Origin of the sequence: Crocosphaera sp. Alani8 (genome assembly GCF_038442745.1) — a bacterium.
In the GTDB taxonomy this organism is placed as follows: Bacteria; Cyanobacteriota; Cyanobacteriia; order Cyanobacteriales; family Microcystaceae; genus Crocosphaera.
The window spans coordinates 1-40,449 of record NZ_JARVCN010000055.1; the positions used below are offsets into that span (position 1 = coordinate 1).

At 39.6% G+C, this 40,449-nt stretch carries 41 protein-coding genes; 15 read left to right on the forward strand and 26 right to left on the reverse strand.

All coding sequences use genetic code 11. The annotated features are described in order from the left end of the window. Positions 1-73: 73 nt before the first annotated feature. The 25 genes from P9B04_RS04295 to nifB form a co-directional block, all read right to left on the reverse strand. Positions 74-736 carry a ComF family protein gene (locus P9B04_RS04295; RefSeq protein ID WP_342053762.1) on the reverse strand — a complete coding sequence of 221 codons (663 nt, stop codon included), beginning with the start codon at positions 734-736 and terminating at the stop codon, positions 74-76. A 51-nt stretch (positions 737-787) separates the two neighbouring features. Then, positions 788-1,039 carry a hypothetical protein gene (locus P9B04_RS04300; RefSeq protein ID WP_342053763.1) on the reverse strand — a complete coding sequence of 84 codons (252 nt, stop codon included), beginning with the start codon at positions 1,037-1,039 and terminating at the stop codon, positions 788-790. A gap of 414 nt (positions 1,040-1,453) precedes the next feature. After that, complete coding sequence (locus P9B04_RS04305) at positions 1,454-1,930, reverse strand: hypothetical protein (RefSeq protein WP_342053764.1); 477 nt, start codon at positions 1,928-1,930, stop codon at positions 1,454-1,456. Positions 1,931-1,998: 68 nt separating this feature from the next. Continuing rightward, positions 1,999-3,933 (reverse strand): molybdate ABC transporter permease subunit, encoded by a 1,935-nt coding sequence (modB, locus tag P9B04_RS04310; RefSeq protein WP_342053765.1) that lies wholly within the window; start codon positions 3,931-3,933, stop codon positions 1,999-2,001. Between the two features lie 194 nt (positions 3,934-4,127). Next, entirely contained in the window at positions 4,128-4,379 is a 252-nt protein-coding gene (locus P9B04_RS04315; protein ID WP_342053766.1) for a FeoA family protein, read from the reverse strand. Between the two features lie 2 nt (positions 4,380-4,381). Beyond that, positions 4,382-5,845, reverse strand: coding sequence for a nucleoside recognition domain-containing protein (locus P9B04_RS04320; protein WP_342053767.1), 1,464 nt, complete (start codon positions 5,843-5,845; stop codon positions 4,382-4,384). Beyond that, the gene (locus P9B04_RS04325) at positions 5,811-6,437 is read right to left on the reverse strand and encodes a FeoB small GTPase domain-containing protein (protein WP_342053768.1); all 627 of its coding nucleotides are present in this window, start codon (positions 6,435-6,437) and stop codon (positions 5,811-5,813) included. The genes P9B04_RS04320 and P9B04_RS04325 overlap by 35 nt, the downstream gene beginning before the upstream one ends. Before the next feature lie 179 nt (positions 6,438-6,616). Beyond that, on the reverse strand, positions 6,617-6,970 hold the full coding sequence (locus tag P9B04_RS04330; RefSeq protein ID WP_342053769.1) for a hypothetical protein: 354 nt from the start codon (positions 6,968-6,970) through the stop codon (positions 6,617-6,619). After that, positions 6,960-7,388 carry a hypothetical protein gene (locus P9B04_RS04335; RefSeq protein ID WP_342053770.1) on the reverse strand — a complete coding sequence of 143 codons (429 nt, stop codon included), beginning with the start codon at positions 7,386-7,388 and terminating at the stop codon, positions 6,960-6,962. The genes P9B04_RS04330 and P9B04_RS04335 overlap by 11 nt, the downstream gene beginning before the upstream one ends. Positions 7,389-7,482: 94 nt before the next feature. Further along, positions 7,483-7,824 carry a 2Fe-2S iron-sulfur cluster-binding protein gene (locus P9B04_RS04340; RefSeq protein ID WP_342053771.1) on the reverse strand — a complete coding sequence of 114 codons (342 nt, stop codon included), beginning with the start codon at positions 7,822-7,824 and terminating at the stop codon, positions 7,483-7,485. 98 nt (positions 7,825-7,922) lie between these two features. Next, complete coding sequence (locus tag P9B04_RS04345; protein WP_342053772.1) at positions 7,923-8,276, reverse strand: HesB/IscA family protein; 354 nt, start codon at positions 8,274-8,276, stop codon at positions 7,923-7,925. Positions 8,277-8,332: 56 nt separating this feature from the next. Then, positions 8,333-9,145, reverse strand: a complete 813-nt coding sequence (locus P9B04_RS04350) for a HesA/MoeB/ThiF family protein (protein WP_342053773.1) — start codon at positions 9,143-9,145, stop codon at positions 8,333-8,335. A gap of 69 nt (positions 9,146-9,214) precedes the next feature. Next, the gene (gene nifW, locus P9B04_RS04355) at positions 9,215-9,562 is read right to left on the reverse strand and encodes a nitrogenase-stabilizing/protective protein NifW (RefSeq protein WP_342053774.1); all 348 of its coding nucleotides are present in this window, start codon (positions 9,560-9,562) and stop codon (positions 9,215-9,217) included. Then, entirely contained in the window at positions 9,559-9,795 is a 237-nt protein-coding gene (locus P9B04_RS04360; RefSeq protein WP_342053775.1) for a CCE_0567 family metalloprotein, read from the reverse strand. Before P9B04_RS04360 ends, nifW begins: the two co-directional genes overlap by 4 nt. 78 nt (positions 9,796-9,873) lie before the next feature. Next, positions 9,874-10,350, reverse strand: a complete 477-nt coding sequence (locus tag P9B04_RS04365; protein ID WP_342053776.1) for a NifX-associated nitrogen fixation protein — start codon at positions 10,348-10,350, stop codon at positions 9,874-9,876. A gap of 154 nt (positions 10,351-10,504) precedes the next feature. After that, positions 10,505-10,927: a nitrogen fixation protein NifX gene (gene nifX / locus P9B04_RS04370; RefSeq protein WP_342053777.1), complete on the reverse strand. Its 423-nt coding sequence runs from the start codon at positions 10,925-10,927 to the stop codon at positions 10,505-10,507. A gap of 54 nt (positions 10,928-10,981) precedes the next feature. Beyond that, the gene (nifN, locus tag P9B04_RS04375; RefSeq protein WP_342053778.1) at positions 10,982-12,346 is read right to left on the reverse strand and encodes a nitrogenase iron-molybdenum cofactor biosynthesis protein NifN; all 1,365 of its coding nucleotides are present in this window, start codon (positions 12,344-12,346) and stop codon (positions 10,982-10,984) included. A 121-nt stretch (positions 12,347-12,467) separates the two neighbouring features. Continuing rightward, on the reverse strand, positions 12,468-13,886 hold the full coding sequence (gene nifE, locus P9B04_RS04380; protein WP_342053779.1) for a nitrogenase iron-molybdenum cofactor biosynthesis protein NifE: 1,419 nt from the start codon (positions 13,884-13,886) through the stop codon (positions 12,468-12,470). Between the two features lie 97 nt (positions 13,887-13,983). Next, positions 13,984-14,286 (reverse strand): Mo-dependent nitrogenase C-terminal domain-containing protein, encoded by a 303-nt coding sequence (locus P9B04_RS04385; protein ID WP_342053780.1) that lies wholly within the window; start codon positions 14,284-14,286, stop codon positions 13,984-13,986. A gap of 184 nt (positions 14,287-14,470) precedes the next feature. After that, entirely contained in the window at positions 14,471-16,006 is a 1,536-nt protein-coding gene (nifK, locus tag P9B04_RS04390; protein ID WP_342053781.1) for a nitrogenase molybdenum-iron protein subunit beta, read from the reverse strand. A gap of 183 nt (positions 16,007-16,189) precedes the next feature. Beyond that, positions 16,190-17,626 carry a nitrogenase molybdenum-iron protein alpha chain gene (nifD, locus tag P9B04_RS04395; protein WP_342053782.1) on the reverse strand — a complete coding sequence of 479 codons (1,437 nt, stop codon included), beginning with the start codon at positions 17,624-17,626 and terminating at the stop codon, positions 16,190-16,192. A 142-nt stretch (positions 17,627-17,768) separates the two neighbouring features. Then, the gene (gene nifH / locus P9B04_RS04400; RefSeq protein WP_342053783.1) at positions 17,769-18,659 is read right to left on the reverse strand and encodes a nitrogenase iron protein; all 891 of its coding nucleotides are present in this window, start codon (positions 18,657-18,659) and stop codon (positions 17,769-17,771) included. 375 nt (positions 18,660-19,034) lie between these two features. Continuing rightward, positions 19,035-20,444, reverse strand: a complete 1,410-nt coding sequence (gene nifS / locus P9B04_RS04405) for a cysteine desulfurase NifS (RefSeq protein ID WP_342053784.1) — start codon at positions 20,442-20,444, stop codon at positions 19,035-19,037. Positions 20,445-20,551: 107 nt separating this feature from the next. Beyond that, on the reverse strand, positions 20,552-20,749 hold the full coding sequence (locus P9B04_RS04410) for a hypothetical protein (protein ID WP_342053785.1): 198 nt from the start codon (positions 20,747-20,749) through the stop codon (positions 20,552-20,554). A 3-nt stretch (positions 20,750-20,752) separates the two neighbouring features. Further along, positions 20,753-22,225: a nitrogenase cofactor biosynthesis protein NifB gene (gene nifB, locus P9B04_RS04415; protein ID WP_342053786.1), complete on the reverse strand. Its 1,473-nt coding sequence runs from the start codon at positions 22,223-22,225 to the stop codon at positions 20,753-20,755. 995 nt (positions 22,226-23,220) lie between these two features. Here nifB and cysE point away from each other — a divergent pair. The 13 genes from cysE to P9B04_RS04480 all read left to right on the forward strand — a co-directional run bounded on the left by cysE (position 23,221) and on the right by P9B04_RS04480 (position 36,050). Then, the gene (gene cysE, locus P9B04_RS04420; RefSeq protein ID WP_342053787.1) at positions 23,221-23,931 is read left to right on the forward strand and encodes a serine O-acetyltransferase; all 711 of its coding nucleotides are present in this window, start codon (positions 23,221-23,223) and stop codon (positions 23,929-23,931) included. 19 nt (positions 23,932-23,950) lie between these two features. Beyond that, positions 23,951-24,235, forward strand: coding sequence for an Asr1405/Asl0597 family protein (locus P9B04_RS04425; RefSeq protein WP_342053788.1), 285 nt, complete (start codon positions 23,951-23,953; stop codon positions 24,233-24,235). Positions 24,236-24,523: 288 nt separating this feature from the next. Next, a complete protein-coding gene (locus P9B04_RS04430; RefSeq protein WP_342053789.1) occupies positions 24,524-24,736 on the forward strand; it encodes a DUF2949 domain-containing protein in 213 nt (70 codons plus the stop codon). Positions 24,737-24,880: 144 nt separating this feature from the next. Further along, entirely contained in the window at positions 24,881-26,014 is a 1,134-nt protein-coding gene (gene nifV, locus P9B04_RS04435) for a homocitrate synthase (protein ID WP_342053790.1), read from the forward strand. Then, a complete protein-coding gene (locus tag P9B04_RS04440) occupies positions 26,001-26,333 on the forward strand; it encodes a nitrogen fixation protein NifZ (RefSeq protein WP_342053791.1) in 333 nt (110 codons plus the stop codon). Before nifV ends, P9B04_RS04440 begins: the two co-directional genes overlap by 14 nt. A 68-nt stretch (positions 26,334-26,401) precedes the next feature. Beyond that, the gene (nifT, locus tag P9B04_RS04445) at positions 26,402-26,602 is read left to right on the forward strand and encodes a putative nitrogen fixation protein NifT (protein WP_342053792.1); all 201 of its coding nucleotides are present in this window, start codon (positions 26,402-26,404) and stop codon (positions 26,600-26,602) included. A gap of 332 nt (positions 26,603-26,934) precedes the next feature. Continuing rightward, a complete protein-coding gene (locus P9B04_RS04450) occupies positions 26,935-27,534 on the forward strand; it encodes a (2Fe-2S) ferredoxin domain-containing protein (protein WP_342053793.1) in 600 nt (199 codons plus the stop codon). Next, a complete protein-coding gene (locus tag P9B04_RS04455; RefSeq protein WP_342053794.1) occupies positions 27,534-27,962 on the forward strand; it encodes an ArsC/Spx/MgsR family protein in 429 nt (142 codons plus the stop codon). The genes P9B04_RS04450 and P9B04_RS04455 overlap by 1 nt, the downstream gene beginning before the upstream one ends. Positions 27,963-28,228: 266 nt before the next feature. After that, positions 28,229-29,158, forward strand: a complete 930-nt coding sequence (locus P9B04_RS04460) for a lysophospholipid acyltransferase family protein (protein ID WP_342053795.1) — start codon at positions 28,229-28,231, stop codon at positions 29,156-29,158. 456 nt (positions 29,159-29,614) lie between these two features. After that, positions 29,615-29,776 (forward strand): hypothetical protein, encoded by a 162-nt coding sequence (locus P9B04_RS04465; protein WP_342053796.1) that lies wholly within the window; start codon positions 29,615-29,617, stop codon positions 29,774-29,776. Between the two features lie 42 nt (positions 29,777-29,818). Next, positions 29,819-30,880, forward strand: coding sequence for a mannose-1-phosphate guanylyltransferase (locus tag P9B04_RS04470; protein WP_342053797.1), 1,062 nt, complete (start codon positions 29,819-29,821; stop codon positions 30,878-30,880). A 183-nt stretch (positions 30,881-31,063) separates the two neighbouring features. Then, positions 31,064-32,713: an ABC1 kinase family protein gene (locus P9B04_RS04475; protein ID WP_342053798.1), complete on the forward strand. Its 1,650-nt coding sequence runs from the start codon at positions 31,064-31,066 to the stop codon at positions 32,711-32,713. Positions 32,714-32,867: 154 nt separating this feature from the next. Beyond that, positions 32,868-36,050: an efflux RND transporter permease subunit gene (locus P9B04_RS04480; protein ID WP_342053799.1), complete on the forward strand. Its 3,183-nt coding sequence runs from the start codon at positions 32,868-32,870 to the stop codon at positions 36,048-36,050. A 138-nt stretch (positions 36,051-36,188) separates the two neighbouring features. Here P9B04_RS04480 and P9B04_RS04485 read toward each other — a convergent pair whose 3' ends face one another. Beyond that, positions 36,189-38,717 (reverse strand): mannose-1-phosphate guanyltransferase, encoded by a 2,529-nt coding sequence (locus tag P9B04_RS04485; RefSeq protein WP_342053800.1) that lies wholly within the window; start codon positions 38,715-38,717, stop codon positions 36,189-36,191. 592 nt (positions 38,718-39,309) lie between these two features. Between P9B04_RS04485 and P9B04_RS04490 the strand changes: the two genes are divergently transcribed. Further along, complete coding sequence (locus P9B04_RS04490; protein WP_342053801.1) at positions 39,310-40,116, forward strand: PEP-CTERM/exosortase system-associated acyltransferase; 807 nt, start codon at positions 39,310-39,312, stop codon at positions 40,114-40,116. Between the two features lie 52 nt (positions 40,117-40,168). Beyond that, positions 40,169-40,449: hypothetical protein (locus tag P9B04_RS04495; RefSeq protein WP_342053802.1), on the forward strand; the 281-nt coding region annotated here is incomplete at its 3' end.

The following is a 40,449-nucleotide window of genomic DNA, read 5'->3' on the forward strand; positions in this document are numbered from 1 at the left end:
ACTCCTAAAACTAGAAAAATTTGTACCTCACAAGTATGGGAACTGCTATATGTCCCATTGAATCCTAATTTCTTTAATATAGATGACGGGGAGTAGAAACGGCAACCACTCCTAACACATTAATGCCTTTATTGCGTAAAATTCTTGTGGCTTCTTTAACAGTTGTCCCCGTAGTATAGATATCATCTACTAATAAAACTGGTCTAGATAAGGGATTATTTTCTAGGGATTTGCCTAGTTTAAATGCTCCTTTGATATTTTTTTCTTTCTCTTTGGTAGCCAAGTTAAACATGGCTTTTGTCTGACGTATTCTTATTAAACCTTTCTTGTTTAACGGGTATTTTGTAACTTGACAAAATCCTCTTGCTATGATTTCTGCTTGATTAAATCCTCGTATTTGTTCTTTATTTTTATGAAGAGGAATTGGAATAACTAAAGGAGTTATTTTAGTATTAATTAAAGAATAATTTTGCCAAACTTCTCCTAACCAAAACCCTAAAAGTTCACCAATTTGAGAATTCTTATCGTATTTTAAAGCAGCGATCGCTTGTTTTAATTTCCCGTCGTATTTACCCCAAACAAATAAAGGTAAGTCTTGTTGCCAAGATGCGTGAGGATTTTTCAATTGACAACTTTTTAACTGTTTCTGACAATATTGACAAACTTCTTCGGTGGTTGCTCTTTCACACAGAGGGCAATTTTCTTGTAAAAAAATGGAAAGAATACTTTTAAACATAATCAATTGATGCAGTGAACAGTTATAAGTTACTGTTCACTGTTCACTGTTCTAACTATTAACAGGAACTTCAGGATATAAACCCAATTCTTTTGCTAATTGACGGGCGACATGAATCAAAAACTTTGCTCCGTCGGGGTTATCTTCGTGAGCCATCATAGTAGAAACTTGTACCAAAGATTCAATAAATCCTTGATCCAATAATTCGCTATTTTCTGTTAATACGTTGGGTTCTTCTCCATTGGGACAACGCATTAATTGATCGATCAAATTAAAATATTGTTCTTGACGAGATTGTGACATAATATTTCCTTAAATGAAGGGTAAGAGTGACGAATAAACTACTAACAGATAAAAAGTTTAAGAACGAACACAAAGGATAAATTTATGCACAAAGTAACCATAAGCTTAGTGACAACCTTCTTATCTTCATTCTTTTGCCAATACTGTGAGAAGTTCCTTTTATTCTAGTAGTAGGTTTTGGGTTTCTGAGACCATTCTTAAGACTTTTTTCGGGTTATACAGTATTTTTTGAAGATATAGCGTTTCTCACACTCATGAGGTACACCCAATATTTAGGTTATAACTCCTGACTCCTGACTCCTGTGCGATAGCGCCGGAACGGAGTGAGGAACTCCTGACTCCTAAAACTAGAAAAAGTTGTACCTCACAAGTATGGGAACTGCTATAACTCGGGCGGTTATGATGAAAAAAAATTTATTCATCATCGTCGTCTGGCTGTTTTGTTAATACTTCAAATACAGTTGTAGCACAAGATTCTCTATGCTTATCAATGGTTTTCACCCGTTCAGTAATTAATTTGGCGGCTTCAATTTGACCCATTTTGGCCAAAATGTAACCCTGAGACGCATAAGCATTAACATAAAGCCTAATATTGGCTTCCGTTTGACGTTCCCTTAAAATTGGTTGTAGCTGTTCCCATTCAATAGGTAAGTTTTCATTGTCTTCAACAAATTTTAAGACTTTTTGAGCAATTCTTAGGGCAATTTCTAGCTTATTCTTATAGAAAAAGAAACGATAAGCTCCCACCAAAACGTCTATATTATCCCCTGCTTTTTCCAAAGCTTGGTTAATATATTCTTCAGCTAAACTGCTATTTTCCCAGTTATCCGTCGCTAATACTAACAACTGTTTTACTTCTTCTGATGCAGAATACCAAGAGAGTTTATCCATTTTATTAGTTATGAGTTATCCATTATCATTCAACACAAAAGCCTCCGTAAACACTTAACAGTTATTGCTCACTGTTCACCGCTCATTATTGACGGGGAAATAGGTTTGTATTCAAAGCACATCGGACTATTGGCATTCTGTAGTAACAGGAGGCGTGTGGGATGAAGCTGTATTTGCCAAGGTTGGGGGAGTTTTTGCAAGGCATTCCAAGTGTTTTTAAAAACCTCCACTTGTAGATGATAGTCGAAGGGACTGGTAGGAGCAGAGTTTAACTTGAGGTACAAAGTCATCCTGTGTTGGGTTTCACTAGCAGTGGTGAGCCAAGCAGGGAAAATATTTTCATAAGAGCGAGTTTGTTCGCCTTTTAGCCCTGTAAAGATGAGGTGATGGGCGCGGATACCCACATGGGCTAAGCTCTCTGGAATCGGCTCGTAAACCCGTAGGGTGCATCCCCAGTCAAGGGCAGTGATGGTATTCTCAGAATGAATAAGGGCGCGAGAAAAGTTTTTACAACCGGTGAGTTGGGCGACTCGAAAATATTGGGGAAAGTCGAAAATATCTTGTTTGGGTCCGTGGGCTATTATTTGTCCCTCGTCTAAAATTAAAAGGTTGGGACAAATACGATAGGCTTCTTCTAGGTTATGGGAGACAAACAGGGTTGCTCCTGGAAAGTGGGTTAAACTGAGTCTAAGAAGTTTCTCTAGTTGATCCCTTAAATAGGTATCTAGGGCGGAAAATGGCTCGTCTAATAGTAATATATCTGGCTCGCTGGCTATGGCTCTAGCTAGAGCTACTCTTTGCTGTTGTCCTCCCGACAATTCTTGAGGATAGCGATCACCTAATCCTTGTAATTGCACCCCAATCAGTTGTTTTTCTACCCGTTGACGAATGGCAAGGGGTGAAAGGGTTTTCGGAAGACCAAAGGCGATGTTTTGAGCTACTGTGAGATGGGGAAAAAGAGCATAGTTTTGGAACAGGAAACCAACTCGACGTTCGCGAATAGGAAGATTGATCCCTCTACGGGAGTCGAATAGAACACGACCATTAAGAATGATACAACCTTCGTCGGGGGTTTCTAATCCTGCGATACAGCGCAAAATAAAGCTTTTTCCGGCTCCTGAACTTCCTAACAGTCCCAGAGGGAGTTGATTGCTGGAAAAGGAAACATCCAGGGTGAATTCTGGTAATTTTTTCTGTATATCAACGATTAATTCGATGGGATTGGGTAAAATATTTGTACTGCTAGATTCCCAAGTTAAGGGTGTGAGGGGGTGATCCCAGGGGAGTAAACTTTCATCCACCAGGGTAAGATAGCCTTCTTTTGCCCGTTTTTTTCTCCGTTGATGGGGACGGCGATCGTTCCAATAGTTTACCCCAACCACAATACTTAAGGATAGGGTTAACATCATACCAACCCATAACATAGCTTCTTGGGTGTCTCCGCTTTCAGCTGCGAAAAAGATGGCGATGGGAATGGTTTGGGTTCTCCCCGGAATACTACCTGCTAACATTAGGGTTGCACCAAACTCTCCTAAAGCACGAGCAAATGAGAGTAATACCCCTGAAATTAAGCCAGGTCTGGCTAGAGGTACTAATATGCGCCAAAAAACTCGCCATTCTGTTGCTCCAAGGGTTCTGGCTGAGGCTAGGAGGTTGGTATCGATTTGTTGAAAGGCTCCCAATGCCGTTTTATACATCAAAGGGAAAGCAACAACAGTAGCTGCAATTACTGCAGCGTACCAAGTGAATACTACATTAATATCAAATAATCTTAAAAGTCTGCCAATAGGACCGTATTTTCCTAATAATAATAAGAGAAAAAACCCTACAACCGTCGCTGGAAGCACTAGAGGAGCGGTTAAAATTCCATCGATTAAGCTCTTTCCTTTTCCTCGGTATCTAAACATAGCCCTAGCTGCGATCGCTCCTAGAAAAAAGGCAATTACGGTTGCTAAAGCTGCGGTTTTTAATGATATCCAAACGGGGGAAAAATCGAGGTTCATAATACTTCCTAGTATCAATAATGTGGAACGATTTGTTACGGGTTCAGCTATCAGCAGTCGACCATTGGCTTATTGTATCAAAAGTGACTGAAATTCAGGGAACAGTGAGCAGTGAAAAGTCATACCTAATAACTGGTAACTGGTAACTGGTAACTGACAACTGATAGCTGAATGCTTACAATACTGGGAATCATTCACTTTGTTTTTCTGACGTAAATTGCTTTAGCAATAGACCTATCTATAGCAATTCTTGTGCTATCAACTTTAACGACATAGGAAGGAAATTTCTGCTCTAAGGTTATAGAAAGTCCTGGCATAATACCAATAGCAATCATTTTTCTCAGTAAATTTTCATCATTTTTTCTAAACTGAGTGATTACACCTTTTTCCTTTTCTTTCATCAGGTTCAAAGCAGAAGATTCAATGTTAAATGTTTGAGTAAACATCCCTAAATTGCCTCCATAATAACTAGTATTTTGTTTAAGAAGTAGCCCATAGAGAAAGCAAAAACAATCACTAAACTACTCAAAGCAATGGTGGTTTTTATACCTCGTTCTTTGACCATAAATTGAAACTGAGATAAACAAGGAACAAACAGCGTTAATGTTACAGCAGACACCACTAATTGCCTTCCTTCTAACAGTCCAGAATGGTGTAAATCAAACATTCCAGCTGCTCCATAATCTCGCCGAAAGAAGCCATAAATAAACATAGTTGAGGCTTCTGGTGGCAGACCTAACTTGAGCATAATGGGTTCTAAAATATGGATTAACAAAGGCAGTATTCCAATTAAATTACCCAACCAAATAATAACAGAAGCAAGAATAAACCAAGGAATAACCTCACCTAAATACCAACGAACTCTACCGTAGGTTTTAGTTAAAATTTGTCGTAAATGGGGCATACGAAGTGGGGGAATTTCCATGTAAAAATAAGACCAACTTCTCGGTAGTGCTTTAGCGGTTAATGAGCCAACAGTAGCAAAAATTAAAGCAATACAAATAACCCAAATAACTAAAGCAGTAGAGTTTTGAGAAAGCAGTCCAATAAAAATTCCTAATTGTGCTGAACAAGGAATGACTAATGTTAATAGTAAAGAGACAACAAAACGTTCTCTTTTACTCTCAATGGTACGGGTGACTAATGACCCCGTGTTGCCACAACTTAAGCCCAAAATTAGAGGAATAATAGAACGACCCGATAAGCCAATCATTTTAAATAAATGATCGATCAATAGAGAAATCCTGGGTAAATAACCACTATCTTCGAGTATAGAAAAAATCAGAAAGAATGTGGTTGCAATGGGAAAAATAATTGAGAGGGCATAACGAACACCCAATGTCAAAATTCCCTGCTCGTTAGCTACTAAATCTTGTAAAGTAGTCCAAGGCAATAAATGATAAGCTATCCCATCGATTAAAGGGTTAATTTGCTGTGTAAAAACCCCTTCAAAATTATTAACTAAAATCCCTGAACCGAAGCAACCCACAAATTGATAAATTCCCAAATAAATAATCACAAAAAGGATCGGAAACCCAGTTAGAGGATTAACGGTTAAACGATGAAAAAACTCCTCGCTCTCTGTGGACTTTTTTTTGATTTTTACAATGGCTAATTGTTCAAATTTTTTAGCAGTTTGATGGCGAGTTTTAGCTATTACGAGAACCAAAGGATCACTAAATTGAGATTGCACCGACTCTACCACCATTTCAATGGCTTCAAATTTGGGTTCTTCTTGGCGAACTTTTTTCCATAGTAAGGGATCTTTCTGTAATAATAAAAGGGCTAAAGAACGCCGCGATACTAACGGTTCAATGGCCGCTTTCACAACGTTATGATCGCTTTCTAGAAGGTACTCTATTTTAGTGATTCCTTCTTCAATAGCTGTAGGATAGCGCAGGAATGTGGACATAGTTAGCCATCTTAGCGGTTAAACTTTTAATGCCTCGTTGTTGGGCTGCAGATAAAGTAACAACAGGAATACCCAAAGATGCTTCTAATTGCTTTTCGTTTACCCATACTCCTAATGTTTCTGCTTCGTCAATCATGTTAACAGCAAGTATAAGAGGAAGCTGAGTTTCTATTAGTTGAAAGGTCAAATTTAACATTCGACTGAGATTTTTAGCATCAATGACATGAACAACTAAATCCAAAGGTTCTTGGAATAATAACTCCCGAGAAAATCGTTCTTCGTCTGTCATTGGAATTAGAGAATACATCCCTGGTGTATCAATAATCGTGATAGTTTTACTCGCAATTTTAGTATAGTTACGAGAGGCTTCTACAGTGGTTCCAGGATAGTTAGAAACCGTGGCATAACCCCCAGTCAAAACATTAAATAAAAGACTCTTCCCTACGTTAGGACAACCCACCAAGGCAATAGTTCCTTCAGAAATAATTTCTCGAGATTTAATATTTAAGGACTTTGGTAAAAACCTTTGCCAAAAACTATTAGAATTTTGGATATTCTTTTGACAACTATCAGGACACTGATTACACTTCATCTGTTTTTCTTGTACCTTGTTATCAGTGTAATTTTTTTGTCTATTTTAAACAGTAACTAGAGATACACAACTTAAATAATTATCTATTTTTGAACCCCATTTATTATCAATCTTCTCTATCATTATTATCTTATTTTGTCATCATCCTGTTGCGTCATTTTAATAATAAGAATTAATAATTAATCTAGATTAGTCGTCACTTTAGTCGAAATCCAATAAAGTTCTAACCAAAGACGAGGATTTTCTTTTTTAAGTGTGGATACTGGGTCACGAATCAATCTTTTTGCATCTAGAAAAACCACATCAATCATGCCAAAAGTTTTGGCAATTTTTTTAAGTTCTTCTTGGTACAAAATAATTTCTTTACCCTGTCTTCCCACATAGTAAATTCCTAAATAATAATAAGGGGGAGAAATAGGATTTAAGCAGCCGTCAATAATTTTAATATAACAATCATTCAATAGGGAGTTAATGTAAGGATAAGAGTAACTGACTAAGTTTCGATATTTCTGCACTAGTTTTTCACGAATCACGGCTATAATCTTCCCATTTTAGGTTGTACGATAAATCAGAGAATAATGAAGCCTTGATACAATAATGTTTAATTTTTGTGCATTTCTTAAAAAATACTCGATGATTAGTAATACAATCCTCGATAGGAGAATCTGAAAACTGTAAAGCTACTTCATCTACGGGGCAATTTTCGTTAATTTTGTCGCAAAATTTTGGCTTAAGACAAGAAAGTTTAACTGTTTTATGATTTTTTTTAGATAATTCTAATTCATGACCAAAAAGAAATTCGCTATAATCGGCAACATTATCTAAACCTAAGAGATTGAGAACAATCTCTCCCATCATCCAAAATGCTGTTTTATAAATAAACTTTTTCCACCTCAAATTCATAGGAAACCTCAGAGAAAGTGATTTATTTTGTTGTTGAATAGTATCCATAAAATCTTTCCCTTGAAGTTTGAATTAGGGATAGGAAGTCGTGGACTTAACCGCGACTTTCCTAGCAGATGGATGAAGAAAATCGGTCGATAATTTAAACCAAATTAGCTTCCTGGTGGGTTTTGAACGTACAATTAGAACGTGGATAAGCAACACAAAGAAGTACCCAGTTTTGGTCTAGTTGATCGTCATCCAAAAAGCTTTGATCTTCTTGGTCAATTTCTCCCTCTACCAGTTTACCTAAGCAACTTGAACAAGCCCCAGATCGACAAGAAGAGGGTAAATCAACGTCTTGTTCTTCCGCTGCATCAAGAATGTACTGATCTTCAGGAACGTCGATGGTGACATCCATTTCGGCGATCTCTTCTTTTTTACCCGTCTCTTTATTCTTTCTTTTAACAACTTTCATTAGACGAACTTGATAAGTTGCACTCATAAGTGTTCTCCCTAAAGATAGGAACGTTTACCATTGATTTTTAATAATTAATTTCTTCTATTTTTAGAAGAAAAAATCATCAAAAATCAAAGCTTTATTTAGCCACAGGATGTGGCTTGGCTACCGCAGTTTGCTGTAGAGAAAGACTTACCGCAGCCACAAGTTTGTGTTGCATTGGGGTTAGTAAAAGTGAAACCACCCTGAGTTAAACTATCGACAAAATCGATCACCACACCATCCAACAAAGACACACTACTAGGGTCAACATAGATAAGAACATTATCTTGTTCAAAGCAGACATCTTCATTATTGGCTTCTTTGACTAGATTGAGGGCGTATTCGTGGCCGTTACAACCGCCGCTTTTAATCCCAACGCGAATGCCAGTAACGGTGTTTCCTTCTAAAAAGGTACGAAGTTTTGAAGAAGCTTTTTCAGTAAGAGTGACAGTCATGGTTAAAAATGTAGAATTGAGGATTTAGAATTTAGAATTGAATTGTTGCGTAATTCTTAATTTTGAATTCCTCCTGCCTTCTGCTTGGAAGTGTTCTGCTTTCCCACATAACTGCCTAACCGTTCCTTCGCAAAGTTACCACATACGGGACAGTCTGGGTCGTGGTACGGGCGACGTTTGGCGAAAGTGGCAGTACCAAGTTCCATTGTCAACAGTTGACCTGCGAGGGTTTCTCCCAATCCTGTTAGGAGTTTGATACCTTCTAAAGCCGCTAAACAGGCTAAACTGCCAGAAACTGCCCCCAGTACACCAAACCCCCAACGGTCCCACTCGGGGGTTTCGGGGAAAATGCAGGATAGACAGGGGGTTTCTCCAGGAATAATCGTAGTTAGGTACGCATCCATGCCACTCATGGCGGCTTCTACCATGGGAACTCCCCAACGGACACAAGCTTTGTTTAAAAGGTTGCGTTCTTTGAAGTCAAAGGCGCAGTCAAAGGCAATATTTGCTTGTTTTACCAAAGGGTCAATATTTTCTGCTGTAACAAACTCAGCAACCGTTTCTACTTCGATATCGGGGTTAAGGTTTAGGAGGGTTTCTTTGGCCTTATACACCCTGGGTTGACCCACCCAACTATTGGTCATGAGAATCTGGCGGTTGAGGTCATCCAGACGCAAATCACCCCCGCGAACCAGAATGATTTTCCCAACACCAGCCACTGCTAAGTATAGAGCAACTGTACCACCCAGTCCCCCCACCCCAGTAACTACAGCAGTGGAGTCCTTGAGACGTTTTTGCCCTTCTTCCCCAAAACCAGGGAGTTGTATTTGTCGTGAATAACGTTCTCGTTCCGTCGGAGTGAAGTTCATGACAGTAATGGGGGTTAACGATGGGGAAACTGGGAAGGTTGGGGAGATTTATTCAACTGCGAACTCTTATTAGAGGGTTTCTGCTTGCTTAGCTAAATCATCCAATAAAACGACGTTTTTGGGGACATCTTGGAAGACTTTAAAGAGTTTGGTTTCCAGGGGACTAGAGGTTTTAAATAGTTCGTAAGCTTCTTGGAAAGCTAATTTATATTTCTCTAATTTTTCACTCTCACTAATACCGGGGAAGGCTTCATCGACTTGCTTGATAAGTATAGAGAACTGCTTAAGAATATGCAGACGGTTAACGTTAATAAAAGAAGGGTCATAGCTAATATCAAAGAAGTTTAGGTAGTCTTCGGTGTCCACGAGTTTGGTAAACTCAGCAAAGGTTCTTGGGGTATCGGTGGTCAGGGTCATTTTAGGGCTTCCTCCCAGTTTTTTAGTTGTTTTTTGAGTTGATCTAACTCGCTGAATATATCGTAAGTTCTTTGTGCGGTCTCCATGAGGTCTTGATAGTCCGTCGGTAATCCTTCGGCTAAATCATGCAAGTCCATCTTCATCTGACCGGCTTTGGAATTAAGTTTACGAACCTTCTTTTTTAGGTCAGCAAAGGCTTCTGGAGTAGGACTATTTTCAGTGGCTACTGTCATATTTTTTACCTCAGTTTAAGGGTTTACTATTGGGAGGACTCACAACTAATTATTGTCTGTTGCTTTGTCCTCTTCAATTTATAGTTTGGAAACTTCAGGAAATCTCTGCACCAATTCAATGCCAGAATTGACTAATTTTGTTCCTTGTTCGTTTAACTTTTCTAAGGTGTCAAAACCGAAGCGATGAGCATCCCGTAAACTGCGAGAAACTACCATTAGTTTTCCGCCCCAGACTAAAGCCCAGCCAAAACCTTCGTGGTTCAAGTCAACAACAACTTGACACAATAATCCTGTCTCTTGTTCTATTAAGGCTGCGATGGCCCGAAAATAACAAATAATCCTCAATTGTGTGGTAGGATCAATGTCTCCTTCTAGGGAAATCTCCCGTCTTTTCTTCTTAGGAATAACGTAAGGTGCAATAACAAGTTCATCTGTCCAAGTACGATACACACCAAAGCTATCGTAAGACCGAAGTTGCTGAACTAATGCTTGTAGAAAAGGACTGTCTGCAACTAAGATAGTTGGGGTTTCTGAGTTGGTTGTTGTTGTTGCCATAATAACAATTATTGTGAGAAAATTTCTGCTACCTATGAACAATTCTACACTATTTGGCTGTTAATTATTCATAGAATTTTTCGGTCAAATAATTAGTTTACAGTTACCAGTTACCAGTTACCAGTTAAATTAATCACTGTTCACTGTTCACTTCTTATTCGTCATCATCATCATCATCTAAAAAATTAGGTGTTGGTTCAATTCCTGCTTCTTTTTGCAGAACTCTTCTTAACCAAGGGGGAGGATTTCCTTTTAAAGTTTTGACTAATTCTGTTAGAATTTCATCAATTTTTTCTGTCTCGGTTCGAGCTTTAATAGGAGTAACATTTTGACGAATTAAACGGGCTGCCGCACTGCCACCAATAGCAGTTACATAGAGTAAAGTACAACCGTCTAATGCTTCTAGTTTGGGGACAATTTTGTCTTCGTTACCGTCTTCTTTTAAGTCTCCACCGAATTCTAAGGTGTTGACAAAATCAAAGCCGTCGGGGGAGACATCATATAAGTCAATATTCTTCGCCCAACCAAAGTGGGCATTGACATGGACGTTATCGCTAGTAGTAAATGCAACTTTCATGTTTTTCCTCTCAGATGAATGAAATAAAGGGAAACTTTCAGGAGTTAACCCGCATTAATGTAGAGCAACGGGACTGTGTTTGGCTTCTTCTTCCATAAGAATATTGCCCACATCAAATAAAAATTTCATAGTGCCACGATACCCCACCAAACAACGTTGGCCTAAACCCAGTTGATCGAAGATGGGATAACCCATTCTATATAAGGGAGTTTTGAGACGTTTTGCTAAGGAAGTACCGTGGGAATTGGTAATAATTAAATCCGAACCTGTAGCCAATTCTTCTAGGTCTTCTAAATCTCCAATAGTAACGGTTTCTATGGGAAGTTTTTCCAAAAGTGGTGACTTAGTTGTGGTAACCGCCGCTTCAATAGTTGCTCCCATTTCTGTCAATAACCAAGCGGTTTGATAGAGTAAATCTGGTTCTAGGGCTAAAGAAATCTTCTTGCCGCCAAAATAGAAATGGGTGTCTAAAATTACATCCTGTAATTGACGGCGTTGCCGTTGCAAATGGGCTGGAACATTGGGTACAATAGGGAAGTGATGATCGCAACGGGCGGTTAAAATTTGCGACAATTCCCATAAGAAAGAGTCAACTGCATCTAAACCAGCTAAACGGGGAAAAACTTTATATTTTGTGCCAAAACGTTGTTGCAAAATTGAAGCTGCTTTAGTCATACTTTCCCCAACAGCTAAAGTTAAACAAGAACGGTTTAACTGTTTTAATTGGGTTAAACTTGTTCCCCCTGTGGTTACTGTGTGATAATCATCCTCTAGATGACCATCCAAAGAACGTGACAAGTCAGGAATCATAATAGGAGTGATACCAAACCCTTCAACGATGGCTTTGATCTCTTCTACATCCCCCGGTGACAGATGGGAGGCGCATAAAACCGTTACCTGGGGTTTCATGCCCACCATTGGAGGTTCATCGTTCGGCACATTACCGTAGTCAGCAGAAACAATACCTTCTACGGCGGCGGTGTAACCGTCCTGCAATGAACCCTTATAATCAGGGGTAGAAACAGAAACAATTGGAAAATTCTCTAACTCTGGGTGCTTTTCCCTAAACTCCTTTAAAATACGGGGCATATCATCCCCTCTTGTCTCTGTTAAACCAGTGGTTAACAGACCGATAATTTGAGGATTATATTTTTCTAAAATCGTTAAGATGGCTTGTTCTATATTGTCTTCTCCACCCAAAATGGTGCTAACTTCTGTCATAGCGGTAGTGGAGAGGGGGATAGACTCCCGAAAATGACGCACCAGGACTACCTTAGCAAAAGCTGTGCATCCTTGCGAACCATGAAACAAAGGCATCATTTTCCGCAACCCCAAAAACGCTAAGGCTGCACCTAGGGGTTGACTCATCTTTAACGGGTTAACAGATAGGGACTTGTGGGGGTTTAGGATAGTGGTCATTTTACTTACTCCTCTGTTTTGTGTTGGGGTGTGGGGGGTGTGGGAGGTGTGGGGAGTGTGGGAAGGGTGGGAAGATATATTAATCTCTAACTTCTGCCTTCTGCCTCCTGCCTCCTGCCTTCTACTCCCCTTCTGCTTCTAAATTCAATAAACTTTCGTGTTCCTGTTGCCAAAGTTCCCAAGGGGAAGGTTTACGCACTTGTTTCCAGATGGGACTATAAACCGCTTCACTCAACTCCCTGGCCATTTCTACTAAACCGATGTAACCTGCGTAGGGATGGTGACGTTCCTGGTTAATATCCAAGAAAGGAATTTTCGCTTTGAGTGCCGTATATTGGTTTCTTCCTCCAGCCACCAACAGGTCAGCATTTGTCTTCTCAATGACCCGTAAAAGCTCCTCTGGGCTACCTTTTTCCAACATAATGCCATCTTTGCCCAAAAGTTTCTTGATGCGTCCCTTATCTTCTTCGGTGCTTTTCTTGGTGCTAGTGGCTACCACTTCCATCCCTAAATCTTGGGCTGCTGAAACAATAGACCAACTTTTCACCCCACCGGTGTACAACACCATGCGTTTCCCCTTGAGACGTTCTCGGTAAGGGGCTAAAGCAACGTCTAACTTGGCGGTTTCTTCTGCAATTATTTCTTCTACTCTTTCTATTAATACTTGATCACCAAAAAATTGCGCAATATTCCGTAAGCAACGGTTCATGTCTGCAATGCCATAAAAAGACTCTTCCATGTAAGGAATGTTGTAGCGTTCCTGCATGGCAGTAGCCATATTAATTAAAGCTTTCGAGCAGATCATTACATTTAGTTTTGCTCGATGGGCATGACAGACCTCATCGTAACGAGCATCCCCTGTAATCTTCGATAAAACTCGGATACCGGCTTTTTTAAACAGAGGAAGAACCCCCCACATTTCACCAGCAACATTATACTCACCGATTAAATTAATATCATAAGCAGTGGTATAATCTGGTTCTTTGGTGCCAACAACGTGTTGTAATAAAGCCTCACCGCCGAGACGGTTGCCTAAATTTTTACTACCCACAAAACCAGGAGAATGTACAGGAATAATTGGGGTTCCATATTTATCCGTCGCCGCTCGACAAACCGCGTCTAAATCATCACCAATAAGAGCAGTTACACAGGTAGAATAGACGAAAACCGCAGCAGGATTGTACTTTTTTACCAATTTAGCGATCGCTTTATAAAGCCTTTTTTCCCCGCCAAAAATAATATCATTTTCCGATAAATCCGTGGTAAAACCCATCTTATAAGTCATGGGACCGCTAGAAAGACTACCTCGACTATTCCAACTATTACCAGAACAACCAATAGGACCATGAACTAAATGAGCAGCATCGGTGATAGGAACTAGAGCAATAGAAGCCCCATCAAAGGCACATCCCCCCTGAGCAGAACCGGGGTTTGCCTGTTGTGTACAGGCTTTATTTTTGCCCTTACCTTCCTTATTTTGATTATGTTCACACCCAGGCTGTGTCAACAAGTCGTTGATTTTGCTCTTAGTTAGTTTCATGACTGAATTCCCAAATAATTAACACCTAAAAATATAGGTTTAGAACTCCTTGCTTATCGACCCACCACTTGAGATAAAAACGATTCACCATTGACTATTAACAAATATAATGATCAACATTTTCACCACAAACATCAGCTAAATAACTTAAAGCTTTGAGCCGTAGTAAGACAAATTGATGATACAAAGGATTCAATTTACACAGAGGAGGAATGTGGAATAACTGGTGTCCAAACACCGTTATGGTCCTTTCAAACGGACAAGAACAAGGTATAACTCGACAAATAAAATGAGCAACAGAGCGATCTTGGATCTCCCTATTATCGAGCCAGCGTTTTAGGGGGTAGAGGGGGTCGAGTCTTGTTTTTTTGCCCGTAGAATAAGGAGTAGGACTTGCCATAACCATTTCCTCATCTTAAATTAATAATAAGTTGGCAGAGAGAGTATTTTTTGAAAGCAGAGGGTACAAAGAAAGAAAACTTTAACTTCAAACCTTTGTCTTTTGCTTTCTCGGAGAGAAGGGGAGAGGGGGGGAGTAGAGACTCCCTGAATCATCTTAATCTCCCTCGTTTCAGATTTCCTAATTAACGAACTAAGTCGAAAGAAATATCCGTTACAGCAGGGGTATCTGTCTTGCGATCCAACGACTCGAGAAGTCCGTTGGCGATCCAGTTGAGGAGGTTAATAGCCCCTTCGTAACCCATAGTTGAGTAGCGATGTAGGTGATGGCGATCGAAGATAGGATAGCCAATACGGATTAAAGGAATCTTGGTATCACGCTCTAAATACTTAGCGTAGGAGTTACCAACGATAAAGTCCACAGGTTCGGTGAACAGTAAAGAACGCATATGCCATAAATCTTTACCACCCCAAACGGTTGCTTGTTGTCCAAAGGGACTTGCAGCTAAGAGTGCTTCGGCTTCTTCAATAAACTCGTTGGTGCTGTTGTGAACCAAGACGTGAACTGGTTCGATACCCATTTCTAACATGAACTGTAATAAGCCCATAACTAGATCAGGATCACCGTAAACCGCAGCTTTCTTACCGTGTACCCAAGCTTGAGTATCGGTCATAGCATCAACGGCACGTCCACGAGCAAGTTCAAACTCTTTAGGAATAGGTTTACCAGTCAACTCAGATAAGCCCATTAAGAACTCATCAGTTGCTTTAATACCCCAAGGACGATAGGTGAAGGTTTTTTGCTTCCACTTCTTCTCGATCATTTTACGAGTTTTAGGAGTGGTGTAGCTTTGTAGAGTAATAGTAGCTTCAGCGTTGATAGAATCAGCCGCATCTTCTAAAGAGGTACCTTCTTGGTACATTTCAAATTCCCCTAAGTTGGGAGAATCTAAGTACATTTCGTGGTCACCTAAGATGGTGGCATCTAAATCAAACGCAGAGATGATTTTTTTCAGTTCCCGTAAGTTACCGATATAGGTTTCAAACCCAGGAATGAAGTTAATTTTACCGTTGGTGGTTTCAGCCTTCTTACCTTCGGTTAAGGTATCCAAGATGGATTTCATCATGCTGTCATAACCAGTGATGTGGGAACCCACAAAACTAGGAGTATGAGCGAAAGGAACAGGGAAATCATCTGGAATAGACCCTTCTTGACGAGCATTCCCGATGAATGCACCCAAGTCATCCCCAATAACCTCAGCCATACAAGTAGTACAGATGGCGATCATTTTGGGTTTGTAGAGGGAGTAAGAGTTAGCCAAACCATCGATCATGTTCTTTAATCCACCGAAAACCGCAGCGTTTTCTGTCATGGAAGAAGAAACAGCACTTACAGGCTCTTTGAAGTGACGAGTTAAGTGGGTACGGAAGTAAGCCACACAACCTTGAGAACCATGAACAAAGGGTAATGTTCCTTCAAAACCAACTGCAGCCAATAGAGAACCCAAAGGTTGACAAGCTTTAGCAGGGTTAATGGTTAGGGCTTCACGGGCAAAGTTCTTTTCCCGATATTCCCAGGTTTTTGTCCATTCAGCTACTTCTTGAACTTTCTCAGCAGAAGGCATTCCTTCAAACTGTTTCTTGTTTTCAAACAGTTCCTGGTACTCAGGCTGATGAAACAGATCAACGTGGTCCTTAATGTTGTTTACGTTTTGAGCCATTAGTATTAACTCCGGTATTTAGGATGGATATCTTCAGACAAACAAACTCGGAAAGGAGAGAGAGGGAAGGGTGGGGAGGGTCGGAAGGGTGGGGAGGGTGGGGAGTTTAAATAATCTCCCTTGTCTCCCTTGTTTCCTCTGTCTCCCTTGTCTTATCGAACCTATCCCCCATGATGTACTCTCCTATTTATTCCAAGGGGTGCCAACTAATCCCCAGGTTGGACTGTTAAGGGCTAAGTCCATGTCACGGGCGAAGATAGCGAAGCCATCATAACCGTGGTAAGGTCCTGAGTAATCCCAAGAGTGCATTTGACGGAAGGGAAGAGCCATTTTTTGGAAGACATACTTCTCTTTAACCCCAGCAGCCACTAAGTCGGGTTTGAGAGCTTTAGCGAATTCCTCGAATTCGTAAGCGGTTACGTCATCGTAGATGAGGGTAGCATCGTTAACGTAATGGGTGGTACGTTTGTAGTCATCACCGTGAGCGAATTCGTATCCGGTACCGATGATTTCCATACCTAAGTCTTTGAAAGCAGGAACCACGTGACGGGGACGTAAACCACCCACCATCATCATTACGGTTTTGCCTTCTAAACGAGGAAGGTATTTAGCCAGAATGTCATCACACTGTTGTTGGTATTTCTTGATGACTTCTTCAGCTTTAGCTTGAATAGTCTCGTCAAAGCGTGCAGCGATCGCTCTTAAAGATTCAGCAATTTTGCTAGGTCCAAAGAAGTTGTATTCTAACCAGGGAATACCGTATTTTTCTTCCATGTGACGACTGATGTAGTTCATGGAACGGTAACAGTGGATCAGGTTCAACTTCACGTTGGGGGTAACTTTCATTTCTGTGAAAGTACCATCACCAGACCATTGTGCTACTACACGAAGACCGATTTCTTCGAGTAAGATACGGCTAGACCAAGCGTCTCCACCGATGTTGTAGTCACCAATGATGGCTACGTCATAGGGAGTTGCTTCAAACTCGAGGCCTTCTTTCTCCGCAGCAGGGAATACCCAGTCACGGATCATGTCGTTAGCGATGTGGTGTCCTAAGGACTGAGAAACCCCACGGAATCCTTCACAACGGACAGGAATAATACCTTTGCCGGTTTCTTTGGACTTCTTACGAGCGACACCCTCGATGTCATCGCCAATTAAACCAACGGGACATTCTGACTGGACAGAAATACCACCATTGAGAGGGAATAATTCTTCGATTTCGTCAACGATTTTAGCGAGTTTTTTATCTCCACCAAAAACAATATCCTTTTCTTGGAAATCGGAGGTAAAGTTGATGGTACCGAAGGTATCGATCCCAGTGGTTCCAATGTAGTAGTTACGACGACCAGACCAGGAATAGTAACCACAACCAACGGGACCGTGAGAGATGTGGACCATATCTTTGATAGGACCCCAAACCACCCCTTTTGAACCTGCATAAGCACAACCACGAGCAGTCATGACTCCAGGGAGAGATCCTTTGTTGGATTTTACACCACAATCGCTTTTACCTTCTTCGTAAACGTTCAGGTGCTTAGCACGCTTTTTGGCGGCTTTTTCGGGGTAAGTTGCGAGAACGTCGGCAATAAGTTTCTTATTTTCTTCAACGGTTGCCATAGATCTTCCTCTCAAAGTGAATATAGAAGGAATAGAAAGGGGTTAGGGGGTTGATAGTTAATAGTTGATAACTATTCACTATGGACTTTTATAATTCCCCCATTTCCCAATGAAATAGGTTTAATGGAATTAAACCCAGGGATTACTTGGAATTTCTGGTGAGTTCTTGAGCCATGCGATCCGCTTCCATAACTTTCTTGTATTCTTCTTCGGAACCAAGTAAACCGTAGTTGATCAACAGTTCTTCTAGTTCGTCGTTGTCGATAGGAGTGGGAATGGTTAGTTTGGTGTTGTCAACGATCTTGTTACCCAATTGACGATATTCTTCAGCTTGGGAATCTTCAGGAGCATATTGAATAACGGTTTGACGACGTAATTCAGCTTCTTGTACCATTTTAGAACGAGGTACAAAGTGGATCATCTGGGTGTTTAAGCGATCAGCTAATTCTTCGATTAACTCGATCTCTTTGTTAACGTTACGGCTGTTACAAATTAAACCACCTAAACGTACTCCACCGGTGTGAGCGTATTTTAAGATACCACGAGCGATGTTGTTAGCAGCGTACATCGCCATCATTTCACCAGAGGTAACGATATAGATTTCTTGTGCTTTTCCTTCACGGATAGGCATAGCGAAACCACCACATACAACGTCCCCTAATACGTCATAGGATACGAAGTCTAAGTCTTCGTAAGCTCCTTCTTCTTCTAGGAAGTTGATGGAGGTAATAATACCACGACCAGCACAACCAACTCCAGGCTCAGGACCACCTGATTCCACACACTTGATGTTTTCAAATCCTTCGAGCAATACATCTTCGAGTTCTAAGTCTTCAACGGAACCCTGTTCTGCAGCTAAGTGAAGAACTGTTACCTGAGCTTTACAGTTGAGGATTAAACGGGTAGAGTCAGCTTTGGGGTCACAACCAACAATCATGATGCGATTGCCAGATTGAGCCATCCCGGCTAAGGTGTTTTGAGAAGTGGTGGACTTACCGATACCGCCTTTTCCGTAAAATGCAATTTGACGCATAGTTGATTCTCGCTAAATTAGAGAGTGATTGTGTACAGTAGGAAGGTTAATCTAAGGTTGACGTAGAGACGATTCGTTATTTGGTTAGGAAATATGGGGATTTTCATCCCATAAGAACTCTCGTTCTTTACGTCAGTAGATATCTTCCGAGTTTGAGTAAAGGCTGTGAAACTTTACTCTTTGGGTCAAGAGGTGACGTTAGTGGAAGTCAGAAGTTAAACTAGCTGTTTATCTAAGTTTGACAACGAGCAAATATTTCAAAATCTGCTTCCATTGCTGTAATAACGTCGGGTTGAGAAGCGATGCTCATGGAGGCGATCGCTCTCTACCTTTTTGGTTGTCTAACATAGTGTTCTCCTCTTTATGAGTTTTTAGCTACACTGCAATAACGGTTAATTCTGGGTCAACTCGATCCTTTAATCTGGCTTCGATGGCCATTTTTAAGGTGGCGGTACTACTGGGACAAGCGTCACAAGCTCCTTTGAGAACTACTTTCACTAGGTCCCCCTCGATACCGTAGAGGTCTATATCTCCTCCGTCTTGTGCCAGGAAGGGTTTTACTTCTTCGTCTAAAATTTGTTGAATTAAAGTTGCTTTTTCTGCTTCTTTTTGTTTCAGTGATTCTGCTTCATTGCGAATTACAGGAGTAAGCGATCGCAAATGGGTGATAATATCGGGCAAAATCTCGATAACTCGGTTGATCTCTTTTTGAGTGGTATAACGAGATAAACTAAAGCGAATAGAACCTTGTAGCACACTTGCTGGTAGTCCCATAGCTTTAAGAACATGGGAGGGTTCCATGGAACCAGAGGTACAGGCAGAACCAGCAGAGGCACAAATCCCGTATTGATTAAGGGTTAATAAAATACCTTCGCCTTCTGCATTCTTAAAACCAATATTCGTGGTATTGGGTAATCTTTCTTCTGTGGTTCCGTTTACCACTGTATCGGCAATCAGGGTCAAAAGACTGGTTTCTAAATAATCTCTTAATTGTCTTTCGTGAGAGAGATTTGCTAGGTGATCTTTGGCTAATTCGCAAGCTTTTCCCAGGGCGATAATACCAGGAACATTCTCGGTTCCTCCTCGACGGCCTCTTTCTTGGTGTCCCCCAATCATAAAAGCAGGAAATTGGATTCCTTGGCGTACATACAACGCACCTATCCCTTTGGGGGCATGAATTTTATGGCCGGAGAGGGTTAACATATCGATGGTACTATTACTCATGTCCATCGGTACTTTCCCCACTGCTTGCACCGCGTCCACATGGAATAAGGCTCCGTATTCTTTGGCCAGTTGTCCCACCTGTTCAACAGGAAAAATAACCCCTGTTTCGTTATTGGCGTACATCATGGTCACCAAAGCCGTGTTCCCAGTTAGGGATGCTTGCACTTCATCGAGATCCAATCTTCCCTGATTATCTACTCCTAAATAGGTAACGCTATAACCTTGTTTTTCTAAATGTTTGCAAAAGTTTAAAACGGCTGCGTGTTCAACTTCTGTGGTAACAATGTGATGTTTATCCGGTTGAGCAGTGAGTGCCGCACAAATAGCTGCGTTATCTCCTTCTGTCCCACAACTGGTAAAAATGATTTCTGAGGACTGGGCGCCAAGTAAGTCTGCTACTTGTTCCCTGGCGGTTTTAACGGCTTTTGCCACTTGTCTCCCAAAGCTGTGCATACTGGAGGGGTTGCCATAATAGAGGGTGAGATAGGGCATCATTGCGCCGATTACTTCTTCGTCTATTTGGGTGGTTGCGTTGTTATCTAGGTAGATACAGTCTGTCATCAGTTTTTACCAGAAGTCAGGGTTTAGGAGTTAGTGGGGGCTTAATGGATTTTATTAAGCCCGTTACCAGAGGTTTCAAGCTGTTTTGCTGTTGCCAACCAAGCTAGTTATTGAGGCTCGGATAAACAACTGTAATCTTTGGAAAAACCTGTACAGGGAGGAATAGAGTAGTCATCAACACAGGTATTACAGTTATTGTCCGTTTCCCCTGGGGTTGAACTCGGAGGGTTGAGAACGGGGGTTTGAGAACTTCCTTGTGAGGACACTGGGGAACTTTGAGGACGATAGATAAGAGTTTCAAGCATACATTAGACTCCTAATGCTTGTTTCTGCATATAATCTTTGTAGAAGTTTATGGCAACGTTATCGATTATGTCGTAGGCTTCGTAAGGCTCTAAGCCTGCTTTCCGTAGTTCGTCTTGGGGACATTGACCAATCTTGGAGGCCAGAACCCCTTTACAATCGGAAATGGATTTAATAATGTTGCTTAAAGTGGCTTCTTCCCCGTAACCGCTTTGACAGTAGTGGTCTACTTTGCGGTGGGCAACAAATTTAACATCGGTTCCATCTACTTCAAAGATTTGGAATTCTTTGGCGTGACCAAAATGCTGGTTGACTAGGCGGTTACCTTTTGTGGCAACTGCTACCAATATCTTCGGTGCATTGCTTTGTTTGGCGGCTTTTTGTTGAGCTTTGGCAGCTTTGATTTCGGCGTTGAATTTCTCGATATTGTCGTGAACTTCCTGACGTTTTGCTACATCGTATTCGGGAGTCATCTCTAAGAATTTCTCTTTGGTGAACTCTTGAGAACGATCTTCTCCTAATAAACCCACAGCATCGGCACGACATTGACGGCAGTGACGCATCATTTTCATGTTACCAGAACACTTATCCTGTAAAGCTTTTAGCTCTTTAGGTGTGGGTCCTCTTTGTCCGGTTAAACCGAAGTGAGTACCGTGCTCGGGAGCAGAAATTAGGGGCATAATATTGTGCAAGAATGCACCCTTAGAACGAATCACTTGGTTAACTTCTGCTAAGTGTTCGTCGTTGATGCCGGGGATCATTACGGAATTGACTTTGCAAAGAACGTCTGCTTCTTTGAGGGCATCTAGGGACTCCATTTGTTTCTCATGAAGTATCTTAACCCCTTCTATTCCCTTATAACGTTTCCGATTATACCGAACCCAAGGATAGATTTTTTCCCCTATTTCTGGGTCGATCATATTAATGGTTAGTGTAACGTGGTCGATGTTCAGTTCTTTGATGCGATCGATATGTTCTGGTAACATCAACCCGTTACTAGATAAGCAGAGTTTAATATCGGGAGCTTGTTCTGCTACTAGTTCAAAGGTGCGAAAGGTTTGTTTAGGGTTGGCTAAGGGATCACCGGGTCCGGCAATACCTAATACGGTCATTTGGGGAATTTTTCCGCCAATAACCAAAGCTTTGTGGGCCGCTTCTTCTGGGGTCAGGACTTCACTTACTACCCCTGGTCGACTTTCATTAGCGCAGTCGTATTTACGATTACAATAGTTGCATTGAATGTTACAAGCGGGGGCAACAGCGACGTGCATCCGTGCATAGTGATGATGAGCATCTTCGCTATAACAAGGGTGTTTGGCTATTCTTTCTTGAATCTTTGCATCTATGGTTTGTGTGCCATTCCCACTGGAAGGACAAGCGCAACCGCCTTTAGCTTTTGGAATGAGTGGCGTTGCCGCAGGAGTGGCTGTTTTAGCCTTAGATGCGTCAGCGTTGATGAGACCAGTAGATTGTAACATTGAATTCCGTGAGTTAGAGGATGGATTAAAGCTTGACTAAAGCCACGACACCGAAGGTAAAGGAAAAAGCCCTAGCTTTGGTGTGCAACTTTGCTTAGAGGAATTGGTTCAGAGGCTTTAGAACGAGCAAAAGGGTAAAACAATAAACTGTTTGTCTTCGGGTTATGTCCTTTATAACACCCCCTTTTTTCTGGGGTGGTGATTTTTGAGTGGTTGAGATTCATTGAATTACTTAGTCTGCACTCATATCCTCAAATCCTTGTTTTACGAGGGTTTGAGGTGGATAAAAATTTTTTATGGGTACGGGGTACGGGTATTTATGGGGGGAGGCTTCTGTATTTTTACGGGGGGAGTCGAGCTTTTTTGTACTCAGGCACTAAGTCCTACTGCGTAAGGCTTGCAGTAGATTATTCTCTTGTTTTTTTTCCTCTCATTTTTCACTCAGTTATCAGTTAAGTTTATTGAGTTGTTTCTCAATAGGTCACTGCTCACAGTTAAAAGAAACACCGAGTTAGCTTCCTCTAGCCTCCCCAGTGCTGTCACGGAATTCAATTCTGTATCCAATGTAACATTTTCTGGCTGAGAGATTTGCTATCGACTGCTAGTTTTCGAGTTTTTGGAAAATAACACGGTTCAAAAATAGATTTAATCAGGCTTTTAGCTATTTTATAGTTTCTTAATTTTGAGTGGTTACTAATTTGGGCTATTATTATCCTAAAAAGGGTTCAAAAGTCTTGCTAGAAGCCAATTGTAACTGAGTACACAAATACAGAACCCCCACCCAAAAAATACTTTATCCCCTCTACAAAAATACCTGTCCCCTGACCCTAAAAAAACTTTTTCAAGCCCTGAAAGTCTCATTATATCTTGATCCTATCACAGCAACCAATCTATTAATAAACTCAACTAATTTGACTCACTATCTTTGCAGAGGGGAAAAATATAGGGCTTGGTATAAGCATAACAACTAAGTCTATGCGTAAGCGCGGAATTTAATGTTTGGATCACTCCCAGTCAGAGAGGAGCGTGGAAATCCCTCGGAAAGCTCTATTTCTGAAGTGCGTAGCCCCAAGCCTAACCTATGGAGCTTTTTGTGGCAAGATTTTCAAATTGTTTTTAAAAGAGATCCCGCCGCCCGTAATTGGTTAGAAGTGGTGTTTTGCTATCCAGGTTTACACGCTTTAGCGATTCATCGGCTGTCTCACTATTTATGGCGGGGTTATGTGCCTTTTTTGCCCCGTTTACTGTCCCATATTGCCCGTTTCCTCACCGGCATCGAAATTCATCCGGGAGCTACTATTGGTCGCGGGGTATTTATCGATCACGGTATGGGTGTAGTCATTGGAGAAACAGCCATTATTGGTGATCATTGCCTTATTTACCAAAATGTCACCCTTGGAGGGACAGGTAAAGAAAGCGGTAAACGTCATCCTACTCTTGGCCATTCGGTGATTGTGGGAGCCGGCGCAAAGGTTTTAGGCAATATTTGCATTGGTAGCCATGTGCGTATTGGAGCAGGATCTATCGTTTTAGGCGATGTTCCTCATGATTGTACTGTAGTAGGCGTTCCTGGCCGTATCATCTCCCGTAGTGGTCCGTTTTGCCCCCTAGAACACGGTAAATTACCAGATGTTGAAGGGAAAACGATTCGGATGTTATTAGACCGAATTGAAAAATTGGAACAAAAGATACAAAAACTATCTTGACCTTTACTGTAGAATCATAATGCAACCTTACAATTCTAATGCTCTAATCAGTCGAGTTGAGAAAGTTTCTCGTTGCGATCGCTGGACTGTTTATCAACGCCTTCAAGAATTAACTATTCCCTGTTGGTGTCCTGAAGATGGCTATCTCTGGGTAGGAATAGAAAATGGACTCCACGCGATATTATTACGTAGTGTTGTCTATAATGCGATCGCCCCACGCCAAGAGTTAATTACTTGGTTAGAGAGATGTTGGGAAACTGTTGATTATGAGTCCATCAAGTCTTATCAAACTAGACAACGGTAGAATCGCAAGTCTTTGCCTAGACTATTTATACTATACTGAGAAAATTCAGTAATCAGTTGCCTTCATCCTGGTTTTGGGTCTGATTCATGACTAATTATTATTGATAAAGTTAGGTTTTTCCTCTGAAACCGCTTTGTCTGTTTTCTCAGTTACAGCAGTGGGGGTACGAGTTAGAGCAACGGAGAGTCTTGAAACAAACAAGCGTGAAAAAGTAAATTTCCCTCCTGCTTTCTGCCTTTTGCCTCCTGCCTTCTATCAATGTTGATAACTGATCTTCTCAGTGCTGTCATGGAAAACAATTCGATTTCTACGGAATTCAGTCAATTTTTACAACAAGAGATGGCCTTGTCGAGAGACGATCTAGCAGTGGTCATCAACAATCAACGACAACCCGGCGATCCCATTCCCATGCTGCTTTGGCAATACGGTTTAATCTCGTTAGGAGAATTACAACGGATTTGGGATTGGCTAGATGCTCAAATTCAGTTTCAATTCCCCTAATTTTCGGTTAATGAGAGGAATATTGAGCTACACCGAAGTTCAACACAAGGGATATTGTAGATAACCCAGTCCAAGTAGGAGTCTGCAACCGTATTTCTTTCCTCTAAGAAATCGTAATACTAAACACCGAACTCACGTCGAGCTATGAATCACATCCATATCAATGATACAACCCTACGGGATGGGGAGCAAGCAGCCGGTATTGTTTTTAGTGCTGCCGAAAAAGTAGCGATCGCTTCGTTGATGGATGCCATTGGTATTCCTGAGTTAGAAGTAGGCATTCCCGCTATGGGAGGCTCAGAAGCAGAAGCCATTACCACCATTGTCCAAAAAGGTTTAAAAGCAGATCTTTTAGGCTGGAATCGTGCGGTTCGTTCCGACATAGAGGCATCAATTGCCTGTGGCTTAAAACGGGTTCATATATCTGTCCCTGTCTCTGAAATTCAAATTAAAGCGAAATTTAAAGGAAAAACTAATCTTGTTTGGGAGAGGTTAAAAGATAGTCTTAATTTTGCTGTAGATAAGGGTTTATTCGTTTCTGTGGGGGCCGAAGACGCTTCTAGAGCTACTGAGTCTTTTTTAATCGACATAGCTCAGTTTGCCGAGTCATTAGGGGCATCCCGTTTCCGTTTTTGTGACACGGTAGGGATTCTTGAGCCTTCAACCACGGCCCAAAAAGTGGCAAAATTGGTTAAGTCCATTAAAATCCCCGTGGAAATGCACACCCACAACGACTTTGGTTTAGCCACAGCTAACGCCTTAGCAGGGTTGCAAGCAGGGGCAACGGCAGTCAACACCACCGTCAATGGGTTGGGAGAAAGGGCTGGTAATGCAGCCTTAGAAGAGATGATTATGGCTCTGAAAAGGCTTTATCAGGTCAACTTAAACTTAGAAACCTCTCGTTTAAGAGAATTATCCCAACTGGTGATCGAAGCGTCCGGTATTGCCCTTCCCCCTTGGAAAGCGATCGTTGGAGATAATGTCTTTGCCCACGAGTCCGGTATTCATGCTCACGGTGTCCTAGAAAACCCCCAAACCTACGAACCCTTTTCCCCTGATGAGGTGGGTTGGAAACGCCGTTTAGTGGTAGGCAAACATTCGGGACGACATCTACTTACTAATGTCCTAAGTCAACATGGTATTCGTTTAAACCATGAAGAGTCCCAGATGGTGTTAGACTCAGTGCGTCGTTTATCGGTAGAGATGAAGCGCAGTTTGACCGATGAGGAGTTGCTTGATGTTGTATCCAATAGGAGTATGTCTCATGGGATTGTATAATTCAGGTGAAATTGAACTCAATGATCCACCAGTTTTTGAAATGGAGCAAAAGGTTCGTCTTCGGAAAATGATCCGCAACGATGGGACATTTCCTGGGAAAGAAATAGGCGAAACCTTAGCTAAAAAAGGCGATGTGGGCTACGTTGTTGGTATTGGTACCTATCTTCAAAGTTACTACATTTATGCGGTTCATTTCCTGGAAAATGGTTATGTTGTTGGGTGTCGTCGCAAGGAATTAGTTTCTATGGATGAACCTTTTGTGGATGATACCGATGATGAAGAAATTGTAGAAACCTCTCTACAAGAGTCCCAGGTTTAGTTAATAGTTAAAAACTATCAACTATCAACTATCAACTATCAACTATCAACTATTTCAGGAGTTTTGCCATGAAAGTTATGTTAAGCAGCAACGATCAAGGAAATTTATCCGTTTATGTTCCCAAAAAGGATTTGGAAGAATTAGTAGTGGAAGAAACCGTTGAAGGAAATGGTAAAATTCTCACTTTGGCCAACGGTTGGAAATTAAAATTTCCTGAACTTACCGATGAAACTACTTTACCTCAAACCTTAGAGGCAAAACGTCTTTAGTCTTCCTCCAGTTTTTATCGGGCTTAATTAAACAGTGAAGAGTGAACAGTTATGGGTGACTAATCAATCTAACTGAAACTGAATTAAGCCCCTTTCTTCGAGTTTTTTCTGCCATTTTTCTTGCTTATTGAGAGAATTTATAATTTGAGTAAGGTTTGGTTCTCCCACTAAACTTGACGCAAACTTTATTCTCATTTTAGTTGAGAAAATCTCTCATCACTTTAAAAAAAATGGTCATTTTTTTCAGTCCACAGTGACAATCACTGTTAACTGATAACTGATAACTGACAACTGGTAACCGATATTTCCTCCATCCTTCCACGAAAGCTGTCATGAGTTCAATTCATTCTAGGGAAACGACTACCTTTCAATTACAAGGTAAGTTTGTGGGCTTTATTTATAAGTCTAACGGTCAATCAAAATCTTTAATTCTAGCAGTTGGAGAAAGAGAATTAAGGATTAAAATCGATAAAAGTTTACGAGATACTAATGCTCTTAATCTATTACCTGGGGATTGGATTTCAATTACAGGAGAACAGGAGTTTAAGAAGGAAAGGTTTACTAAGTTAAAATTGAAAGCTTACGAAATTGAACGCCTAAGTTGTGACTTAAAATGTAATCCAGAACAGGAGACTAATACTATGGGTAAGACTAAAGAGAAAGCTTGTGCAAAAAAAGGTAAAATTCTACTCTGCAACAAATCTGATTGTGCAAAAAGAGGAGGAAAAGAACTGCATCGTGTTCTGGAAAAAACTATTTCCAATTTAGGGCTAGAAAAGCAGGTAACTATCGAGAAAACTAGTTGCCAGAAACGCTGTGGAAAAGCTCCTAATATGATTTTAATGCCGGGGAAATCTAAACACAGTAAACCTAACCCGAAAAACATTGCAGATCTACTCGAAGAACACTATCTTACTTCTGGAAAAAAATAATGGCTAATGTTACTTTTTACGAAAAACCAGGCTGCGGTAACAATACCAAACAAAAAACCTTGCTATTAGCTGCGGGTCATAATTTAGAAGCAAAAAGTCTTTTAACTGAAACCTGGACTCCTGAAACTTTACGCCCATTTTTTGGAGATTTACCCGTTAATTTGTGGTTTAATCCTAGCGCACCTAAAATTAAATCGGGTGAGGTGATTCCTGATAATTTAAGCGAGGAAAAAGCACTAGAATTGATGATAGCTGATCCTCTGTTAATTCGTCGTCCTCTGATTTATGTGGATGGAATTTATAGAGTGGGTTTTGATCCTGAAAAAATTGATGCTTGGATAGGTCTAAATCCAGACAATCCCGTAACAGAGGATTTAGAAACTTGTCCCCGTAGTCATGAGGAAAAACCTTGCTCAACTGTTAAATAGTTAATAGTTCATCCTTGAATTGTAATTTCGAGAAACAAAAAATCTCCCTAATATCCTAACCATAATAATTAGTATTATAGTTAGGATTTTTCTATATTTTTAATTGTTATTTTCTATCTCCCCTGCTCCGATCTCCCTGCTCCCCTGCAATCCTAACTAGGATATTTTTGACCTATTTAGTTTGTAGCATTCAACAAACTGGCCTCATGGTGACCCCTAATCATTGCATCACTAGAGAAAATAATTAAAGTGTTCTAGTTGCCATCATGTCAATATCTTTAGAATCTCCCAACACTCACGGCCCCATCACACCAAACACTATTCAACGGGCAAAAGAAGGCTTATGCGATGCCCAAAACCCCCAGATTAAACAAGCTATTCAACAGGGTTTAAATGAGCTAGAAACCGTGGCTGAGGGGACATTTCAAAGACCCATGAATGGTCATTTGCGTCGCTTAATATTGCGATCGCTGATCCACAGTCTGTTTCGGGTTCGAGTGGAATACCCCGAAAGGACTCCCCACAGTCCGGTTATTTTGGTGGCCAACCACCTCAACCATATCGACCCTTTTTTGCTGTTATCGGAGACCTCAGCATCTCCCTATTTTCACATTTTAGGGGATGCTCGTACCCTCTATAATAAGTGGTGGAAACGCTCAATTTTAGGTATTTTTGGCGGGGTCATTCCCTTAGTTCGTCGTTGGGGTGAAGAAACCGCTATTATCGAGGCTGCTAAAGGAGAAAATCAGGAATTAAAACCTCTAGCAGATGCGATCGAGGAAAATGTACCCTCTGGGGAGTCTATTAAGATTTTACGTCAAATTAATAAAACTGTTCAGGTCATTTTGGAACAAAGACAAGGGTTAATGCTGTTTCCAGAAGGCCGTCTCGGAAAAACGGAAGGAAAGTTAAGCGTTCCTTTAAAACGAGGAACCGCTATCTATGCGTTACGCAGTGGAGTCCCTGTGGTTCCTGTCGCTTTGATAGGAACAAAAAATCTATATTTTCGTAAAACTTTAACCCTTCGTTTTGGAGAACCGTTATCATTCCCTCAAGTTAAACACCCCAAACGACAAGATATAGATACAGCATTAGCAACTTTAGAAGAAGCATTAATGGAGTTATTGCCTTCTGATTATCAAGAACCTGACGAACTAAAGTTATTTTCGCATTTTTTGAATCATTTTTTCTGCTAACTTATTTTTCTCTGAATTTGTAATCTATGCAAATGAAAATTGCTATAACTGACATCTTGCACCAGTACATAAAAACTTAAATTAGTAAGCACTCAGCAGTCAGCGTTCGGCTTTCATCTCTTAGCTGAAAGCGTTAAGCTTATGTTTAATCTCAATCACAGCATAAGTAAGATAGAGATTGATATGTTTCAACTGATAGCTGATGGCTGATAGCTGAACGCTTACAAACTAGCCAGTTTTATCGAAGGTGCAAGATGTGAGTATAACTCCGAACTCCTAACACCGACTTTACATTTCCTTGACAGAAATTATCAGAAATATCTCGGTTAACCTATGTGAAATCTTGGATAAGTTGAGGGTGTGATCAAAATCACGATACTGGGAATATTTCGGTCACTTTACGTATTCTTTCTTAGACTTATAATTGAAATAAGATTGGTTATTAGTGACGATATTATGGCTAAAGCGTCTGAACAACCCCTTGAACCAAACCCTTTTCGTACCTATCGTGACCCAAAGACTGGGTTGTGGGTAGTATTACCTATTTCGGAAACGGAAAGTCATTTTCCCACCTCCGTAACAGAAAAAAATTCTCCAGACTCAAAAGAGGTTCTCTAAACAGGATACAATCATGTCAAAACCTGATTGATCAAAAGAAATATGACTCAACCTTTGATTCCTGTGATCCTTGCTGGTGGTAAAGGAGAACGCTTTTGGCCTTTATCCCGTCGTCAACGTCCAAAACAATTTTTATGTTTGGATGGTAGCGGGAAAAGTCTCTTACAAGCAACAGCAGATCGTCTTTTACCCCTAGCGAACCACTGGGACAATCTTTGGGTGATTACTGCCGGACCCATTGCTGATGGTGTTAGGGAACAATTACCTAATCTACCAGATAGCAACCTCTTGGTGGAACCTCAAGGAAAAGATACTGCCCCCGCAGTGGCCTGGACTACATTAGAAATAGCAAAACGTTATGGAGAAGATGCTGTCATTGGCTTTTTTCCGGCGGATCATTGGATCAAAAATACTGATGAATTTGAAACAACTCTAAAAGCGGCTTCTCAGTTAGCTGTTACAGAAAAAGCGATCGTTACATTAGGAATCAAAGCCGCTTATCCTTCTACGGGTTACGGTTACATTGAACAGGGAAATTTGAGTCACAATTTTGACAATTTACCTGTTTATAAGGTCAATCGTTTTACAGAAAAACCTGATTTAGAAACGGCTCAATCTTTTCTAGAAACAGGCAAGTTTAGCTGGAATAGTGGAATGTTTATTTTTCGTGCTGGTGTGGTACTAGAAGAGTTAGAAAAACACGCCCCCCAAGTTTTAAAACCGCTACAAGATAAAGGACAAGCTGCCTACGAAGAATTGGAAAAAATGAGCATCGATTATGCTCTAATGGAAAAGACAGAATTAACTTATGTTTTACCGGCTAATTTTGGTTGGGATGATTTAGGAGACTGGAATTCTTTAGAAAGATTAATTGATACGGATGGGGATAATGTGGAAATAGGAAATCATATTACTTTAGATAGCAAAGGAGCAATTATTTATAACAGCAATGACCAAGAAGTTATCGCTACTATTGGCTTAGAAGATGTAGTGATAGTTCGGGATAAAAATGTCACTCTTGTGGTTAATAAAAATCGCACTCAAGATATTAAAAAGCTTCTGAAAGAAATACAAAAAGACTCTCAATTAGATAATTTACTTTGACAGGATGTAATCACCAATACAACTTTGAAGAACATTGTTAGTTATATTATAGGTGATTATCATTGAGGGCTTAATACTATTAAGCCCATGTTATATTTTTTTGTTTTTCATTCAAATAATAAGCTGTGTAATAATCACAATCATTATTAAACTCTGTCAGCATTAACTAAAAAGAATTATTCTATGTTTTCCTTAACACAAACAAGTACCCGTCAAAGAGAAATTATCGAGGTTGTCCTTAGTAACGGTTGGGATTATATGCGGGGTTTATTAACAGGCAGAAAAGCAGAAGATCCCCAAGTACCACCTCCAGAAGTTCTCCGAAATATTTTAGTAGAATTGGGTCCTTTTTATGTTAAATTAGGACAAATTCTCAGCACTCGTCCAGATATTTTACCGCCTAACTATATCAAAGCATTAACCGCCTTACAAGCTAACGTTCCTCCTGTATCTTGGGAAGCAATTGAAAGGTTACTACGGCAGGAATTAAGACAACCCATAGAATCAGTTTTTAGTAATATTAATCAACAACCTATTGCTGCCGGTTCTATCGGACAAATCCACCGAGCAACTTTAAAAACTGGGGAAGAAGTTGCTATTAAAGTACAGCGGCCAGGTATTGATAAAATTGTTGAGCAAGACATTAGTTTAATTAAAGGAATTGCTGAGTTAGTTTCTCTAACAGAATTTGGACAAAATTACGATGTTGTTGAACTAGCTGATGAATTTTCTCAAGCAATTAAAGCAGAATTAAATTTTACTAAAGAAGCCAGTTATACTGATAAAATTAGACAAAATTTATCTGAGAGTCGCTGGTTTGAACCAGAACAATTAGTTATTCCTAAAGTGTATTGGGAGGTCACAAGCGAGAAAATTTTAGTATTAGAATGGTTAAATGGAAAACCCATCTTAGACGCTGATTTAAGTATTCCTGAAAGCAGTAAATCTATTGAGGTAAGAAAACAAGAAATTACTACTTTATTATTTAGGGCGTTTTTTCAGCAATTATATTTAGATGGCTTTTTTCACGCCGATCCCCATCCAGGTAATATCTTTTATTTAGATAATGGAAAAATTGCTATTATCGATTGTGGTATGGTGGGAAAACTTGACCCCAGAACCCAACAAATATTAACAGAATTATTGCTGGCAATTTTTGATTTAGATGCCCAAGGTTGTACTCAATTAACTATTGAATTGTCTCAGGGAGGAAAGGCAGAAAGTCTAGAAATATTGCGTAATGATTATGAACAAATCCTACGAAAATACTATGATTTGAGTTTGTCTCAGTTTAATTTTAGTGAGGTTGTTTATGAAATATTGCAAATTGCTCGTAAAAATAAGTTAAAGGTTCCTGGAAATTTAGGTCTTTATGCTAAATGTTTAGCTAATTTGGAAGGGGCGGCTAGACAGTTCAATCCTGAAATTAATTTATTTGACGAAATTAAACCTTTAATGACTGATTTATTCCGTCATCAATTAATTGGAGATACCCCATTACAAACCAGTTTAAGAACGGTTTTAGACCTAAAATCTATTTATTTAAAAACACCGCGACAAATCGATATATTATTAGATAGATTGTCTTCAGAAACCTTACAATGGAATCTAAGATTACGAGAATTAGAACCCTTAAGACGGAGTGTTGATTCTTCAGCAAATCGTCTTTCTTTTAGCATTGTTTTGGGTTCGTTGATTATGGGTGCCGCCATTATTTCTACTGGTTCATCCACACAAGAATTATCTGTCATTAGTAGTGTTTTGTTTGCCGCAGCCAGCTTATTAGGGGTTTGGTTAATTATTAGTATTTTGCGATCGGGCAGACTAAAATAATTATTAGTAACGAAAAAAATAAGAAGTCATACTAAATTCATTACACCGAACTCAGGTTTATTGATTTTCTAGCTTGAATTTTAATCCATTTAACTAATGTCGACATTGCCGTGCTAATCTTTAAGAAAGATTAATTTTCTTTAACTTTTTTCTCATGACTTCTGACTTTAAACCGTCTCGCTTGGGTGTTAGTGGGTTAGCTATTCGTCAACATATCGGCACATTAATGCTAACTTTAGCCGTGGTTGTAGTAGGTATTTTTTTCGTTACGACTATCCAGGTTGACTTACTTCCTTCTATTACTTATCCTCGTATTGGTGTTCGTATAGAAACTCCAGGTATTGCCCCAGAAGTTGCCGTCGATGAAATAACTAGGCCCCTTGAACAAGCCTTATCAGCAACGGAAGGAGTAGAATTAGTTTATTCTCAAACCCGCGAGAATCGCGTTAGATTAGACCTATATTTTAAGGTAGGTGGAGACATCGATCAGTCATTAAATGATGCTACAGCAGCCTTAAATCGTGCTAGTAATAATTTACCCAATAATTTAGAACCACCTCGTCTATTTAAATATGAACCATCTCAGTTACCAGTGTATGAATTTGCTTTAACTTCATCTATTAAAAAAGATGTGGATTTAAGGGTGTTTGCAGAAGAAGAATTAGCTAGAGAAATAAGCATTATTCCTGGTGTTGCTTCTGTGGATGTTTCGGGAGGTGTTGAAGAAGAAGTTAGAGTTAATATTGATTTGAATCGGCTGCAAGCTTTAGGAGTAGGTTTACGGGATGTTTTAGATGAGTTAGATGTAAGAAATCAAGATGTAGCTGGTGGTCGTTTATTAGGAAAAAATGAAGAACCTTTAACCCGTGCAGTAGGACGTTTTAAAACAGCAGAAGAACTTCGTAATCTTCCTTTTACAGTTAATAATAATGGAATTAATAATTTATCTCAACGGGTTTATCTACAAGATTTTGCTGAGGTAATTGACGGTACAGAAGACCAAAGAATTTTTGTATCTTTAAATGGAACTCCTGCGGTTAAATTCAGTATTCAAAAACAACCAGATGCTAACACTATTCAAGTTATAAATGCAGTGAAAGAGAAAATCAAAAATTTAACAGACAGTAATATTATCAGCAAAGATATGACTTTGGTTGCCACCTTAGATGAGTCTGTTTTTATTGAAAATTCTATCCAAAACGTAATTAATTCTGGTTTAATAGGGACAGCACTTGCTGCATTTGCAGTCCTCTTGTTTTTGGGTTCACTACGTCAAACTTTTATTGTTATTGTTGCTATTCCTCTCGCTACTTTAGGAGCAATTATTTTAATGAAAATATTTAATCTATCTCTAAATATTTTTAGTTTAGGAGGATTAGCTTTGGGGGTAGGAATTGTGGGGGATAATTCTATTGTAATGCTCGAAACTGTTGCAGATGGAGTTGGAGTTATTCCAGGTAAAAAAAGTAAAAGTTCTTTAAAATCAGGGGATTTAATTAAACAATCAATTAGTAGCAGTCAGACTGTAGAATCAGCTTTGATTGCCTCCACTAGCACTAATTTAGTAGCTATCATACCTTTTTTAATGATTGGAGGTTTTATATCATTATTGTTTAACGAACTAATTTTAACTATTAGTTTTGCTGTAGCTACTTCAATTTTAGTTGCCTTAACTATTGTGCCGATGTTAGCCTCAAGGTTATTATCTATCCGTTGGTCTAGTGGATTACATAAATTTTGGCCTTTGTATTGGTTTAATAGAGCTTTTCAGCAACTTACTAAAGGTTATCAATGGTTTCTTCTTAAACTTATTAAACTGCGTTGGATAGTTATTATTATTTCTTTTCTTATTCTAGGAGGAAGTAGTTTAAATTTAGCTCAACAAATACCTCAAGAAATTTTGCCAAGAATTAATACAGGGCAAGTAAGGTTCTTTGCTCAATTTCCTCCTAATACCTCTTTGGAAACTAATCGTAAAGTAATTAAAATAACAGAAGGTATCTTACTAAAACAACCAGAAACCAAGTATATTTTTAGTACATCGGGGGGATTTTTATTTGGTTCTAATACTACTGAGAATGTTTTGCGAGGTTCAGGTAATATTACTCTAAAACCTGGTACTGATATAGAAGCTTACATAGAGAAAGTAAGTCAAGAATTTAATAAATTAAATTTAGTTGGTATTCGCTTACGACTATTTCCTGATGGGGTAAGAGGATTAACTCTCAATAACTCTCCCGTTAGACGGGCTGATATCGATCTAATTCTACAAGGAAATAACCAAAATAGTCTAGAAAAAGCAGGAGAAACTGTATTAAAAGCATTAGGAGAAAATGCAAGCCTAGCTAAGTTTAGTCCCGATGGCGATCCTCGTCAACCTGAAATTCAAATTCGCCCTGATCTTGAACGATTAGCTACTTTTGGATTAAATATAGCCGACATTGAAGATTCTCTAGAAACTGCTATACAAGGTGTAGTTGCAACTCGCTTACAGAGAGAAAATCGTCTCGTAGATATTCGAGTACAACTCAATGGTAGTTTTATTGATAGTCCCTCTGAATTAAAGGATATTCCACTTTTTACAGAAAGAAATCGTCAAATACGTTTAGGAGATGTAGCTAAAATCTACAAGGGAAAAGCACCCGCCGAAATTCAACGAATTAATCAGCGTCAAGTATTCATCATAGAAGGAGATTTAACAGAAGGGGCAAATTTAGGAGCAGCTTTGGAAGAGATGAAGACAATTTTAGATAACATAGAATTGCCAGAAGGGGTAAGAGTTTTGCCTAGTATTGCTGAAAAAACTAGCAAAAATTTACAAAGTTCATTACGTATTTTAGCTGCTTTAGCTGCCTTTTTGGTCTTTGTTCTTCTGGCAGTACAATACAATTCTTTAGTTGATCCTTTGGTAATTATGTTAACCCTTCCCTTAGCGTTATCTGGTGGTATTTTTGGGTTATATATCACTCAAACTGCTATTGGCGCAACCGTGGTTGTCGGGGCAATTCTATTAGTAGGAATTGTGGTTAATAATGCTATTGTGATGATAGAATTAGCTAATCAGATTAGAGTAGAAAAAAGTTGCGATCGCCGCACAGCAATTATTCAAGCCGCACCCCAAAGATTACGCCCCATTTTGATGACAACTATTACCACAGTTTTAGGGATGTTACCGTTAGCAATAGGAGGAGGAGAAGGGGGAGAATTTTTACAACCTTTGGGGATTGTTGTTTTTTCGGGGTTATCTTTAGCGACTTTATTAACCTTATTTATTATTCCCTGTTTTTATATTTTAGTTTATGATTTTTTCCCAAATAACCACCAACTTAAGAGATAAGTACCTGGACAAAAATAAACGTTACAGTTGAGAAGAGGCAGGGGGCAGGAGGCAGGGGGCAGGAGTAGGGTTACAGCTATATTTACAAAAATTTATACAGTCAGCTTTATTTATGCCCTACTACTTATTAATAAAGAATCACACCATACTAATCAAATCCCCTTGTTCTTGTTCAATAAACTTTTGTACTTTGCGACGATATTCCCTAAGATTAGTGTCCACCCATTCCCTGTCATCGCTGTTGGCTACAATATGTACAAAAGGTTCACCCGCATCGGGTAAAATCAGCACCCAATTGTCGTTTTGAGGGTTAATAACTTTTACCCCATCGATTAATTCTAATTGTTCGTGATGGTGAATTTCTACTAAATAACGCATCAAAGACCCTTTTATCTTCCAGGGACAGCGCAGAACATAGGATTTATGACAAATACGGGGTAATTCTGCTTGAATTTCCACCAGCGATCGCTCCTGAGTAGCCAGCATTTCCAACAGTTTTGCTAAACTGAACATAGCATCAAACCCTGGATGTAACTGGGGAAAGATAAAACCAGTGTCCCCACTTCCTCCCAGAGAGACGTTACAATTAGTTTGGGAAGTTTCCATCAAAGAGGTAGGATTGGACTTAGTCCGAATTACCCTACCATCGTGACGACGAGCGATTTGCTCCACTGCGCTAGACGCTTCCACCGGTACAACCACCGTACTGCGAGGATAAGCAGTAAAAATAGTATTAACCATCAAAGCAGTTAACCATTCTCCCCGTATGGGGACACCAGATTCATCCACAAGAATAAATTGTTCTCCATTAGCAGAAACTTGCGCCCCCAAATTAGCTTTGACTGCTTCAACAACTTGACTCAACTGATTTAGTAGGGACTCCCTTTCCTCCGATGCAACCGTGGTTTGACGTAAACTAGCATTGAGAACAATGACATCACAACCAAATTTAGTCAGAAGTTGCGGTAAAATCGCCCCTGACACCCCATAAACGTAGTCAATGACAATTTTGGGGTCGCTGTTGCTAATGCGTTCGAGATCCAATTGGGTTTCAAAAGTTTGACGATAGGTATCGATTACTTGCGCCGGATATGACATACTGCCAATATCAGCAATACCTACTCGTCGTAAATCTTCCTTAAAATAAGCTCCTTCGATTTTCTTTTCTTGAGACTTGGTAACGTTGATCCCCTGCTCGTCAAAAAATTCGATTAGAATATGATCCATGCGATCGGGATGGGCCCGCAAATGAACCCCACCAGATACCCCTAATTGTGGGGTCATAGTACGGGAAATAGGAATAGCAGTAGCTTCCAGGTTCTGAATACTGATTCCCACGGACATCAACCCAGAAATCAAAGAACGGCTAATCATACGGGAAAATCCCCGTTGATCCCTTGATATCACCACCTGAGATCCTGCTTTGAGGGTTGATCCATAAGCTGCCCCTAACTTTACCGCAAATTCTGGGGTAATATCCACATTAGCTAACCCTGTAACTCCCCGTTGACCAAACAAATTACGGTTAGCGGTGCTACCCCAAATTAAGTTAATGTTCAAGATAGCTCCTGATTCGATGCGTTTACTAGGCCAAACTCGAACGTTAGAACTAATTTGTGCTTCTTCCCCTAAAATGGATAATGGGCCAATAATTGCCCCTTCTAACACTTGCGCTCGACGATCCACACGGGTTCCCCTAGCGATGACACAGGCAGCTAAATAGGATTCATCCCCAACGGTAACACCATTCCAAATAATCGGCCGTTTCAAGTCGGAAGCTGCCCCAATAGTGACGTTATCCCCCATCACACATCCCTGTTCGATCATCACCCCCGGACCAATGCGACAGTTATCCCCAATCAGTGCCGGTGGTTGAATTTTGGCAGAGGGGTCAATGTAAGTATTTTGACCCAACCAGATACCCGGAGAATCTTCTTTATAGGCAAAATTGAGGGCAACTTTTTTTTCTAGTGCGTCGTATTGAGCTTCGCGATAAGCGTCTAAATTCCCTACATCGCACCAATACCCCTCGGCAATGTAACCGTACATGGGTTCGTTTTTCTCCAGGAGAAGGGGGAATAAGTCCTTGGAAAAGTCACTTTCTTGGTTGAGGGGAAGATACTTGAGGACATCCGGTTCTAAAATGTAGGTGCCAGTGTTAACCGTATCGGAGAAAATTTCGCTAGAAGAAGGTTTTTCTAGGAAACGGATAATTCTTTGGTCTTTATCGGTGATTACCACCCCAAATTCCATCGGGTTAGGGACGTGGGTAAGAACGAGGGTAGCTTTGGATTTTTTTTGACGATGAAATGCGATCGCAGCTTGTAGATCAAAATCGGCTATACTGTCCCCACTAATGACCAAAAAAGTGTTTTGTAGAAGATACTCCACGTTTTTTACACAACCAGCAGTGCCTAACGGTTGTTCATCTTCCACAGCATAGGTTATTTCTACTCCAAATTCTCTCCCATCTTGAAAATAATCCCGCATGACATCGGGAAGATAGTATAAGGTGGCGATGATTTCTGTTATGTCATGTCGCCTCAGTAAATTAATTATATGTTCTGCAATAGGGCGATTTAATATAGGTACCATTGGTTTGGGTAAATCGCAGGTCAATGGACGTAGTCGGGTTCCTGATCCACCAGCCATCAGCACTGCACGCATAAATCCTCCTCAATGGTTGATTTTTGTTACTTATCGTTACAATCTAAGCCAAAATCTCTATGTTCTACCATAGCTTATTTTTGGAGGTTGGAGGGGGTGATCTAAAATTTAGAATTTAGAATTTATAATGTAAAAACTAACAAATAGAGAATAAATCAGCTTATTTGTCCGAAGTAAACATTTTTTCTAGATTATTGTTCTATTTTAAAACATTTACCTACAATATAGTAGTTTAGATATTAAAGTATCCTTAGCTCTTTGCATATAATTTTATTTCTAAACTATAATCTAAAGTCGAGACTTGATGAATCCTCTTAGTTTGATTCATGAACTCTCTGAGAAAATATATTTTTATCTAAAAATATCCTTTTAAGGATATTTTTTTCTTTTGACAGGGAATAAAAAAGAATCTGAGTTAATATTAACAAAAATTTTACATTTCATTGTTATCTTGGCATTATGCTACATTTAACAGTCAAATAGTTGTATGTATTTCTGGAAAGAGCTTAAATGTTTGTACCCTTTTTACAAAACTTAATGTAGCTAACTTCAGAGATATTACGGTTCTTTTTTAATATTTTATCAAGATACTATGCAAACAAGTCAAAAAAACATTTCAAATAGACAAAATAAGAGAATGGGTAATCAATTAATTGTCAAAAAATATAGAAAATATGAAGGAGTTACAGAACATTTTTTCAATCATTTTACCCCTATATTTGCACATACAGATAAGCTAAAACAAGAAATATATAAGATTCGTTATCAAGTTTATTGTGAAGAACTAAACTATGAATCCAAAAATAAGTTTCTTGATAAAAAAGAACAGGATGTTTATGATCATCGTTCTTATCACTTTTTGTTAGAACATAAACCTAGTGGACAATACGTAGGTTGCGTTCGTTTAATATTTCCCACTTCAGAAAAAACACAAGTATTATTTCCCTTTGAAAAAATATATAATAAGAGTGTCAATTTTGATATCAAATGTAGACAAAACCACTGTGAAATATCACGGCTAGCCATACTGAAAACATTTCGGAAACCTCAAAAAAATAGTTTATGTGCTACGGGCGTAAATTTTTGTACTCAGGATAAAAAATACAATGTACCGCTTATTTCTATGGGACTTCATGGAGCATACATTAGTATGGCGGCCTTTTGGGGATTTAAATTATTTTGTCTAATAGAAAAGTCCTTAGCACGTCACTATCAACTTTATGGTATTAAAACTCATCAAATTGGGCCAATGATAGATTATCGCGGTAAACGTATCCCATTTCTCATGAAACCTAGAGAAATTCTCAGAAATATTGATCCCAGTCTCCGTGAGTTATTTGAGGCTATTCAACAAAAATTACTAAGTTCAACTCCATCCTTGAGTTTACTCTCAGTTTAACCGAAAGTTTCATTCTGTTTATAAATAGTATAGAAAAACAAACTACCTAACCATGCTGAATTCATTATCTAAGTCTTCACTAACTGAATTATATGAAGACAAAATTAAAGTGGCTCGTAACCGGTTTGATGATAACCCTGCTTTATCGATTATTCTTGCTCCAGATGTAAATCCAAAAATGTTAGAAGCATTTCTGATTTACTACAATGCACTAGGGGTTTATATGACAGAGCCAGTAGAAGATTGGATCTATCGAGCTGGAAATAAATGTAAGAATATAGTATCTTCTCAAAAAGCCAGGGGTCACTCGCTGCGAAAACTTAGGCCAAACAT

Coding starts and splice junctions, on each gene's coding strand:
- P9B04_RS04295 (WP_342053762.1), bottom strand. CDS start 736: ATGTTTAAAAGTATTCTTTCCATTTTTTTACAAGAAAATTGCCCTCTG.
- P9B04_RS04300 (WP_342053763.1), bottom strand. CDS start 1,039: ATGTCACAATCTCGTCAAGAACAATATTTTAATTTGATCGATCAATTA.
- P9B04_RS04305 (WP_342053764.1), bottom strand. CDS start 1,930: ATGGATAAACTCTCTTGGTATTCTGCATCAGAAGAAGTAAAACAGTTG.
- modB (WP_342053765.1), bottom strand. CDS start 3,933: ATGAACCTCGATTTTTCCCCCGTTTGGATATCATTAAAAACCGCAGCT.
- P9B04_RS04315 (WP_342053766.1), bottom strand. CDS start 4,379: ATGTTTACTCAAACATTTAACATTGAATCTTCTGCTTTGAACCTGATG.
- P9B04_RS04320 (WP_342053767.1), bottom strand. CDS start 5,845: ATGTCCACATTCCTGCGCTATCCTACAGCTATTGAAGAAGGAATCACT.
- P9B04_RS04325 (WP_342053768.1), bottom strand. CDS start 6,437: ATGAAGTGTAATCAGTGTCCTGATAGTTGTCAAAAGAATATCCAAAAT.
- P9B04_RS04335 (WP_342053770.1), bottom strand. CDS start 7,388: ATGGATACTATTCAACAACAAAATAAATCACTTTCTCTGAGGTTTCCT.
- P9B04_RS04340 (WP_342053771.1), bottom strand. CDS start 7,824: ATGAGTGCAACTTATCAAGTTCGTCTAATGAAAGTTGTTAAAAGAAAG.
- P9B04_RS04345 (WP_342053772.1), bottom strand. CDS start 8,276: ATGACTGTCACTCTTACTGAAAAAGCTTCTTCAAAACTTCGTACCTTT.
- P9B04_RS04350 (WP_342053773.1), bottom strand. CDS start 9,145: ATGAACTTCACTCCGACGGAACGAGAACGTTATTCACGACAAATACAA.
- nifW (WP_342053774.1), bottom strand. CDS start 9,562: ATGACCCTGACCACCGATACCCCAAGAACCTTTGCTGAGTTTACCAAA.
- P9B04_RS04360 (WP_342053775.1), bottom strand. CDS start 9,795: ATGACAGTAGCCACTGAAAATAGTCCTACTCCAGAAGCCTTTGCTGAC.
- P9B04_RS04365 (WP_342053776.1), bottom strand. CDS start 10,350: ATGGCAACAACAACAACCAACTCAGAAACCCCAACTATCTTAGTTGCA.
- nifX (WP_342053777.1), bottom strand. CDS start 10,927: ATGAAAGTTGCATTTACTACTAGCGATAACGTCCATGTCAATGCCCAC.
- nifN (WP_342053778.1), bottom strand. CDS start 12,346: ATGACCACTATCCTAAACCCCCACAAGTCCCTATCTGTTAACCCGTTA.
- nifE (WP_342053779.1), bottom strand. CDS start 13,886: ATGAAACTAACTAAGAGCAAAATCAACGACTTGTTGACACAGCCTGGG.
- P9B04_RS04385 (WP_342053780.1), bottom strand. CDS start 14,286: ATGGCAAGTCCTACTCCTTATTCTACGGGCAAAAAAACAAGACTCGAC.
- nifK (WP_342053781.1), bottom strand. CDS start 16,006: ATGGCTCAAAACGTAAACAACATTAAGGACCACGTTGATCTGTTTCAT.
- nifD (WP_342053782.1), bottom strand. CDS start 17,626: ATGGCAACCGTTGAAGAAAATAAGAAACTTATTGCCGACGTTCTCGCA.
- nifH (WP_342053783.1), bottom strand. CDS start 18,659: ATGCGTCAAATTGCATTTTACGGAAAAGGCGGTATCGGTAAGTCCACC.
- nifS (WP_342053784.1), bottom strand. CDS start 20,444: ATGACAGACTGTATCTACCTAGATAACAACGCAACCACCCAAATAGAC.
- P9B04_RS04410 (WP_342053785.1), bottom strand. CDS start 20,749: ATGCTTGAAACTCTTATCTATCGTCCTCAAAGTTCCCCAGTGTCCTCA.
- nifB (WP_342053786.1), bottom strand. CDS start 22,225: ATGTTACAATCTACTGGTCTCATCAACGCTGACGCATCTAAGGCTAAA.
- cysE (WP_342053787.1), top strand. CDS start 23,221: ATGTTTGGATCACTCCCAGTCAGAGAGGAGCGTGGAAATCCCTCGGAA.
- P9B04_RS04425 (WP_342053788.1), top strand. CDS start 23,951: ATGCAACCTTACAATTCTAATGCTCTAATCAGTCGAGTTGAGAAAGTT.
- P9B04_RS04430 (WP_342053789.1), top strand. CDS start 24,524: ATGGAAAACAATTCGATTTCTACGGAATTCAGTCAATTTTTACAACAA.
- nifV (WP_342053790.1), top strand. CDS start 24,881: ATGAATCACATCCATATCAATGATACAACCCTACGGGATGGGGAGCAA.
- P9B04_RS04440 (WP_342053791.1), top strand. CDS start 26,001: ATGGGATTGTATAATTCAGGTGAAATTGAACTCAATGATCCACCAGTT.
- nifT (WP_342053792.1), top strand. CDS start 26,402: ATGAAAGTTATGTTAAGCAGCAACGATCAAGGAAATTTATCCGTTTAT.
- P9B04_RS04450 (WP_342053793.1), top strand. CDS start 26,935: ATGAGTTCAATTCATTCTAGGGAAACGACTACCTTTCAATTACAAGGT.
- P9B04_RS04455 (WP_342053794.1), top strand. CDS start 27,534: ATGGCTAATGTTACTTTTTACGAAAAACCAGGCTGCGGTAACAATACC.
- P9B04_RS04460 (WP_342053795.1), top strand. CDS start 28,229: ATGTCAATATCTTTAGAATCTCCCAACACTCACGGCCCCATCACACCA.
- P9B04_RS04465 (WP_342053796.1), top strand. CDS start 29,615: ATGGCTAAAGCGTCTGAACAACCCCTTGAACCAAACCCTTTTCGTACC.
- P9B04_RS04470 (WP_342053797.1), top strand. CDS start 29,819: ATGACTCAACCTTTGATTCCTGTGATCCTTGCTGGTGGTAAAGGAGAA.
- P9B04_RS04475 (WP_342053798.1), top strand. CDS start 31,064: ATGTTTTCCTTAACACAAACAAGTACCCGTCAAAGAGAAATTATCGAG.
- P9B04_RS04480 (WP_342053799.1), top strand. CDS start 32,868: ATGACTTCTGACTTTAAACCGTCTCGCTTGGGTGTTAGTGGGTTAGCT.
- P9B04_RS04485 (WP_342053800.1), bottom strand. CDS start 38,717: ATGCGTGCAGTGCTGATGGCTGGTGGATCAGGAACCCGACTACGTCCA.
- P9B04_RS04490 (WP_342053801.1), top strand. CDS start 39,310: ATGCAAACAAGTCAAAAAAACATTTCAAATAGACAAAATAAGAGAATG.